Raw genomic sequence first — 57671 nt, 5'->3', positions numbered from 1 at the left:
GTGGTCCGGCCGGGGCGGTACGGGCGCTCGCGGCGAGCAGCGGGCTCGATGTCACCGTGCGGGTGGACGGTCTGGAGGACGGCGGGGGACGGGCACCGGCGGCGGTCGAGGCGACCGCGTACTTCGTCGTGGCGGAGGCGCTGGCGAACGTGGCCGGGCACAGCGGCTCCGACCGGGCCGAGGTCCGGCTGACCCGCACCCCGAGCGGGTTGCGCGTCTCGGTGCGTGACGAGGGACGAGGCGGCGCCGAGGCCGCCACCGGCGGGTCCGGGGCCAGGAAGACCGGTGGCGCCGGACGTGACGCCGGACGTGGCCTCGGGCTGCTCGGGATACGCCGCCGTGTCGCCGCGCTCGATGGAACGGTGACGGTGACCAGCCCGCGCGGCGGGCCGACCGTCATCGCGGTGGAGCTGCCCTGCCGATGGCGATCGCAGGGAGCGCACGTGGCCACCGCCACTACGACTGGCCGGACGCCTCGATCAGGTCGCGCAACTGGGAGCGGGCGGTGACGCCGAGCTTGGGGAAGCTGCGGTAGAGGTGCGAGCCGACGGTGCGGGGAGAGAGGAAGAGCCGTTCGCCGATCTCGCGGTTGCTCAGCCCCTGCGCGGCCAGGCGGATGATGTGCTGCTGCTGCGGGGACAGCGAGGTGAGGGCGCCGGGGACGGCGGGGGCGGATTCGACACCGGCGGCGCGCAGTTCGGCCTGGGTGCGGTCGATCCAGGACGGAGCGCCGAGGCGGCGGAAGGTTTCCAGCGCGGTGTTCAGCTGGTGGCGGGCCTCGGTGATGCGGTGGCGGCGGCGCAGCCATTCGGCGTGGTCCAGCAGGATCTGCGCGCGCTCGAAGGGCCACTGGCCACCCGCCGGTTCGGCGAGGGCCGCGGTGAAGTGCCACTCGGCCTGGGACGGTTCGAGCAGTGCGCGGGCGCGGTGGATCAGGATGCGCATCCGGGGTGAGGGGTCCTCGGCGAGCCGGTCGGCGGTGCGCTCCACGATGGCGGCGGCCTCGGCGCCGTGGCCGGTACGGACGGCCGCGGCGGCCAGCTCGGCGACCCCGGAGTAGGAACACGCGTAGTGGACGGGGTCGCCGTCGGCGGTGAACAGCAGGCGGAACTGCTCGTACGCGCCGACGTGGTCGCCGTCGGCCACCGCGGCCATGCCCAGCGCCCACCGGGCCCGGACGGCGACCGCGCGGCTGCGGTGCGGGTCGACGAGGGACAGCGCGGCCGAGCCCGCGGCTCGGGCTTCATCGGTCCGTCCGGTCAGCGCGAGCGCGGCGGCCTCGAGTGACCGTGCGGCGGCGTCGAGGTGCGGCAGCCCGGCGCCCGCGGAGTTGGTGTTCACGGCGGCGGTACGGGCCTGCGCCCACCGCCCGTGGTCCAGGTACGACCACCCGGCCGAGCAGCCGAGGCCGATGGGCAGGGAGCCGCCCAGCCGCCAGCGGTGGAGGGCGTCGTCGAAGATCCGTACCGCGAGCGCGGTCTCGTCGAGCAGCCAGGCCATGGCGCCGACCGAGATGAGCCGGGCGGGGTCGCCGTCCGCCCGCTCGACCAGCGCCGGGATCGCCGCCACCCGCTCGGACCGGTGCGCGGTCGGATCGGTCACCGCGAGCGTCCAGGGGTCGTCGTGTGCCCGGGCCCGTACGGCGAGGCGGTATTCCTCGTCGCCCGAGTAGAAGCCCGCCACCGACGCCGAGGAGAGCGCGACCCGGCGCAGCCTGGGGTCCTCCGCCGCCCGCAGCAGCAAGGACATCGCGGTGTCGTGCTCGGTGCTGAGCGTGAGCACCTGGCCCACCCGCAGCGATGCCTCGGCCGACAGCTCAGGGTCGTCGGTGAGCGCGGCGGCCTGCGCGGCGAGCCGCCTCACCCAGTGCGGCTGCCCGGTGGACACCGCGGCGCCCGCCGCGGCCACCAGGCGGCGGGCCCGGTCGCGCCGCCCGGGGCTCAGCTCGGCGGCCCGCTCCAGCGCGGTGGTGGCGGCGGTGTATCCGCCACGCTCCCGGGCCCTGGCCGCCGACTCCTCCAGCGCGGCGGCGATCTCCTCGTCCGGCCCCTCCGCGGCGGCGGCCAGATGCCAGGCGCGGCGGTCGGGCTCGGCGCTGAGCAGCGTGGCGAGGTCGCGGTGGGCCTGACGGCGGGCGGCCAGTGGTACGGAGTGGTAGACGGCGGACCTGATCAGCGGATGCCGGAACCGGGCCCGCCAGCCGTCGCGGCCGCCGCCGGTGATCCGCAGCAGTCCGGCGGCCTCGGCCGGGGCCAGCGCCTCGACCCGGTCCGCCACCGCCCGGTCGTCCGCCGCCACCAGGAGCAGTGCCTGCCGGGTGGCCTCGGGCAGGGCCTCGAGGTCGGCGGCGAAGACCCGCATCAGGCGGTCGGTGGGCGGCAGGAGCTCTCCGTCGGCGGAGCCGGCCGAGTCCGCGCCGCAGGCGCCGTTCGCCCGGGCGAGTTCGATCAGCGCCAGGGGATTTCCGGCGGCTTGGTCGAGGATGCGCAGCCGTCGGCTGCCGGTCGGCGGATACGGCTGCCGGTCCAGCAGGAGACCTGCGGCCGTCGCGTCCAGCGGGTCGAGCGTGAGCACGGGAAAGCCGGAGAACGGCGCCGTGGCCCCGCCCCGGGCGCCCTCGCCCGCCCTGTCCCTGGCTCCGGCCAGCACGGTGAGGGGTTCGTCGCCGATGCGCCGGGCGGCGAAGGCGAGCAGCTCCAGCGAGCCGGCGTCGATCCACTGAAGGTCGTCGGCGACCACGAGGACGGGCGACTGCCGGGCGAGGTCCGACAGCAGCGTGAGCAGCGCGACCCCGAGCAACAGCCGGTCGGGCGGGCCGCCGTGTCGGCTGTCGACGCCGTGGGGGTCGGCCTCGCCGGGGCCGGTGTCGTACCCGGAGCCGCTCCGCCCGAAGTCGTCCCCCAGGCCCATCGCCCCCAGCAGCGCCGACCGCTGCCGCCCCGGCAGCCGCGCGGTCTCCGCCAGCACCGGACGCAGCAGCTGATGCAGCCCCGCGAACGTCAGGTTCGCCTCGCTCTCGCTGCCCGTCATCCGCAGCACCCGGCCCTGGTGACGATCCGCCGCGAGGCCGAGCAGGGTGCTCTTGCCCGCGCCCGGTTCGCCCGTAAGGATCAGTACACCGCTGGTCAGACCGAGTACGGCCGCGCTCTCACTCTTCCGCCCGACCATGGTCATCCCTCGACTCTAGCCCGTGGTGCAGTCATATGACCGATACCGCCGGTGTCCGCCGGCGCGCAGGCTGGAGACATGGACACCATCACGCTTGGAAACGTCGAGATCACCCGCGTGGTAGAGGTGGCTCCGAGGGGTCTGCCACGCGACTTCGTCTTTCCCGACGTGGCCCCGGAGCACTGGCGCGCGCAGGAGAGCTGGCTGGCCCCCGAATTCCTGGATCCGGCCGCCGATGAGATCCGCACGATGATCCAGACCTGGCTGCTCCGCAGCGAGGGCCGGACGATCCTGATCGACACGGGCGTCGGCAACGACCGGGAGCGGCCGGGCATGCCGCCCTTCCACCATCTGCACACGAACTACCTCGGGGAGCTGGCCGCGGCCGGGGTCCGCCCGGAGGATGTGGACCTGGTGATCTGCACCCATGTGCACGGGGACCACGTCGGCTGGAACACCTCGTGGGCGGACGGTGAGTGGCGGCCGACCTTCCCCAACGCGCGGTACGTGCTCCCCCGCGTCGATTTCGACTACTGGAATCCGGAGAACGGTCACCGGACCCGCTCCGGCCCCCGGATGACGAATGTGTTCGAGGACAGCGTCGCCCCCGTCCACCGGGCCGGGCAGACCGTGCTCTGGGAGGGCGACCACTACGACGTCGACGCCCGGCTGCGCATCGAGCCCGCCCCCGGCCACACCCCCGGCTCCTCGGTGGTACGGCTGCGGTCCGGTGCGGATCGGGCGGTCTTCGTCGGCGATCTGCTGCACAGCCCGCTGCAGATCGTGGAGCCGGACGTCTGCCCCTGCTTCGACGAGGACGAACCCCGGGCGCGGGTCTCCCGGCGCCGGGTGCTGGGCGAGGCCGCGGACGAGGGTGCCCTGTTGTTCCCCGCGCACTTCCCCGGTGCGAGCGCGGCCGAAGTGCGGCGTGACGGCGAGCGGTTCGCGGTGAAGGAGTGGGCGGCATGGCGGTGAGCGCGTTCCGGAACATCCCCTACGCGGCCGGGCCGACCGGCGCCGCGCGGTTCGCCGCACCGATCCCCGTACCGGGTGCGCCCTCCGCACACGGTGCGACCGGCGCCGACGGGCCCGGGCCGACGGCTCCGGCACCCGAGCGGCGGTTCCCGGCGGACCTGAGCCCGCTGATGGGCCCGGGCTGGGTGCGTGGCGAGGACTATCTGACGCTCAACGTCTGGACGCCACGGACCGACGGAAACGCCCCGGTGATGGTCTTCGTGCACGGCGGCGCGTTCCTCTCCGGCACCGGCCAGGCGCCGGTGTACGACGGGACGCCCTTCGCCCGCGACGGCGTGGTCCTGGTCACCCTCAACTACCGCCTCGGCGCGCTGGGCTGGCTCGACCTGCCGGACGCCCCGCGCAACCGGGGCCTGCTGGACGTGCTCGCGGCGCTGCGATGGGTGCGTGAGCACATCGCGGACTACGGCGGGGACCCGGACCGGGTCACGGTGTTCGGGCAGTCGGCGGGAGGGATGATCGTCAGCGCGCTGCTGGTGACGCCCGAGGCCGCCGGGCTGTTCCGGGGCGCGATCAGCCAGAGCGGTGGGCTCCACACCCTGACCGGCGCGGAGGCGGCGGAGACGACCCGGGCCCTGGCGGACCGGCTGGGCGTTCCGGCGACGGCCGAGGCGTTCGCCGGCATCCCCGACGAGCGTCTGGTGTCCGCGCTCGCCGAGGTGCCCGGGGTGGGGCCGAGGGTGTCGCCGCTGGGTGTGGTGCTCGACGGGCTCGACGAGGCGCCACCGCCGCATCCGGTGGATCTGCTGGTGGGCACGAACACCCAGGAGTCGCTGCTCTACCAGCGGCCGGAACGGGGCGCGGCCATCGACGCGATGTTCCGCGACGCCCGTGAGCGGCTGGTGTCCCGCTACGACAAGGCGTTCACCTACGACTTCGACTGGCGGGGCGGACCGTTCGGCGCATGCCACGCCGTGGAGCTCCCGTTCGTCTTCGACCACACCGATCTGCCCGCGCTCCGTACGGCCAACGGACTGCTCGGACCGGACGTCCCGCCGTCGCTGGCCGCGGAGATGCACGGCGCGTGGGTGCGCTTCGCCATGAGCGGGGACCCCGGCTGGTCGGGAACGCACCGGTTCCACTAACGGGGGCGGCGGGGCGGCCGTGGCGGCGGATCGGTGTCCGCTCCGCACGCGGGTCACGGCCGCCTCGTCGTGCCCCCGAAGGTCGTGGGTTCACCACTCGCGGTACTCCTGGCGGCCGTGGCGCGGGGCCGGGCGGCTCGTCCGGGCCCGTGCGGGCTCCTCCTCCGGTGGCCAACTCGGCCAGACCGGCCGGGGCGGTGGTGGTGGCGGGGTCCCGCGCGCACCGTCCGCCTTCTTCTCGTTCCACTCCCCCTCGCCCAGGACGAGCAGCGGATCGAACATGATGATGGTCCCCGCGATCACCAGGAAGATCACCGGGCCGATGAGCATGGGGAGGATGAGCGAAGCGGGCGCCTCACCGCCCACGGAGGCGCTGAGCACATCGTCCAGCCGCACGCTGACCGCGGCCATGCCCGTGTAGTGCATCCCGGTCACGGCGACCCCCATCACCAGGCTCGACGCCAGGCTGGCGCGGAAGCCGTGGATGGTCACGGCGGCCCAGAGGGCGGCGGTCGCGGCCACGACCGCGATCAGGACGGAGAGCAGGACGGTCGGCACGGAGTACTCCAGGTGCCCCTGCATGCGCATCGCGGACATCCCGATGTAGTGCATGCCCGCGACGCCGAGTCCGGTGAACACACCGGCCGAGAGCAGCACCCCCGGGGAAGTGCCCCGGTAGCCGACCATGAAGATGCCGATGCCGACGACGACGATCGCCACGACGAGGCTGAGAATGGTGATCGGTATGTCGAAGCCGATCGGGGTCTCCTTCACATGGAACCCCATCATGGCGATGAAGTGCATCGTCCAGATGCCCGAGCCGATCGACGCGGATCCGAGCGCGAGCCAGCCCGCCTTCCAGGAGCGCTGGGTGCGCACCGACCGGGCGGTGCAGCGTAAGCCGAGGGCTCCGCCGAGACAGGCCATGAGGTAGGCCGCCAGCGGGGTGGCGGCCCCGTAGTTGAACCCGTCGATCGTGCCGTACATGTACGTTCCACCCTTTTCGCCGCGAGGACCCTGTGCAGAAACGTTGAGTCACCGGCGAGGGTAGGGCGCGATCAAGCACCGCACCCACACATTTGGTCACGCATCGATAAAGGTGCCTCACCGGGCGTGACGGGATGTCACATGATTCACCTCATGTCCGTTTTCCCCTTTGTCGCAGGTGGGTGGGGTTGTGCCGGGGGCACGTGCCTGCCGTGAGGGCGGCGCGGAAGCGGCCGAGAGCCACCCGGGGACGGCGCGAGGGCGACCCGGGGACGGCGCGAGGGCGACCCGGGATCGGTTCGAGGGCGGCCCGGGAGCCATCCGCGCCGCCCTCGCCCCGGACGCGTCTACGCCGCGGACGAGTCCTCCGGATGTCTTACGGCCTTCTTCACCGCCCGCTCCACCTCGAATCTGCTCAACCCGGCCGACGTGGCATGCTCCGTGATCGCCGCCTGCACCCGCTCCGCCGCCGCACGCCACCGCTCCCACTGGTCCCGGCGCTCATCGCCGTCCAGGCCAGACACCCGCTGATGCTCTGCATCAGCGGATTTTTGCAGGTCAATCAGCTCATCAGTCACCAGATCAGACATGCGAGCGATTCTAAGGAAACCGTACGAAGAAGAGCGCGGAGGCGCCGCGGGGCTTCGCTCGCGGCGCCGCACCCGCGTATCGACCGGGCGATTCGCGGACGTCTTCTGGTCGGTTTCCGGAAAGAGCGATCAAAGGACTCCTGCGCTCGCGCGGACGGGCGGATGATGAGAGAGGCATGACGAAGGGGGACGTTTCATGCACGGCAGGGATCTCGCGGCATTACGCGACCGCGCCGAACGAGCCGCGGCCGACGCGCTGGCGTGGATCGCCCCGCCCCCGCCGGAGGGCACCCCGCCCCCGCCGGAGAGCCAGGCCGCCGAGGGCTCGTCCGGCGGCGCCGGTTCGGATGGCCGAGGTTCCGAAGGCCCGTCCCCGGAAGGCCCGTCCGACGGCCCGGCGGCCGATCCGGCGCCCGAGGGCACTCGGTCGCCCGCCACCGCCGACCCCGCCCTGCTCGACCACCGCATCGCCGAACTCGACGGCCTGGAAGCCGAGTTGGCGGCTGCCGTACCGGACGGGGACGCGCTGCTGTGCACCGTACGCGCCCGGCTCGGCGGCCTGTACGCCGAGCGCTATGGGCGCGATCCCACGGACGACGACCGGAGTAGGGGCCTGCGGGTGCTGCGGGCTGCCCGCGCGCCTGAGGTGCTCGACCCACGGGACGGGCGGGCCTCCGCCTTCCACCTGGTGCGGTTGCTGCTCACGCCCGGCATGACGGCCGGATGGGACGGCACGCTGTCCCGTCTCCTGGAGTCCTTCGACCTGGGGCGCCGAGTGGCGTTGGGTGACCCTGAACTCACCGCCGATCTGACCGAGCTGCGCGGTCTGGTGGCCGACCTGGCACCGACCCTCCCCGTAGACGCCGCCGAATCCCTGTTCTGGGCGGCCGGCGTCCTCGAGCGGGTGCCCGCCGTCGTGCGCTCACGGGACGTCGGGCAGATGGCCGACCTGGCCGAGCAGATGGCGCAGCGGCTGCCGGGCCGCAACTCCGAGCTGATGCGGGCCCTGAGCGGGCTGGTCGCCGAGTTCTCCGGGACCGGGGAGGCGGACGAAGGCGGTGAGGCCGAGGCGATGACGGAGCCCACCGAGGAGGAGACCGCTCTCACCTTCGCGGAGGCCGCCCTCCTGCTGGAGCTCGAAGTGCCCGGCACCATCCGGGCGGAGGATTTGACCACCCTGGTCGAGGAGGTGAGCAAGGGACCGGCCGGTGAAGAGGCGGAGACCGCGATGCGCGCCGCGATGAGCCGCATGGCGCAGGGTGTGCGCACGGGTGACGCCGATCGGCTGGCCGAGGCGGCCGAGTTGATCGACGCGGCGGCCGGGGAGGGGTCCGGACGGTTGGGCTGGATGGCCGGGCTCATCTCGCCCGGGCTGCTGGCCGCGGCCAACACCCTCGGCGGCAACCTCACCGACCGCGATCAGGCTCGGGCCCGTCTCGACGCGCTCTTCGGCCCCGCCTCGGCGGTGTTCGACTCTGCACACGCCACCGGGCCCGGCGCCGCGGGGCTGCGGATCTGCAACCAGTGCATGCACCTTCAGCTGCGCATCACTGAAGCCCTCGCCGAGGAGGACACCGAACGGCTCGAGGAGCTGCTGGACGAGCTGCTCGACCTGCTGGAGGAGACCGAGGGCGGCGAGTGGCAGTTCCTGGTCCTCTTCCTGCTCGGCCAAGCCCAGTTGAGCCTGGCCACGCTGGACGGCGGGGTCACCGCCCTGCGCACGGCCGTCGCGTATCTGGAGGAGGCGGCGGGGCATCCGAGGGTTCCCGTGTTCGCGCGGCCCCTGATGGACGCGTGCTGGGCACCCGCGCTGGCCCTCTCCTCCCTGATCGAACCGGACCTGGCCCGGGTCTCCGAGGCGGTGACCCGGGCCCGCGGGGCCCTGGAGGGCCCCGCCTCGACCACCGACCAGCATGTGCGCATCCGGCAGGCCATCGTGTACGCGCTGCTCGCCATCCACCGCTCGACCGACGACCCGTCCGTCCTGGAGGAAGCGGTCGGTGAGCTGGAGCAGGCCCGCCGGGACCTCACGGAGCGCACCAGCCCGGACATCCGGCAGAAGGTGCTCTGGGAGCTGGCCGAGGCGTACCGGCTGCGCGGCGACCGGGCGCGTGACGACCTCGGTGCCGCCGTCTCGACGGCGCAGGAGTCGCTGCGGGTGCTCGCCGAGGACGTCCTGCTGCAACTCGGCGCCGAGCACGGCCTCGAGGTGGCCAGGGCGGGGGCCAGCCGCGGGCTGCTCGCCGCCCACTGGGCCGCCGTGGACGGCCGGATCGAGGAGGCCGTGACGTCGCTGGAGAACGGGCGGGGCCTGGTGCTGCGCGCCGCGGCCGCGGCCGCCGGGGTCCCGGAGCAGCTGGCCGCCCGGGGCGAGGCGGAGCTGGCCGAGCAGTGGCGGACCGCCGTACGGGACCTCCCGCCCGGGGCCGCGCCGACCGGTGGCGGACTCGGGACCGGCATTGGTGGTGGGCTTGCGACCGGAGTTGGTGGTGGGCTCGCGACCGGCGTCGGCGACGGACTCGCGTCCGGTCTCGGCGGCGGCACCCCGGAGGAGGTCCGCAGCGCGCTCGCGCGAGTGATGCCGACCGGGCCCGCCCCGGGCCTCGCCATCCCCAGCACCCTGCGCCGCCGCGCGCTGGAGGCGCTGCGGCGGCCGGAGGGCGGCTCCGAGGCGCTGCGCGGGCTGCTCGGCGCCCCCGGCATCGCCGAGTTGCGGGACGGGCTGCGCGCCACCGGCGCCGATGCCCTGGTGTATCTGGTGCCCGGTCAGGGCACCGCCGATGGCGTGGCCGTCCTGGTGCGGAGCGCCGGCGAGCCGACGGCGCTGCCGCTGCCGGGGCTCGGCGCGCTCGGCCGGGAGCCGCTGGAGCGCTATCTGGACGCGGGTGCCCGGCGGTCCGCCGTGTCCGAGCAGGGCATGGACGCCCACGCGGAGGCCCATCGCGACTGGGAGGCGGCGCTGGAGGGGCTGTGCGACTGGGCGGGCCCGGCCGTCATCGCCCCCGTCCTGGACGCGCTGAACGCCCGGGCGGCGGACGGGCGCGGCAAAGCGGAGGACGGGCCCGCGGCACACGACGCACCGGTCCGGCTCGTCCTCGTGCCGTGCGGCAACCTCGGTGCCGTTCCCTGGCACGCCGCCCGCCTCCCCCGGCAACGAGCCGACGCGCGGCGCCCGTACGCGTACGCCTGCGAGGGCGCGGTCATCTCGTACGCCGCGTCCGGCGGTGAGTTCCTGCGGGCCGCCCGGCGCGGCCGGGTGCCCGCGAGCGAGCGCGCGGTGCTGGTGGCCGACCCGAGCGGGGATCTGACGTGGGCGCAGGACGAGGTGACGGCCCTGCGTACCGCGTACTACACCGAGGCCCTGCTCTACGGCTGGCACGAGGACGCGCCCGAGAACGCGCTGGGCACGCCCGATGACGTGCTCTCCCACCTCTCCGGCGGCCCGGCCGCACCCGCCGCCTCGCTGCTGCATCTGGTGGTGCACGGCCTGGCCGGGCTGCGGCCCACCGACTCGGCCCTCCACCTGGCCGGCCCGGACCCCGCGGCCGTCCAGGGCCCCACGGACACCCCGGACCTGGGCAGGCTGACGGTGACGCGCATCCTCGACGTACCCGCCGGGGAACGGGCCGCCACCGGGCCGCTGATCGTGCTCAGTGCCTGCGAGACGGACCTCAGCAGCCGTGACCACGACGAGGCGCTGACCCCGACCACCGCACTGCTGGCGCGGGGCGCCACGGATGTGGTCGGCTCGCGGTGGAAGGTCTCGGACAGCGCCTCGGCCGCGCTCATGGTGGTCTTCCATCACCATCTGACCGTCGCCGGGCTGGCCCCGCCGGACGCCCTGCGCGCCGCCCAGTTGTGGATGCTCGACCACGACCGTCGTCCCGTCCCCGGGCTGACCGGGCTCCTGCTGGCCGAGACGCAGAGCGACGCGGGGGGCCTGGCCCGGGCCGTCTCCTGGGCCGGATTCATCCACCAGGGCAACCCCGCTCCCCACGCACCCGTGGAAGGACGACAGCCATGACCACCGACGATCTCCTGGAGTTGCTGCGCCGACATCTGCCGGAGATCCGCGCCTCGCTCACCGCCGCGCAGTTCAGCGGTTTCCAGGACAGCGTGCTGCGGCTGCGGGTCGCCGGAGACGACGCCAGGGCCGTGCGCGGTGCGGTGCGGCAGGTGCGGCTGGCCCTGCTGCCACTCCCCCGCGAGATGGAACTGCGCAGGAAACTGGACCAGTTCCGGTCCGGGGGCGCCGCGCCCTCCGCCGTCCTGCCGGACACCGACCGGCTCGCCGAGCTGATCCGGCTGCTGGACTCCGTGGACTGGCCGACGCTGGACCCCGAGAGCGTCGAGGTCGCCCGGGCCGTACGGCAGCGGCTGCTCACCGCCCCCGCGCGGGGCCCGGAGCAGCTCACCGGCACGGCCGTCGAGGATCCCACCGGGGCCGGCCTGATCCGCCTGTCCGATCCCGAACGCGGCGACCGCTACCCGGACTTCCAGTTCGACCCGGACACCGGTGAGCCACGGCCGGTGGTGCAGCGGATCAACAGAATGCTGCTGTCGGACCAGGACCCGTGGGGCGCCGCCGACTGGTGGCTCGGTGGCAACACCTGGCTGCGCGACGCACCGGCCGCCCTGGTGGGGCGGGTGCCGGACGCACGGCTGACCGAGGCCGCCGCCGCGCTGATCGGAGACGGCGGATGGTGAGGCAGGCGCCCCCCGAGGGCGCGCACATGAGCCCGAACCTGTTCGTCCTGAGCGCGGGCACCGAGCTGTGGCGGTGCCATGAAACCGCCTACCCCTGCACCGAGTTCAACCCGAAGCCCGCGCACTCCTTCTTCGGCGGCAACCGCTTCGACGCCACCACCGAGGACCGGTATCCGTATCTCTACGCGGCCGTGGAACCGACCACCGCCCTCGCCGAGGTGATGTTGCGGGACATGGAGTTCACCGGGCCGGAGGGGCGGCGTCAGGTGCCGTGGGCGCTGGCGGCCACCCGCTCGCTGTCCAAGGTGCGGGTGACCGAGGACCTGGTCCTGGTGCGGCTGGTCGAGGAGGAGGACCTGGCCGCGGTGTTCCAGACCTCCTGGCTGCTGGAGACGGACGAGTACGCGCAGACCCGCGCCTGGGCGCGGGAGATCCGGCGCCAGGTGCCGGACGCGCGGGGGCTGGTGTGGCAGTCGCGGCGGCACCGCCCGCACCCCGCCCTGGTGCTGTTCGGCGACCGCTGCGGGGAGGAGCCGCTGAAGGCGGTGCCCGGCCAGGCCCACAACCTGGGCACGTTCGAGGGGGCGGGCGAGGCCAACCAGCTGCTGGCACCGCTGCGGGCCGTCATCATTCCGCCCGGTATGCGCACATGAGCACGCGGGGCGGCACGGGGGTCCGCCCCGCGGCCCCGCCCGGCACCGGCTCAGCCGGCGCCGGGCCCCGGTCCGTACAGCCGTACGGCGAAGCTGACCCGCAGCCCGAGCCGCAGTTGGTCGCCGTCGCGGACGGGGGTGCGCACACCCGCGGCGATCCGGGCGCCGTTCAGATACGTCCCGTTGCGGCTGCCCGTCTCGGGCTCCTCGACCCAGGCGGTGCCGTCCGGCTCCACCGTGATCGAGGCATGATGCCGGGAGACCTTGTTCCAGCCCGCGAACGCCGCGGCGGTCCGCGGTGCCCAGTCCGGGTGGCGGCCCAGGCGCAGCGGAGGGCCCGGGCCGTGGCGGAGCTCCAGACACGGCTCGGCGCAGACCAGCAGCACATGGGTGCGCGCACGGTCGCAGGACGCGCAGCGGGTGTCCCGGGGGGCCACCGGCGCACGGCAGTTCCAGCAGGGCGCGGACACCTCGACCCCGGCCGGGGGCGGCACGGGCCGGGGTTCGGGCCGGGTCCTCGCCTCCGGGGCCTCCGCTTCCGCCGGTTCGGCCGCTTCCGCCGGTCCCGCCGGTGCTTCCCCCTCCTCGTCGTCCGGCTCGCGCCACCACCCCGCCGGAGCGGCCCCACCGCTCATCGGCCGCCGCCGGGGCCGGGACCCGCGGCCCCGGTGCGTACCACCCGCAGGTCCAGCGCCACCGTCCCGTCCGCGGCGGGCCGCACACCGGTGACGGTGACCGCCGTGCCCGCCGGCCGCTCCTGGTCGAACAGCGCCCGTGCCAGCGGGTTGATCAGATGCGTCTCCAGCAGCATGCCGATGCCCCGGCCGCCGTTGTCGACATCCGCCGTGCAGTAGGAGGACAGCGCCTGATGTGCCTTGTCGGAGAGGCGCAGATGCACTCCCTGGTCCTCGCGCAGCACCCGCTGGATGTTGCCCACCTGGGAGTCGAAGATCTCGGCGGCCACCTTGGCGTCGATGTAGTCGAAGACCACCACATTGCCGCCGAGCCGGTTCATCAGCTCCGGGCGGCCGATCTCCTCCACGAAGTGTTCCTTCACATTGGCCAGGATGATCTCCTCCAGCTGGTGGTACGGCATACCGGGCTCGGCCACCCGCCCTTCGCCCCCGCCCTCGCCGGTCCGTTTCCTGACCCCGAGGTTGGAGGTGAAGATCAGCACGCATTCGCTGAAGTACGTGGTGACCCCCTGCCCGTCCGTGAGCCGGCCGTCCTCGAGCACCTGGAGGAACTTGTCGAGCACGCCCTTGTCGGCTTTGTCGATCTCGTCGAACAGCACCACCCGGAAGGGGTCGTTGCGCACCGCGGTGGTCAGCTCGCCACCCGCCTCGTAGCCCACGTATCCCGGCGGTGCGCCGAGCAGCCGGTCCACCGAATGCGGTGCGGAGAACTCGCTCATGTCGAAGCGCAGACAGGCGTCCTCGGTGCCGAACAGCAGCTTGGCCACCGACTTGGCCAGCTCGGTCTTGCCGGTGCCGGTCGGCCCGGCGAAGAACAGCACACCGCGCGGCCGGCTGCCGGGGTGGGACGCCTGGGCGCCGGAGAGGCCGAGCGCGGCGCGCTTGAGGATGTCGAGGGTCTTGCCGACCGCCTTCTCCTGGCCCTTCACCCGCGCCCGCAGATCCGCCTCGCCCTTCTTGATCTGCTCGCGGATGTAATCCGCCTGCCACGGGTTGTCCTTGACGCCGAGCTGGTAGACCCGGACGGCGTCCCGCATCTCGGCGAACGACAGCCCGCGGTCGAGCGCCATCCGGGCGCTCTCCCGCATCGCGCGCAGGGTCAGCCCGGCGGTGGCGCGGGCGAAGGTGTCGAGGTCGTGCTCGTCCGGCGGCCGTCGCTTGTCGAGCCGCACCGGCCCGTCGTCCCCGTCGTCCTCGGGCGCGGACGCGGCGGTGTGCTCCTGCGCCAGCAGCTCGGCCATGCGCCGTCTGCTGCCCAGGTCGGGCAGCGGGATGCCGATGGTACGGACCCGTTCGCTGCCCGCCACCAGCCAGGTGGGCAGGTCGCGCTCCCCGTCGGCGAGCCAGATCACGGGGTTGAACAGCCGCCGTCCACTGTCCGGGGAGGAGATCGGCCGCGCGTCCTCGGCCAGCTTCAGGCAGGTGAGGAAGAAGTCCCGCTCCGGATCGCTGAGCCGGGTGACATCGGTGGGGATCCGGGCGGCGTAGTCGATCAACAGCACCACCCGGTAGGGCTGTTGGCGCTGGGCGGTGTCCGGGCGGGGGCGTCCGTCCGGCGTCTTCGGCTGCCGCCCCTGCTGCTTCCAGCCGGTGACGATGTCGCCCAGGGTCCGCTCCGCGTCGGCCAGCTGGACGGGGGTGTCGGCGCGGCGGGCGCGCCCGGGTCTGGTGGCGTCCCGCCCGTGCAGCAGCTCGCGGACCTCCTTGGCCGCCGGGCCCGCGACGACGGTGAAGCCGTCGGCGATGTCGAAGCGGATCAGCGCCTCGTAACCCTCCTGCCACAGGGCGTTCCACAGCACCTCGGTGAGGGTGTGGTGGGCGTCGTACGTCCGCTCGGGGCCGCCCTCGTCGGGGTCCTTGTCATGGCGGACGAGGTGGATGTCCCGGATGCTGCCGTGCAGGACGTACTGGGAGTGGACGCTGAGCGTGCCGACCAGTTCCTCGGCGAAGGCCGGGAGGCTGCGGTCCGCGCGGCCCGGGGAGGTGGCTGTCTCGGTCATGACCGCGTCTCCTGGTCACGGTGGCGGGCCTTGGGTCCGGTGCGGTGGTCATGGGCGGGCCGGGCCGCCGTGCGTGGAACCGGCCGCGCGGGTGGCTCGTCGAACTCGAACGGCACGCTGAGCCCGGCCCGTTCGGCCAGCTTCCGCAGCTCGCGCAGATGGTCGGGGGCCTCGACGCACCGCTGCCAGTCCAGGTCCAGATCGTCGTCGGTCTCCTCGGCGGGGTCGCGCTCGCGGTGCATGGTGGAGACCCGGGCGGTGCCACCGGCGTCCACGCTGATGCGCAGCCAGTGGCCATCTCCCCAGCCCGGCGGGGTCCAGTCGATGAACTGCACCGCTCCGGAGGTGGAGTACCCGGCCGTCTCGGGCTCCGACCGCTGGACCGCCGCGCGGATCACCTCCGCGGCGTACATCCGCTGATACGCGTCGACCCGCTCCCCGACACGGGCCGCGACGCGGGCGCGCTCGGCCTCCTCCAGCGTCCCGCCGTGGTGCAGGAAGCGCTCCAGGACGGCGATCTCGGCACCGGCGTCGGGCAGCGGAACGGGGGTGCCGGGGTGGTCGGCGCGGAGGAAGGCGAGCTGCTGGGCGGCCCACTCCTCGGTCTCCTGCCGCCGCTCGGCGTCGCGCGTGACCCGCTCGGCGAACCGGGCGGCCTCCCGCAGATGGCGCTTGGCCGCGGCGGGCCGCCGGGCGGCCACTTCCGCGGCGACGGTGACCTTCTCCTCCACCAGCCGGTAGTCGGCCACCGCCACATTCCGCGGCAGCATGGCCAGCAGGTCCGCGCCCAGCCGCAGCGCCTCCTCCTCGCTCGGGGCCGCGGTGGCGGCGGGCGGCGGCTGTGGCAGCCCACCGCGCGCCTCGGTTTCGGTGGCGGCCCCCTCGTACGCCTCCAGGGCCTTTCGGCGGCGGGCGCGCAGGGTGGCGTGCCAGCCGGTGTCCGCGGGGTGGGCTCCGGCCACCGGGCGGGCGGCGGTCTCCATGGTGGCGCGCGCGTACGCGGCCTCCGCGTGGCGCAGCCGGCGGTCGGTGTCGGCCAGCCGTCGCCACACCTCGTCCAGGCTCATGCCGGTCAGGGTCAGCGGCGGCGGCAGGTCGGGCGGCTCCGGGGGCCCGTCGGGCCCGGCTGCCGTGGCGGCCCGCCGGATGCGCGCGCGCAGCGTGTCGATGCGGGCGTTGGCCCGGACGGCGGCGAAGGCGGCGTCCCGCCAGCACTCGGCGGCCTGCCGGGCGTCCAACTGCCGCTGCCGCAGCCCGTCCTGGTACTCGGCGGCGCGGAGGGCGGCGGCCGCGAGCACCTGCGCCCCGGCCATGGTGGCGCGGCCGACGAGCAGCGCCCCGCTGAGCGAGCCGAGGCCGATCAGGGCGGGCACCATCATGTCGTGCAACTGGTCCATGGCGGCGTGCAGCGCATGGCCGCCGGCGTTCTGCACGGCGTCACCGATGTGCTGGCCGACGCCGGTGCCGATGTGGTCCGACAGGCCGGTGCCCTGGACCGTGTGGTGCGGCACCCCGGTGTTCTGGACCGTGTTCTGAACGGTGTGCTGGATGGTCTCGGCGGCCGGAGGCTGGGGGAAGTACACATCCGGCATCACATCGCCGATGCTGGGGATCGCCTGGCCTGAACTCATGTGACACTCCCTGACGTCGGCGGGGCGGCCGCCCTCGGCCGGCCGGGTCGGACCCGGTCGTCCCGGCCGCGCAGCTCCGCCACATAGCGGCGCCAGCACCGCGTCCGGTGCCAGGTCCACCAGAGAAGAACGGCCACCGTGGCGATCGGCCACACCCAGGGGGCGTAGGCCACGGTGGCCCACAACAGGGCGATGGCCGGGAGGATCAGCAGGCCCTGGACGGGGAAGCGCGAGCCGGGGCGGCGGATGAACCGGGCCACGGGCCGCACACGGTCGATCAGCAGCCCGGCCAGGGAACGGTCCGGGTGGTAGCCAGGGCTGCCGATGCGGTACGCCGTCCACAGCTCCAGCGCCAGCACGGCGGCGGCCGCCGGGACGGCCAGCATCCACGCCGTCAGCACCGCGCGCTGAGCGGGCCATCCCGCCAGATCGCCCAGACCGATCACGAAAATCCACGGGAAGACGACGCCGACGGCTCCGCCGAGGGCCCAGCCGAGCGTGGGCAGCATGTCCTGTCTGCGCACCCACAGCGTGGCCACGTCCAGGTCGCGCTCCTGGCGGAGGAGGGCGCGCTCGTCGTTCACCCGGCCCTGCGCCTCCGTGGACTCCTGCTCGGCGAATCCGGCCAGCCACTCGGCCAGTTGCATCCGCACCAGGTCGTCGGGGTCGCGCAGCAACCGGCCGTACCAGGCCACCGGCTGCGGGAACGCCGCCTGGATACGGGCGGTCCGCTCCTGGAGCCTGCGCCGGTGCGCGGTGGGGGCCGCGGCGAGCGAGAGGAGGGCGGCGAGCCGGGAGCGGTCGAGCCGGGCGGCGGCGCGTACCTCGGTGCGGCGGTCGCGCAGCCAGGGCGACGCGTGCAGCGCCTCGTCCACGGTGTGCTGCCAGCGGGAGCGAGCCGTCAGCCAGCGCTGCTGCACCTCGGCGAGCCCTTCGCCGCCGGGCCGTGAGTCCAGCAGCGGCAGGATGGTGTGGTCCCGCAGGTCCTCCACGACCGAGAGGGCGAACTCATCGCCGCGCCCGGCCTCCCGCAGCAGATCGCCCAGCCCCGCGGGGTCCAGCGGCACCCCGCGGTAGGAGGCGTCGAGGGTGGGGCCGAGCCAGGAGATCAGCCGCACCATCGTGACCGGCTTGGGCTCACGCGGCGGCGTGGCGGGGTGGTGCGACTCCAGGATGCCGAGCAGCGCCGTCAGCTCCTCGGCGTCGCGGCCCGGGACGCCCTCGAACTGCCGTAGCCAGCGGGTGAATTCACCGCGGCCGCGCCGCCGGGAGAGGAGCTGCCGGGCGGGCCGCCAGTTCTCGCTGAACGCCCGGGCCAGCTGCTTCGGCCGGGTGTAGCGCTCGTCGAGGAAGGCGAACGGCTCGATGTCCGGGTCGTCCGCCGGGTCCGAGGCGCCGGGGGCCGCGCCCGTCTCCCAGGGGGCGACCGGCGGCGAGCCGCCCACCAGCCACTGCGCCACCTCGTCGGTGCCCCAGCGGTGGTCGGGGTCGCGGGTGAGCAGCCCCCGGCACAGCAGCCGCAGCCGGTGGTCGGTGACCAGGGACAGATCCGGGGCGCGGGAGCTGATCTCCTCCCGGACGAAGTCGTTGTCGGTGAACCGGATGGGGTGGCGCCCGCCGGCCATCTCGGCGACGATCATGCCGAGCGACCACCAGTCGGCGGGCGGATGGATCAGTTGGTGGCGCAGCGACGCCTGCGGGGACATGTAGCGGGCGGTGCCGACCCAGCGCTCGTCCCGGGTGTAGCGCTCGGCGGGTTCATGGGCGGAGACGGCGAAGTCCACGAGCACGAGGTCCGGGGCGGCCGGGTCGAGGCTGCCGAGCACGATGTTGGCCGGGCTGAGGTCCCGGTGCACGATGTTCAGTTCGTGCAGGGTGGTGAGGGCCTCGTGCAACTGCCGTACGACGCTGTGGATGAGCACGGGTTCGGCCGGGCCGGGATTGTCCTTCAGATATCCGGCCAGGTCGGTCTCGCCGTAGGAGGGCGCCAGGTCGTACGGATGGCCGTCGGCCTCGGTGTCGCTGGTCTCGGTGAAGTGGGTGAGGTGGCGGCGCGGCCGGTCCCGCAGCAGCTCCCACACCCGGCGGTCCGGGGCGTGGCCGCGGTGGTACCACTTGAGGATGTGGCTGCCGCGGTCGTCCTCGACGCGGTAGACGGCCGCCTGGTGCGGATGGTCGGGGCGGCGCAGCACGGCCCTCAGGCGGAACCGGCCGCGCAGCGAGACCGGCAGCGCTCCGGTGTCCCCGCGCAGGTCGCGACCCCCGTCCGCGGCCTGCGCGGACGCCGCCGAGGGGATCTCGTCCTCGGTGGGCCCGGCCGATGTGGCGGCCCCCGACGGGGGCGGCTCCTCGTGTTCGGTGGGCGGCGGCCCGGCGTCGTGCGCGCGCCGCTGCTCTTCGGGCTCCCCGGGGACCCCGTACTCCTCGTCGTCCTCGTATTCCGTGGGGGGCGGTTGCTCGTGCGGATGGGTCACAAAGGTCACCTCGTGAAACGGGCAGGCGGTGTCGGATTCATGGCGGCGACAACGGCGGCCGGGGGCCGCCGGGCCGTGGATCAAGAAAGCGGAACCCCGGATATCGGAAATCTGTTCCAGCAGGGCGGGAATTACCGGCGGCGCAAAGCCCGGCAGGGAACGGCCGCCGGGAGACCGATTTCCTCTTTCTCGGCCGGTCGCTAGCCTGGTGACCATGAGTCAGGAGCCATTTGAGTCAAATTTGCCCACATACGATCAACTCCTGGAAGAACTCAAAGGCATACGCAGACCCGGGCTGCCAGATCTGCGCAGCATCGATCGGCCGGCGCTGCGCGCCGCGGCCCTGGCGGGCGGCTTCTGCGATGGCTCCGACGACGCCCCGGCCGGTATCGAGGCGCTGCTCAAGGAGGCGGTACGGCGCCTCGGCGAACGGGATCTGCTCGGCCGGGCCGCGGCCCACACCTTCGGGCTGCTCCCCGACCGCCGGGGCGCGCCCGCCCATGACCGCCGCAAGGTGGCCGCCGCTGTGTACGGAGTCACCCCCGAACGATTCCGCAAGCACCAGGAACCGCAGGTCATCCAGCAGCTCGCCGAGGCCGTGCTGACCATCCTGCGCGAGCCGCCGTCCCTCTCCGGCGGGCAGGGCTCGCCGGAGCGGAGCCCCGAACCGGGCTCCGGGGCACAGCTCCCCGGCGGACCGAGCACGGCCGGGCCGAGCACGCTCGCCCGCAGCGGCCGGATGGGCCGGATCGACCGGATCGACCGGATCGACCGGATCGACCAGGAGCCGCCGCTGCGGGTCGACAGCGTGCCGGTGGACTCGCGGAGCACGTTCACCCTCCATGTCTCGCCCATCGAACTGCTGCGGGACATCGAGGTGCTGGTCTCCTCGGAGAACGTCTACCTGGAGATGTCCAAGACCTTCCGCCCCACCGTGTCCGGCGCGCTGCGCCTGGCCGCCGCCGTACGCGACCCCGCCGGGGAGATCGTCGACGATGTGCTCGCCCGCGAACTGGCCGCGTGGCTGCGCGCCCACGGCCGCCCGGGGCTGCCGATCCGGCCGGGCACGGTGGTGCCCACCTCGCCGGGAGCGCTCGCCGCGCGCGGCGTCCGGCGGGTCTACCACGCCGCGGTGGCCACACCGCTGGACGATACGTACGAGGTCCGCCCCGAGAGCATCGCCCGCGCGGTCAGCGCGTGCTTCGCGCTCGCCCGGTCCGAGCGCGACCGCTACGAGCCCGCCCTGTCCTCCATCTGCTTTCCGCTGCTCGGCGCGGGCCGGGGCGGACTGGCACCGGCGGTCAGCGCGACCTGGCTGCGCTGGGCGATCCGCGATGAACTCGCCCGGGACGCCCGCTGGCGAGTGCACCTGGTGGTGCGCAGCCGGGAGATCGCCGAGGCCGTCGGCGCGCTGTGACCCCAGCGGCCGGGGCCACGGCCGCCCGGCCCACCGCGCGCCCTGCCGCCCGGGCCGGTGCCCCCACTCAGGGGCGCCAGCTCGCACCGGTGAGGGCGATCCCCGCCCGCCGCAACCGACGCTCCAGCGCGGCCAGTTCGCCGCGCCACGGCACTCCGTAGAGCCGCACATCTCCGTCCCCCTCGACCATCTGCAGACGCGGCCCGCTCTCCGTCCGGGCCAGATGCTCCTGGTAACGCGCCCACCCCCGCGCCGTACGCGGCCGCATGCGCTGGTTCGCCGAGCCGCGCCACACCAGGGCGGTGGGCTCGGCCACCCGGAAGCGCCCGGTCACCAGCACATCGGCGTGGCGGACGGCGGCGGAGCGCGCCGCGTCGGCGTCCACTTCCTCCTCCTCGTATCCCGTGTACAGGAGGATGTCGATCTCGCGGCCCGCCGCCGGGCCGCCCGGTGCCACCGCCTCCGCACGGGCCCGCACCGCCCCGGCCAGCAGGGCTTCCAGGGCGGCGGGCTGGTCGAGCGGCTCGCCGCCGCTGACCGTCAGCCCGTCGGCGCCCCGCGCCAACGCCTCACGCCACAGACCGAGCAGGGACGACACCGTACGGAAGGCGCCACCCGACGGATCCCAGGTGTGCCGGGACATACAGCCGGCGCAGGCCAGCCCGCACCCCTGGGACCAGATGCCCAGGCGCCGCCCCGGGCCCAGGGTCTCCACCGGAAAGTGCGTCTGACTGATCCGGAGCGTGGGCTCCGCGCACTCTGGAACGTTCTGCACCGACCCATCTCCCATTCCCCCGAGGTCGTGTTCCGAGATTCATGATCAAAGAGGCGTGGCCCCGGAACCGTTCCAGTATGACCCGGCGTCAGGCATCGACGAGGACGTTCTCCGGTCGACTTCCGGGCGTTTTCAGGATCATGTCCTATGGGGAGCATTCCCGGGTACGACCTCATCGATACGGTCTGACAGGGAATCGAATCGACAACGACATCGCCATCGTCATCCACATCGACCGCGAGCCCTTTGCGAGAGAAAGCGGAATTCCACTGTCCGCAATGCGGCTGTCCGGAGCGGGAATTTCCGCGCCGGGGAAATCGGGGGATCCATTTCCATGATCACAACCGACAGTGTCAACGGGGTGGTGCGCCGGGGAAGGCTCGGCCGTACCGCCCGCTTCGCGGCCCGATGGCGGGGCAGGCGCGACGGCGCCCGCGGCGTCCCCCGCGTCCCGCTCCCGGCGCCGCCCGAGGAGGAGCGGGGCAAGATGCCCCCGCCGCCCATCGAGCCACCGGCTCCCGAGCTGCTGATCACCCCGTATGTGATGGAGGTGCGCACCGGCGTCCGCCGGGCCACCGAGCAGATGCGCGCCGCCCTCATCGGGCGGGAGCACGCCCTGCTCAGCAGGTTGCGCGCGGAGTCGGTGCGCGTGGTCACCCAGTACGACGTGCGCGAGGACCCCCGGCCCGCGGCGCTCGCGCGGTACGGCCACTGGATGGGCCAGTGGCGCACCAGCGTGGACCGGTGCCGGTCGCATGCCCAGGCCGTCGTCGACCAGGCCAATCAGCGACTGGCCTGCTACTGGGACGCGGTGCGCGAGACCCATCCCCAGCTCTCCCGGCGCCCGCCCGCGGACTGGCTGCCCGGCCGGGTGGAGCTGGACCGGTCCTGGTACCAGCCCGACGTCTGGCTGCTGGCCGACGACGACAGCGCCCGGACGGCCACCTCAAGGGCGCTGCACATACTCGAACGGCAGAACACCGACCGCGTCGACGGGAGGACCGCGCGATGACCGTCCAGACCGTCCACAGCCCCGCTCCGGGGCGCCCGGGCGCCCGGCGGCGCCGGAACCGGCGGCGCGCGCTCACCGCCGCGCTGGCGCTCGCCCTGGCGGCGGCCGGCACCGCCTGCGGCTCCGACGAGCCGTCACGCTACTCCCGGACGTGCGGCGTCGTGGTCGACGGCTCGGGCTCGGCCGACGCCTCCCGGACCGGATTCAACGCCGAGGCCAAGCTCAAGGCCACCTTGCAGAAGTTCCTGTCGGACAACAAGTGCCGCAAGACGTCCTTCGCCCCCATCACCAAGGTGTCCGAGGCGTCCAAGTGCCAGGTCAGCCCGCTCGACCTGGACCCCGACACCTCGAAGACCGCCGACCGCGGGCGGACCCGCACCACCATGCGCGCGGTCGCCCTCTCCAACGCCCTGAAGCTGCTGCGCTGCGCCCAGAAGGAGGAGCCCGGATCCGATGTGCTCGGGGGCCTGTCGCGCATCGCGCTGTCCAAGCCGTCCGGTGACGACGCGTCGTTCGACGTCCTGGTGGTGAGCGACTTCGACCAGGGCGACACCGACTTCCGGCTGGGGCGGAAGGACCTGTCCACCGCCGCGAGCCGCCGGACCGTCATCGACGATTTCCTGAAGTCGCACGGCAGGCCGGAGCTGTCCGGCGCCGACATCTACCCGGTGGGCTACGGCATGAAGTACGGCACCGACACCTCCCGGTACAAGCAGTTCAACTCCTTCTGGACGGAGCTCCTGGAGGGGAGGGTGAAGGCACATGTCCACACCACCTATCGCCGGTGACGACGAGGCACCGCGGCGGCTGAGGCTGCGCCGCCGCAGGGCCGACGCCGACCGCGGGCGCCGCGGGGGGCGGACTGCCGCGCGGCGGTTCCCCGACGGGGCGCTGCCGCGGCCCGAGCCCGTCGCCTCGGATGTCATCCGGGCCGGTGACAGCGACTGGCTGCGGGACCGGGCGCGCGAGCACGGCGCCTCGGCGGCCACGCGTAAGGTCTTCGACCCCTGGGTGCTGGCCGCCCCCGACCGGGTGCCCTACTTCGCCGAGCTGGCCAGTCTGCGCAACAAGGTCAGACACCGGCTCGCCGAGGAGCACGCGCGGGCCGAGGAGGACGGCGCGCTGGAGGCGAGCCGGGTGAGGGCGGCCGCCACCGCCGCCGGAGTGCGGCTGGAGCGGGCGGGTCGGCGGCGGGCCGCCCTGGAGCAGCAGCAGACGGTGACCACCGACCAGTTGGACCGGCTGGCGCGGCGGGCCGACCGGTGGCAGACCTTCCGCGACACCGTACGGGGCGGTTTCGAGCGCCGGTGGCTGCGCGCCCGTATGCCCGCCGACGCCGATGACGCCACCGGTCCCGAACGACCGGGCGCCACGCGGCGCGAGGACGAGCCGGAGACCACCGGCGGCCACGCCCGCTGGCAGGCGGTGTCCGACCACGATCCGGTGGCGGAGGCGGACGCGGCCGAGCGGGCCCTGTCCACCAGGGCGGCATGGGAGGGCGCGGCGGCGCGCCCCGGTATGCCGCGCTGGATGAAGTTCGGGGTGCTGGCCGCCCTGATCGTGGTGGAACTGCCCGTCTACTACTCGGTGTTCGAGAATCTGCACGGTGTCGGGCGGTTCGCCGATCTGCTCTCCTACAGCCTCATGGTGGCCGTGGCGGTGGCGATGATCCTCGCCCCGCATATCGCGGGCTGGATCCTCCGGCGGCGCTCCGCCACCGGCGCGGTCCGGCTGTCGTCCGTGCCCGCCCTCGCCCTGCTGGGCATATGGGCCTACGGCGCCTGGGCGCTGGGGGATCTGCGGGCCAAGGTGGCGTTCCGGGAGGAGCCTCCGCTGGATCTGCCGCCCGATGTGGCCGCGGACGTCGGGGACAGCGTGAGCGACCCACCGAGCCTCATCGAGTCCCTGCACCTCGACCCGCACAGCGTGTCCTGGATGTTCGTCGCGCTGCTGCTGCTCTCCGGTGGCATCGCCTTCCTCATCGGGCTGGGCGAGGAGCACCCGTATCTGGCGGCGTACCGGACCACGGCCGAGCGGCTGCGGGAGCTGGAGCAGGACATCGAGACGGATCTCGCCGGCTCCGAGCGAGCGAGGGAGGCCGAGGCCACCGTGGGCGCCCGCGCGGACGCCCGCCGCGCGGCCCATGAGGCGCGGCTCTACGCGGTCGACGAACTGTACGAAGCGGCGGCCCACGCCTACCTGGACGGCGTGGCCATGGAGTCCGGCGATCCGGCGGTCACGGAGGCCGCCATGCGGCTGTCCAGTCAGTGGCCGCTGCTGCCGCGCTGAGGGCGTGCGGCACGCCGAAAAGACACACGGAGACCCACGGGGGGTGGCGATGGAGCCGACGGCACCGTCGCAGTACGTACTCATCACACAGTGTCTGCAGAACGACTTCTTCCTTAACCTGGACTGCCAGTTGTCCCTGCCGGACAGCGCGGTCTCCAAGCTGCTGCTGGACAGCGAGAGCGGTGCGTCCCTCCGCGCGGAGGGTCACCGCCGGGTGCTGTCCGAGGCGGAGCTGCGCCGTTCGCCACTGGCCCGCTTCCTCGACGCCACCGTCGGCTCCCGGATGCGCGGACACGGGGACGGGGTCCTGCATCTGATCAACATCCGTGACTGGCATGTCCCGGGTGAGACGTACGACCTGGAGCGCAGGCAGTACGGGGCACACTGCGAGGCCGACACCTGGGGAGCGGCGTACGTCGACGGGCTTGACGACGTGCTGGCCCCCGATCTGCGCGCGCCCGCGGACGCCGAGAACGGCTGGGACGGGAAACTCCGTGTCCACCATGTGCGGTCCAACACCCTCTTCGACTTCCAGCACAGCTCCGGCGGACGCCCCGACCTCAGCGAACCGGCGCCGCTGACGACGCTGCTGGACGGTCTGCTGGGCGAGGGACGGCAGGAGAGCACGCATGTCGTGGTGATCGGTGTCCTCACCGACATCAAGGTCCAGCTACTGCTGACCGGTATCCGCTCCCGCTACGACGTGCGGCAGCTCGTCGTCTCCGACGCGCTCACCGCCAGCAGGACCCTGGAGCGCCATCTGACGGCCCTGGACTTCTGCCAGCGGGTGCTGCGCACCGAGGTGATGACCGGTCTGGCGGAACTGGCCCGTTTCCTGGGCTCGCGGCCGGACGACGACCGACGGCTGTCCCGTGGCGGGGACGCGGAGTTCGTGGGCTACTCCTCGTACATCCAGGACAAGCAGGGCATCCTGTCCTACGAGGACGCCAGGATGCGGGACTACCGCATCCAGACCGCCGAACGCCTCCGGCGAGCGCAGCACACCGTGGGCTTCGCCAGCAAGTTCCTTCTGGGGCTGGGCACATGTCTGCTGGTCAGCGCGCTTCTGCTGTCGCTCGTCGGCGTCTTCCTCCCGGACCGTATCGGGTGGCAGAGCCCCGCCGTGCTCGGGGCGCTCGGGGTGGGGCAGATCGTCACGTTGTTCTTCGCCCGGCCGGTCCGATCGGTGCAGGACGCGCTGGCGGAGGAGACCCGCTACCGGATGATCCTGGAGAGCCGCAGTCTGAAGGTGGCCCTGGCCCGCTTCCACATCACCACGGCGGCCGCGCTCAGACGGCATGACGATGTCGAGGGCCAAACCGATGCCCTGGCCAGGCAGTTGGAGATCCTGGAGAAGATGGACACGGCCGACTTCGAGCAGCTGAGGCAACTGGGGGTGGACCCGCGCACCGAACCGCCAGGGGCGGGCCGCCGCCGCGGAAGGAACCGCTCACAGCCTTCCTGACCAGCTCGTCCGGCTGAGCGGCCACCTGCCGGGTGTCCGCCTGCCGAGCGGCCACCTGTCCGGTGGCCGCCCTTCGCGCGGCCGGGCCCGCCGTCCCGTTGCGGCCGGCCGTCAGACCTGGACCACCGGTACCTGGAGTTCCGTGACCCACTCGTCGCGGTTCTCCGGGCACTCCAGGCTGATCTCCCGGGGGTAGCCGGCCGACCGGTAGCCGTTGCCGTCGATCCAATGGGCCAGGGCCTGGGCCGTGGGCACCACGGCGTCCATCGGGCCGCGGTGGACGATGGTCGCGGCGTGGTCGACGGGCGGCAGATCGAGGATCCGGAGGTCCGCACCGTCCCGGAGCGGGGCGGAGACCTGGACGGCGGCGTGCACGGTCACGGCGCCACCGCCTTCCGGGGCGTCCTCGTAGTACGCGACACCGGGGCCGGTCGGGGTGATGCCCGCCGCGTCGAGGCGCCGGAACAGCTCGTCGTAGAGCGGTGTGATGACCGGGCCGATGTCCTGGGGGTCGAAGCCGGCGGCGGTCGCGGTGAGCTCCGCCACCCGCACCGCGGGGAGGGTCTTGATGACGACGTCGTTCGTGGGCATGTGCCCCTCGCTCTCGATCGACCGGAGCCTCGCCTCGACCTGCACCAGCCGTGCCGCCGCGGCGGCCACCGTGGCCTCCAGCTCGGCCCGCCGCAGCCGCAGCATGCCGCGCAGTTCCTCGGTGCCGACCTTGTCGTCCACGATGTCCCGCACCTGCTGGAGGGTGAAGCCGAGCTCTTTCAGCGCGATGATCCGGTTCAGCCGGCTGAGCTGGGCGGCCGAGTAGGAGCGGTATCCGGTGGCGGGGTCGACATGGGCCGGGCGCAGCAGTCCGGTGGCGTCGTAGTGGCGCAGCATCCGGACCGAGACACGGCCGTGCCGGGCGAAGTCTCCGATGGTGAACATGATGGCTCCGAGTTCAGCGCCTGACACGGTGTGAGGGTCAAGGGGCGGCCGGATCAGTCCGGCAGCCCCCTGGCCAGCAGAACGGCGCCGTGCAGTGACGACAGCCCACCCAGTGTCGCAGGCCGGACCGGTGGCAGCGGATGCCCCGGCCGCTCCAGCGCCGTCGTGCGCTCGGCCACCATCGCCACGAGCTCCGGCATCGCCGCGGCGAACCCTCCGCCGATCAGCACGAGCGAGGGATGGACCAGCTCGCACACACCGGTCACGGCCGCGGCCAGGGCCCGGCCGCTCTCCCGCAGCGCCGCCACGGCCCACTGCTTGCCGTCCCGCACGGCCTCGCGCAGCGCGGTGAAGGCCACCTCCTCGCCCCGCCGCCGGGCCGCCCGGCGCAGGGTCGCCGGGCCCGAGGCCGCCGCCTGGACGCAGCCGCGCCGCCCGCAGTCGCACAGCGGGCCGTCGCGGTCCACGATCAGGTGGCCGACTTCGCAGGAGCCGCGGCCCACGCCGGGGACGGGTTGCCCGTTCAGCACGATGCCACCGCCGACCCCGGTGCCGACGCCGAGGTAGAGCAGATCGGGGCAGCCCGCCTCGTGTGCTTCGGCGAGGGCGGCCAGATCGCCGTCGTCGGCGCAGCGCACCTCGGCCTCGCCGAAGAGCGCGGACAGCGCGCCCCGCAGGTCCACTCCGGCCCAGCCGGGGCGGCCGGGCCAGGCGGTGACCGTGCCGGTGGCGTCGAGGGTGGCGGGCAGCGCGACCCCGACGCCGGTGAGCCGCTCGGGGTGGCCCGCGCACAGCTCCCTGCTGTGCCGCGCCAGCAACTCCAGGTCGCGGGTGGCGCCGCTGGACGTGATGGCGTCCGTACCGTCCGGCTCGGGCCAGCGGAAGGAGGATTCGCGGATGCTCAGGTCGTCGTGTTCGAGGCGCAGCGCCACTTTGGTGCCGCCCACGTCGATTCCCAGATGACTGATGGTCGCCTCCCGGCTCGTCAGCCTTCGCGGTGGGGGGTGACGGCGTGGCGGGCGCTCAGCCCGGCACCTTTTCGAGCAGGGCGCGCGCGGCGAGCCGATAGCCCAGGGCGCCGAGCCCGAAGATGACACCCGCGGCCAGCGGTCCGGTCACCGACTCATGGCGGAACTGCTCGCGGGCCCAGACATTCGACAGATGCACTTCTATCCAGGGCCGCGGATAGTTGGCCAGTGCGTCCCTGAGGCCCCATCCGGCCATCATGAGGGCGGCCGGATTGATGATGGCGCCGACCGTGTCGTAGTTCCCCTGAATGGTTTGGATGATCTCCGCTTCGCCGTCGAACTGGTAGGAATCCACTTTCCAGCCGCGCTCCGCGACCTCTTCTCCGACCCAGCGCTCGATGTCCTGCAGCGTATCCGTGCCATAGATCTCGGGCTGGCGCTTCCCGAGGATGCCGAGATTCGGTCCGTTCACCAACAACAGCCTGCTCACTGCGCACCTCACCATGTGGGGTCGGCTGAATTACAGCGGCTCATCACGGAAGTGCCATTTATAGCACGGCGCCCTTGGCCTCGGTGTGGGAGTTTGACCGACCGCGTTTTTAAGGGGGCTATAGGGGGGCCCTGAGGGGGAATGACGTTTCGCCCGCCGTCCGGTTAGCGTGCTAATGCGTCCGCCGCGGACCTGCCTCCATAACGCATTAAGGGAGTAGGGAAATCATGAGCAATGATGTGCGACTGCGATCCGAGCTGCCCGCATGGCCGAGTTACGGCGACGAGGAGCGCGAGGCCCTGATCCGGGCCCTGGAGCAGGGGCAATGGTGGCGCATCGGGGGCGGTGAGGTCGATGCCTTCGAGGCGGAGTTCGCCGCGGCCCATGGCAGCGAGCACGCCCTGGCGGTCACCAACGGGACGCACGCGCTGGAGCTCGCCCTCGAGGTGCTCGGCGTCGGCCCCGGCTCCGAGGTGATCGTTCCCGCGTTCACCTTCATCTCCTCCTCGCAGGCCGCGCAGCGGCTGGGCGCGGTGGCCGTTCCCGTGGACGTGGACCCGGACACGTACTGCATCGATCCGTCGGCGGTCGAGGCGGCCATCGGCCCGAGGACCCGCGCGATCATGCCGGTGCACATGGCGGGTCAGATGTGCGACATGGACGCGCTGGACAAGCTGTCCGCCGACTCGGGGGTGCCGCTGATCCAGGACGCGGCCCACGCCCACGGGGCGCGATGGCGCGGCAAGAGGGTCGGCGAGCTGGGCTCGGTCGCGGCGTTCAGCTTCCAGAACGGCAAGCTGATGACCGCCGGTGAGGGCGGCGCCGTGCTCTTCCCCGACGCCGAGATGTACGAGAAGGGCTTCGTCCGGCACAGCTGTGGACGTCCGCGCACCGACCGCGGCTACTTCCACCGCACCTCGGGCTCCAACTTCCGGCTGAACGAGTTCTCCGCCTCGGTGCTGCGCGCCCAACTCGCCCGGCTGGAGGACCAGATCACCACGCGTGAGCAGCGCTGGCCGGTACTCAACCGGCTGCTCGCCGAGATCCCCGGTGTCGTACCGCAGTCGCGCGACGACCGCGGTGACCGCAACCCCCACTACATGGCGATGTTCCGGGTGCCGGGCATCACCGAGGAGCGCCGCGCCAAGGTCGTCGACGTGCTCATCGAGCGCGGGGTCCCCGCGTTCGTGGCCTTCCGCGCGGTCTACCGCACGGACGCCTTCTGGGAGGCCGCGGCGCCGGATCTGACGGTGGACGAGCTCGCCCGCCGCTGCCCGCACTCCGAGGCGCTCACCCGCGACTGCGTATGGCTGCACCACCGGGTGCTGCTGGGCAGCGAGGAGCAGATGCACGAAGTGGCCGCCGTCGTCGCCGACGTGCTCGCGGACGCATGAGCGCCCCGAACATCGGCGAGACGCCGATCCGGACCGCCGTGGTGGGGCTGGGGTGGGCGGCCCGCTCGATCTGGCTGCCGCGGCTGCGCCGCAACCCCGCCTTCACCGTGACCGCCGCGGTGGATCCCGACGAGCGCGGCCGCGCGGCCGTCGCGGAGGCGGAGGGCGCGGACCGGTTACCGGTGCTGGCGGCGGTCCACGACCTGGATCCCGCCGAGGTGGATCTGGCGGTGGTCGCGGTGCCCAACCATCTGCACTGCGCGGTCGCCGGCGAGCTGCTGGCCAAGGGCATTCCGGTGTTCCTGGAGAAACCGGTGTGCCTGACCTCGGAGGAGGCCGAGCGGCTGGCCGCCGCGGAGCGCTCCGGTGGCGCGGTGCTGCTGGCCGGCAGCGCGGCGCGCTACCGCGCCGATGTGCGCGGGCTGTACCGGATCGCCGCCCGGCTGGGCCACATCCGCCATGTCGAACTCGCCTGGGTACGGGCGCGCGGCGTACCCGACCGGGGCGGCTGGTTCACCCAGCGGTCGCTCGCGGGCGGCGGGGCGCTGGTCGACCTGGGCTGGCATCTGTTCGACATCGCGGTTCCGCTGCTGGGCACCGCCGCGTTCCGGCACGCCATCGGCACGGTGTCCTCCGACTTCATCACCCAGCGGTCCTCCCGGGCCGCGTGGCGCGGCGACGACGGCGGACCGGCGCTCCCGGGCGCCACCGAGGGCGCCACCGATGTCGAGGACACCGCCCGCGGATTCCTCATCACCGACGACGGCCGTTCGGTCGTGCTGCACGCGAGCTGGGCCTCGCACGAGGCGCTGGACACCACCCGGGTCACGATCGACGGCAGCGGCGGCAGCGCGACCCTGCGCTGCACCTTCGGATTCAGCCCGAACCGCCTCGAGAGGTCCACCCTGACCCGCACCGTCGACGGTACGACCCGCCCGGTGGCCGTACCCACCGAACCGATCGGCACCGAGTACGACCGGCAGCTCGACATGCTTCCCGCGCAGTTGCGCGACCCGGCCGGGCGAGGGCGGGTGATCGAGGAGGTCCGCCGGACCATCGGCGCCATCGAACGGGTCTACACCTCGGCCCGGGTCCCCCGGGAGGTCCGGGAGTCGGCGCCGGTGTGAACCGCGCCGGCACCGGCTGCCGCCTCACCGCCTCCCCGGCTCCGCCGTCGTCATTTCCTTCTACGGGCCGCGTTTTCCGGTCCTTCTACGGACCGCGTTTTCCGGTCCTTCTACGGACCGCGTTTTCCGGTCCGCGTTCTACGGACCGCATCCGAGACCCGGACCGGCGGTCCGCCGTACCGGCCCTGCCCGCACTACGGGAGTGCTCAATGACCAGCCATCCGATCAGTCACGGCGGCCCGCTCTCCGGCGCGGGTATCGCCCCGGTCACCTCGGTGGTCTTCGACCTCGACGGTGTCCTCGTCAACAGCTTCGCGGTGATGCGCGAGGCGTTCACCCTCGCCTACGCCGAGGTCGTCGGCGACGGTGAGCCGCCCTTCGAGGAGTACAACCGCCATCTGGGCCGCTACTTCCCCGACATCATGCGGATCATGGGTCTGCCGCTCGAGATGGAGGGCCCGTTCGTCCGCGAGAGCTACCGGCTCGCCCACCTTGTGGAGATGTTCGACGGTGTGCCCGAGCTGCTGTCGGAGCTGCGCCACCGCGGGCTGCGGCTCGCCGTGGCCACCGGGAAGGCCGGGCCGCGGGCGCGTTCGCTGCTCAACACCCTCGGTATCCAGGGGCACTTCGAGGTGATCCTCGGCTCCGACGAGGTGGCCCGGCCCAAACCCGCGCCGGACATCGTGCTGAAGGCGATGGACATCATGGGCGCGGACCCCGACCGGACCGTGATGGTCGGGGACGCGGTGACCGACCTGGCCAGCGCGCGGGGGGCCGGGATCACCGCCGTCGCCGCGATGTGGGGGGAGACCGATGAGAAGACCCTGCTCGCGGCGGAGCCCGATGTGATCCTGCACAAGCCGTCCGAACTGCTGGCGTTGACGGTTCCGTAGGTCCGTCCGTCCGACCGATGCCCCCGCCCGGGGTCCGGGCCCCGCACAGGACCCGGGCCCCGGTTCGTACCTTCCGGGAACTCGGCCGTCCTCCGGAACGACTACCTGGTTCGCCGGCACTCGTCGGCTCATCCATCGAATCGGGGAGTCACTGATGGCAGGTGTGGACCGAAGTCGTCGCAAGCTGCTCCAGGCGGCAGCGGCAAGCGGATGCGGGTGGGGGGCGGGACTGGTGACGTCGTTCGGAGCGGTGGCGCCCGCGCGGGCCGAAGGTATCGAGGGGACCGAGGCAGCCGAGGGGCCCGAGGGCCCCGAGGCGGCCGAGGGCACGGTGCGGGTGGCGGTGCTGCTGTACGACGGGTTCACCGCGCTGGACGCCGTCGGGCCGTACGAGGTGCTGTGCCGGGTTCCGGGGGTGACGGTGACCATGGTGGCCGAGCGGGCCGGGCGGGTCCGTACCGACACCGGGGAGCTGGGGCTGGTGGCCGAGCGCTCCCTGGACAGTATGGCGCGGGCCGATGTGCTGCTGGTGCCCGGAGGCGGCGACCGCGGCATCACGACGACGATGGCCAACACCGTCGTCCTGGACTGGATCCGCCGAATCCACCGCGGATCGACCTGGACGACCTCGGTGTGCACGGGATCGCTGATCCTGGGCGCCGCCGGACTGCTGCGCGGTGTGCCCGCCACCACGTACTGGGCTTCGCGCCCGTATCTGGCGGACGCCGGTGCCATTTACACGCCGGGGCGGTTCGTCGAAGCCGGGAAGATCCTCACCGGGGCCGGGGTCTCCGCCGGTATCGACATGGGGCTGCACCTCGCCGCCCGCCTCTCCGACGAGCGCACCGCCCAGGCCATGCAGCTCGCCGTGGAGTACGACCCCGACCCGCCCTTCGACACCGGCAGCCCGGAGAAGGCGGACCCGGAGCTGCAGCGGCTGGCGCTGAAACTGGTCGCGGACGCCGCGCGCTGGTGAGAAGTGTCCGGCGGATCTTGACGCCTGCGGCGGGCTGTTCCCCTCCCCGGCCCTTCCCGCGGCATCGATACGCGGCTCCGCCGCGTGGTCCGCCGGACATCCTCCGTAGCCGACCGGCCATCCGGGCCGTGGCGTCAGGCGGGGACGGACGTCACGCTCCGGTGGTCGAGCCGGGCCGGACGATCATCAGCACGACGACGATCGCCCAGAGGAGGTTGAAGACCCCGGTGAGCATGGCCAGCCGAGCCGCCACCGCGGAGTTCCCCTTCGTGGCCGTGTCCTCGGGTGCGGTGAGCAGGCCCCGCTGGGCCGGGATGATGGCCAGCGCGAGGACGAGCGCGGCGACCGTGGTCAGGACGACCGACGCGATGAGCCAGACATCGGTGAGCACACCGAGTCGGGCGGCCGTGGCCAGGCCGAAGAGTGGCACGGCGATACCCGCGAGGGCGTAGCCACGGCAGATCCGGTGCAGGAGCGCGGCGACCGCGGTGGCGCGTTGAGCGTCGGAGCCATCGGGCCGCGCCGGTGCGGACTGGGCCGATACGGACTGGGCCGATACGGACTGGGCCGATACGGACTGGCGCGCATAGCGCGGGAAGAGCGAGGCGGCCACCGCGATCGGCCCGATCGCCAGGATCGCCGCGAGGACATGTATGGACAGCAGCAGCTTGGTCATGGCAAGCCTTCCGACCCGGTGGTCTATATGTTGGCTGCCAATACATAGCACGCCTACACCTTCTATAGGTAGGCTGCCTATCTATGAGGCCAGACAGAGTGCGAGGACACCTGGACGGGCTGCTGATGGCCGTTCTCGAGCAGGGACCACTGCACGGGTACGCGATCATCACCGCGGTTCAGCAGCGCAGCGGAGGCGTGCTCGACCTGCGCACGGGCACCATCTACCCGGCGTTGAACAAGCTGGAGCGGCTGGGGCTGCTGACCAGCAGCTGGGAGTCGGTCGGCGAACGACGGCGGCGCTGCTACCAGCTCACCGACGCGGGTCGGAGAAGTCTGGCCGAGGAGCGCACCGCATGGCGGGAGTTCACCATGGCGATCGGCTCCGTTCTGAACCCGGGGGCAGAGCCCCGGTCCGCGATATGAGCGCCCACGGTCGGCAGACCGGTCCCGCCGAAGCCCATCCCGACACGGCCGACCCGGACACGGCCGACCCCGTCGAAGCTGATCCCATCGAGACGTACATCACCGACCTGACGGCCGTCCTGCACGGTCCGGCGCGGGCCAAGGCGCGGATGATCGAGGAGATACGCGACGGCCTTACGGAAACGGTGGCGGCGCACATCCGCGGCGGAAGCACACCCACCCGGGCGGCGGACGACGCGGTCCGGGAGTTCGGAACGCCGGAGGAACTCGCGCCCGGCTGTCAGCGGGAGCTGACCATCGCACAGGCGCGGCACACCGCCTGGGCCGTCGCCCTCACCGCCCCCTTCCTCACCGCTTGCTGGTATCTGAGCTCGAGCACCGCACCCGGCCAGGACGGTCTGGTGCCACGCACCGCCCAGCTGCTCGCCACGCAGCTGGCCACGGTCGTCGGCGCCATCGCGCTGCTCGCCGCGCTGGCACTGGCCGCCACCGGCACCCTGGCCCGCCGACTGCCCGTACCGCCCCGGCTGCCCCTGGCGATCGCCTGGGCCGGTACCACGGCGGGCGTGGCCATGGGGGTCGCCACGCTCACTCTCACCGTCGCGTCCCTCCTGGCCACGGACTGGCCGCTGCTCGCGCTGGCCGGGGCCTTCGCCGCCGTATCACACGCGGTCGTCGCTCCCTCGGCGCGCGCCTGCCGCCGATGCGCCCGGCTGGCCCGCGTCCTGTAGGGCTCGCGTCCCGTAGGACGCGCGGCCCGTACGTCACCAGCCGGGCGAGCGGTCACCTACAGGGCGCGGCGGGCAGCCGCCGAGACCTGCCGCCCGCCGCGCCCCGCATCATCGTTGGGGCTCAGCCCGCCAACCGCACCGGTTCCGCGGCCTCCTCGGCAGCGGCCAGCAGTGCGTTGATGTCCTCGCGGGCGCGGGCCACGCGGGAGCGTACGGTGCCGATGGGGCAGCCGGTGGCGGTGGCGGCGTCCGCGTACGGCAGGCCGAGCACCTTGGTGAGGAGGAACATCTCGCGGCGCGCCGGGGCGAGCGCCGCCAGCAGATCCATCAGCGCCACCCCCTCGTCGAACCCGGGGAGCCCGACGGGCTGCGCCCGTTCGGCCACCTCCTGCCAGTCGTCGGCGTCCAGCGTGCGGGGGCGGGCGGCGGCCATGCGGTAGCGGTCGACGACCACACGGCGGGCGATCGACAGCAGCCACGTACGGGCCGACGAGCGGCCCGCGAAGCGCGACAGCCCGGTCAGCGCCCGCAGATATGTCTCCTGGGCGAGGTCCTCACAGCCGTGGGGGTCGGCGCTGAGATGGAGCACGAAGCGGCGCACATCGCGGTAGGTGGCACGGATGAAGTGGTCGACCGCGTCGCGGTCGCCGTCACGGGCGGCCAGCGCCCATTCGGTGACCTGGCGGTCGTTCGCCGCGGTGGCGAAGCCGTGCGCATGCACGGCAGCGGACTGCACGGCTCTTCTCGGTGCGGCGGACAGCGTGGGGGAAGGCATCGTCAAACGTCCTTCGGAAGGCGGTGAACGGCACACCGGCAGGCGCCACGGACGCGCGAAGGCGCGGCGGGGCGGCGCGGGACCGGCGGTGCCGAGGGATGGGGCCGACGCCGGGCAGGCGCCGGTACTCCGCCCGTCACCGGCGTTCGCCCCGATCCGGGGCGGGGCCCCGGATCGGGTCAGGACCCCACAGCGGGGCGGGACCCCAAACCAGGGCAGGGGAAGGACGGGCGGTTCAGCAGGCGGCGAACCGCGCCGGTGGCCCTCTGCGGAGGATGACGTGCCGTAGCAGGACTCCGCGCAACCGGCGGGCGATGGCCGGTGCGGACGGCCACGCGGGCAGCGGAGTGGCGCCCGCGCCCAGGATGCGCAGGGCGAGAACGAGCGGGACGAACAGCAGGGTCGCGAGCACGCGGCCGAGCCGGAAGGCGGCGCGCTCACCGCGCCACAGCCACAACCCGCAGATCAGCGCGGCGAGAAGGTGGGCCGTGGCCATGCCCGGCCCGCCCGGACCCGCCCAGGGCCACGGCAGATGGCCCAAGGACGGCGCGGTGGCGGACATCGCGTCAGCGCCGTGGTGCATATGGCCCATGGCGGCGCCGCTCATGGGTCCGGCGTCCATGTCCCGCAGGCCGGGCGTCCCGTCGCCCGTGGCGCTTCCCGCCACGGAGGCGGCACCCGCCACGGGGGCGACTGTCGCCTCCGCGAACCGGAACGCCATGTGCAGGCCGAGTTGCGCGACCAGCGTCGCACCGGTCACGACCGACGCACCGCGCTCGCGCCCGGTGACCCACCACGCGGCGGCCGTCGTCCCGGCGAACGCGGCGGCCACGGCCCACACCGGCAGGGTGTCACCGGACATCAGCACGTGTCCGAGCGCCGTCACCACGACGCACACCGCCGCGAACACGGCGGCTCGTGCGAGGCGGAACGGTGGCCCGGCGGACATGGCAGCCATGGTGCCAGCCGCGGCCGGTGTGCGTGACGGTGGCTCAATCTTCATCACGCGGGTGACAAGCGTGGCCGTGAATCGCCTCCACCTGACCTTTGTGAGCCAGGCCATAGAAGACGCTCGGAACTCGTCTGGGTGTTCAGCCGACGACTCAACCGGCGCGGCCGGCATGCGTCCGCCTCCCCCCGTTGCCTCGAACCAGGAGTCGTCCGTGTCCGCTGAACCCCTCGCCCCGGCCACGGGCGACTCCCCGGCTGTAGGCCGGATCGTTCCAGGCCGAGAAGCTGGTCTACGCCCATGAGCTGCGCACCCCCGTGACGACCGTGGACTTTGCCATCTCGGCAAGGCGGTTTGCCTCGTTCCAAGGCAGGCCCGCACGGTGGGCCGTGGAGGTGGTCAACGTGACCGATGAGCTGAAGAACACCTACGACGTGGTGGTGATCGGTGGTGGCGCCGCGGGGCTGAGCGGGGCGCTGATGCTGGCCCGGGCGCGGCGCTCGGTGGTGGTGGTCGACGCGGGCGCCCCGCGCAACGCCCCGGCCTCGGGGGTGCACGGGCTGCTGGCCCGGGACGGGATCGCGCCGGCCGAGCTGGTGGAGCGGGGCCGGGCCGAAGTCCGCGGCTACGGCGGTCAGGTGGTGTCCGGCGAGGTGGGCGCCGCGGCCCGGGAGGGGTCCGGGTTCCAGGTGACCCTGGCCGATGGCCGGACCGTCCGCGCACGCCGACTGCTGCTGGCCACCGGGCTGGTCGACGAGTTGCCGGACGTCCCGGGGCTGCGGTCCCGGTGGGGCCGGGAGGTGGTGCACTGTCCGTACTGCCACGGCTGGGAGATCCGCGACCGGGCCATCGGCGTACTGGGGAGCGGGCCGCTGTCGGTGCACCAGGCGATGCTCTTCCGGCAGTGGAGCGCGGATGTCACCTTCTTCTCCCACACCTTGCCGGTGCCGACCGGCGAGGAGGCGGAGCAGCTGGCCGCCCGTGGCATCCGCGTGGTGGACGGCGAGGTGGCGTCCCTGGAGATCGCCGAGGACCGTCTGGTCGGCGTGCGCCTGCGCGATGGCAGCCTGGTCAAGCGCGAGGCACTGGCCGTCGCGCCCCGGATGGTGGCGCGCACCGGCTTCCTGGCGGCGCTCGGGCTGGGGCCGGTGGAACATCCGAGTGGCGCCGGTGAGCACATCCCGTCCGACGCGACCGGGCGCACCGATGTGCCCGGGGTGTGGGTGGCGGGCAATGTCACCGATCTGTCCGCCCAGGTGGGTGCCGCCGCGGCGGCGGGCGCGACCGCGGCCGCCCATATCAACGCTGATCTGATCGCCGAGGAGACCCGACAGGCCGTCGCCGCGGCCCGGGCCCGCGACGAGGTGGCGTTCTCCGCGGAGGTGGAATCGCGAGCCTGCGAAGCGGTGTTGGGCGACCGCCGCCACGGCCTGTGACGTGCGGCTGCGGTGTGCGGCGTGCGGCCCTTCGTGGGCCCGCACCGGCTCACGCCCAGCGGGCCGGGACCTCTGGCGGGCGGTCCCGGCCAGGCAGCGCACCACGGAGCCACGACAGCCGATGGGCCCCGTCAGTAGACGGTGAGGCCGTAGGCGCTCAGCACCTCCTGGATCGGCTGGTAGTAGGTGGTGCCTCCGGAGGTGCAGTCCCCGGAGCCGCCCGAAAGAATGCCGATGATCTTGTCGCCGGCGTAGAGCGGACCACCGCTGTCGCCCGGCTCGGCGCAGATGTTGGTCTGGATCAGACCGTAGACGATGTCACCGCCGCCGTAGTTGATGGTCGCGTTGAGCGCGGTGACCACACCGCACCGGACACCGGTCGTGGCACCCCGGCGGCAGACCTGCTGGCCGACGTGGGCGGTGGCGGTCCCGGTGATGTCGACGGTCCCCACGGTCCCGGGGTGCGGAACGGCCGTATTGGCGTACCGGACGACGCCGTAGTCATTGCCCGGGAAGCTGGTGCCGGTCGTCGGGCCGACCGGGGTGGTCGTACCGGAGCCGGTGTACCAGGTGGCGTCGCCATCGGTGCAGTGGCCGGCCGTGACGAAGTAATATGTGGCGCCGCTCTGCACATTGACCCCCGCGGAGCAGCGCACCCCCGTGGAGGAGTGGATCCCGTCGCCACCCGAGAGGAGGGTCCGCAGCGGGCCGTCGAGACGCTCGACGGTGACGGCGCCACCGAAGCGCTCGACGGTGCGGTCGATCCTGGCCAGGTCGGCGTCCGGGACCGCGGAGCCGACGAGGACGCGCAGCGTTCCGGTGCGCTCGTCCACGGTCCAGGCGGTGCCCGGGACATCCAGGGACGCCACGGCCGAGGCGGCACCGGACACGGAAGGAGACGTAGACGTTAACGCGGAAGGGGACGTGGCGGTGGACGCTGAGGAGGCGGCCGCGCTCGTGCCGACTGTCGCGAGGGCTGCCGTGACGAACAGACCGGACACCGCGGCGATCAACCGGAACCGACCACGTCTTCTGGTACGGCGTGCTGTTCTCACCCGAACCTCCTTGAAAGGGGCGGTAGTTGGTGCAGCCGCCTCATTGTGCCCGTGGCCGGGCGGACGCGTAACCCACCTCCCCGTGCCATCGCCGACCACCCTTGATCAGCACAGCCCAGCAGACAGCCAACGGGGAAGGGCTTGGCTTTCCCCACTCCGGTGATCGAGACTGTGATCATGCACGAGGGACAGGGCCGCCAGGAGTACATCGTGACGTCCGACCCCGAGGCGGTGTCCCGCGTGCGGGCCTCCCTGCTGCGCACCCTGCCGGTGGCCGCGTGGGCGGGAGTGGGCGGTGCCGCCGTCATCGTCGCGGCCGTGGTCCTCCTCCTCGTCACCCTCGGCCCCAGCGCCTCCCAGCTCTGGGTCCTGGTGTTCGCCTGGCCGGCGGTGTTCTTCCTCTACGACGCCAGGCGCCGGTTCGCCGCCCTACGGCGTCTGAAGCGGACCTGGGCGGTGAAGGACGTATCCCCCGTGGCCATGCACCTCTCCCCCGAGGGCCTGCGCTGCACCATCGACGCAGCCCCCGACCCCGTCGTCCTCCCCTGGTCCGCGATCGCCCAGGTGCGGGTCACGGGCCAGGGCCTCAGCGCGGTCCGGGTCGACCTCACCCCCGGCGTGTCCGCCACCACCTCCGGAGTCAGCGGACTGGACCAGCCCGAGGCCCGCACGCGCATGCGCCGCACCTGGAAGGGCCGAACGCGGCTGCGCTTCGCCATCTACGCCCTCCGCGAGCCCCTCAGCGAAATCGACCAGGCGCTCGGCCACTTCTCGAACGGGCGAATCGGCATCCGCTGACGCGAGGGCACGCGGCGCACCCGGGCCACGTTGCGTGCTGTTCCAGGGGTGGGTTTCATGGAATGAGAGACATCCGTACGGCGAGTATCGGCTGGGAACGGACCTCATGACCAAGGTCGTACGAAACCCAGAAGGAAAGATACGTCCGCCCAACGCTCCTTGGTACACGCTGTATCCCCGACGGGCGTTCTCCCGCCTCGGCGGTGGCATGGGCAGACGCTGGCGAACCTTCAGGACCAACCGGGAGGCGAGCCGGAGCATCCTTCCGAACCGGAGTTGGCGCGGATGGCGGCCCACCTTCGGCCGGCTCGTGCGTGGCTACGCCTATGCCGGGACGGCCCTCCTCGTCCTGTGGCTGGCAGCGGCCATCTACGACTCGGTCAACGGGGAGAGAACCTGGTTCCACACCATGCAGCGGAGCACGTGGTTCACCACCGCCACCCGCATCGTCGGACCGCCACTCGCGGCTTCCTTCGTCCTGATGCTCTTCCTGATCTACTGGTACCACAAGACCAAGAAACCGCTGGTCGACAAGGCGAGATCGGCACCGCACGACCTGGTCCCCACCGCGGGAACGCTCATCGACCGGATCGTCGGACGCCGGGAGCTCTCCCAGGTCATCGCCCAGACACTGCGCAACCGCAGGACGCGCCGGCCTTATCTGCTGGTCGGCGGGGTGGGGGTGGGCAAGACCGCGGTGCTGGTCGAGCTCACGCACATGCTGGCCCAGCAAGCTGCCGTTCCGGTGCCCATACGCCTTCGTGACATGGACGCCGACGGGGATCTGGACTTCGAGAAGATGGCCCGGCGCCGCCTGGCGGAGGAAGCGGATCAAGGGGTACTGGCCAGTGGTCAGTTCGACAAGACCTGGCGGCAATTGCGGCTCGACGACAAGGCCGTCGTCATCGCCGACGGGCTGGAGGAGGCGCTTCTCGACAAGGATCGCCGGGACGACCGCGACAACATCATCCGCCGGGCCATCGACCGGGCGGCCCGGCAGAAGCTGCCCCTGGTCATCGCCTCCCGCCCGCATCCGCCCCTGGAGGGCACCCGGGCCGTGATCGCCGACCTGGAGCCGCTGAGCGAGGAGGCGGCGCTGGAGTACCTGGTGAGGGACTTCTCCGAGGTCGATGAGCGCCGTCTGGACTGGATCGTGGAGACCGCCGACGTCTCGGACTCGCCGAGCTATCTGCAGATCGCCCGGCTCCTGCAGGAACGCGGACTGCTGGAACACATGACCCTGCGCGAGGAACCCGACCGGCTGGACACCCGTAGCCATGACTGCGCCACCCTCAGACTCTGGCTTCTGGACACCTACCGGAAGGCAGTCGAAGACGGCCTTCTGTTCGACACGCTGGCGATGGACCGTCAGGAGCGCCAGGAGACCATACGGGTGATCTCCGCCCTCGCCTGCCTGGGGCTTGTGCGGGACCGCCTGGAGGTGACGTTCGACGAGTTGGTCGAGACGTGCACGGATGACGAGGACGGCCAGGGGGAGCCCAGGGATGGGCGTCTGCCGGTCTCCGAGAGGCAGCGCGCCGCCATCTGGAAGGCTCTCGTCAACGAGTTCGATGACACGGCGCACTGGCTGAAACCCGCGGAGCATCCGAACGCATGCAAGACCGAACTTTCTCGCTTCGCCAATAATGGACAGATGCTCGGGCTGGTGATGGCCCATGAGAACAAGGTGCGCTTCCCGCACAGCATCATCCAGGCGTATCTGGGATATCGCCTCCTGCATCGCATGGACGACGATCAGATACGTCAGGTCATCGAGCCCGCCCTGCACAGCCCGGGACCCGCCCGCGAATTGCTGATCGCGCTGGTACTGCTTTCCCGTCATCGGGCGGCGACCGGCCGTGCCCAGCCGACTGCCGCACCGCGTCCCGCCCCCGGCCATGCCCCCGGCCCCGGCCCCGGCCCCGGCCCCGGCCCCGGCCCCGGCCATGCGAACGAACGCGAAAAACTCTCCAGCATTCTCCGCAAAGCCGCCGAGGGCCGAAAGGACCCCAAGTACTTCGATCTCTATTCCGCGGCCCTGGACATCGACAGCGTGGATCCCGAATCCAAGCAGACCGAGATCGCCGATGAGCTCCTTTCCGCCTGGCCCGGGCTGACCATCAGAGGTGACCAGCGAGCCATCGAGGAGGCGAAGCTCAGGCTGGTGCACCACTTCGGAGCGGCCCTCCGCGAAGTGGACCACCGCAGGTCGGACCGGCGCTCCACACAACGGCCCGGGGCGCCATCACCCTTGCCGTACAGCCAGTTTTTCGACATCGGTACCCACGAGCCCTCCCATCCGGTCCGGATCGCCATTACGCAGGAAATAAGCTCGGGCGGCGACACGGCCTTCAGCGCCCTGCGGAAACACTTCCCCTTGGGGACCGATCCCGTACTGCAGTATCTGAGGAAGACACGCCAGGCCAAACGGACGTTGAATGACGCATACACAAAGTGGCTGGAAAGAGGAGATCGCGAACCCCTCAGCCCCGGCGAAGCGAGACGACGAGAGCAGGAGCACGCCCGTTTCGTGGCGGACTACGAGAACGACAGGGCCAGATGGTGGCGGCACTTCGCCCTGAGGGCCTGGCTCCTTCCCATGATGGTCGGCTCCGTCTCCGAGAAGTACCGCGACGAAGCGAAGGAGCGGTTGGAAATCTGGTTGCAGCACCTCGCGCCCACCACCCGCCTCCGCGGCCCCGTGATGCCTCATGCTCCGCACACAGAGCCGGACCTGCCCCTTTCGCTGGAGAACGCTCTCGCCCGCGGCTTCAAGAACGCCGCCAACCGCAGACGACGCCACCCCGACGTCTGTGACGAGACCCTGGCCTATCTCGTCAAGCAGGCCGAGAAGATGTTGACGTGCAGCCGCTGCTGGTATGCGCAGCTCACCTTGTTGCACGCTTTGTGCCTGTGGTCGCTTCCCGACGCCATCGGACGCCCGCCCGGACCGGACACGACCGAGCGGCACTGGCGGGGCCATGGGCGGACGGCGTCCGCGGATCAGGTCCCGGATGGCGACACGAGCCCACCGAACCAAGGCGCCGACCCCGTGCGATCGGTGGCCCGGTGGCTCTCCACGGCGGGCACCGCATACGACACGCCCACTGCCACCAGTGCCCGTCCCGGACACCAGGGCGACAGACTTCTGCACCCGTTCGTCGCCGAGGCCGGTGACCTGGTGACCCTGGCCCTCGAGACCGGGCATCCCGAGCGCTTCCTGTGGATCGATGAGAACCGGGCCATCTACAACGTCGGCTCCAGCCCGGCCGACCCCGAGCGCTACCGCAAGCACAATCTGTGGATCGCCCCGTCGGTGGGCTGGAGCACCCTGCATCCGCGGGCCCAGCGCCTGGTCGCCGACGTGCTCGTCATGCTCAATCTCACGGAGCGCAACGGCAACCCCGACGAGGTCGAAGAACGTCTGAGGAGGGCCACCAAGGACACGCTCCCGCCCTGTCTCACGCATGACCGCAGCCCGCTCCACCCCGAGCACAGCGTCGGCCGGGCGGACGGGAATGAGCCCGGGGCCACCTGCCTGCCCACGTGCCACTTCCGCCTGTGCCCCTACCCTCCCAAGGGCGGCGGGGCCCAGACGGAGATGGAGGAGCCCTTCTGCCGACAGCAGCAGGCACTCCTTCACAGCCGCTTCCGCTGGCGGCCCCCCGCCGTCAGCCGCCACACGGCTCCGTGGGTGAGCATCCCCATCAGGGAGCTGCACGGTTTCTGGGAGAAGATGGCCAACCGCAATCGCAAGACCACTGGCCAGGAACCCCACCCCTTCTGATCGCCGGCTGGTCGAGGGCGGCCACCCGCGTCATCGGGCGGGCGGGAGCAGCGGAAGGGCACCCGAAGCGCCATGTCCGAATCCCGCCAGCTTTCCGTGTCCGAAAGACGCATGCTGGGAGCAGCGCAAGACAGAACGGCGAGAAGAAGAGAGGGACCACAGCCATGACGGTCCACACGACGATCGACAGCCCGCTCGGCGAGCTGCTGCTGGTGGGCGAGAGGTCCGCCACCGCGACGGGGGGTACCGCACTCGTTTCCCTGTCCGTGCCCGGACAGAAGGGCGGAGCCGTCGTCCAGGACGGCTGGAGCGAGGACGCCGAAGCGTTCACCGAGATCGTCTCCCAGCTTCGCTCCTACTTCGACGGCAAGCTCACCCGCTTCGACATCGAGTGCGTCGAGGGCGGTACGGACTTCCAGCGCAGGGTCTGGCAGGCGCTGGAGTCCATTCCGTACGGCACCACCGTCAGCTACGGCGACATCGCCCGGCAGATCGGCGCCCCGCGCACGGCGGTCCGCTCCGTCGGCACCGCGATCGGCCGCAATCCGCTGCTGGTCGTCCGACCCTGCCACCGTGTCATCGGCGCCAGTGGCGCGCTGACCGGCTATGCGGGCGGGCTGGAGCGCAAGGAGCGGCTCCTCGTCCACGAAGGCGCCCTCCAGACGGCCTGAGCCGCGGGCCTCGCCCCACGGCCGGGGCCCGTACCGCACCCTTCCCGGATCCCGGAGAACCCGGAGCACACCGATGAGCACCACGACCGATACCGCACGCCTCCACCAGCGCGTGGCTGCGGCCGACTGGACACAGCTGGCCGAGGAGCTGGACACCTACGGGTGCGCGCTCACGCCACGGTTGCTGACGCCCGCGCAGTGCGCCCGCGTCGCCGGGCTCTATGAGCGGGACGAACAGTTCCGGAGCACGATCGACATGGCCCGCCACCGCTTCGGCTCCGGTCAGTACCGCTACTTCACGCATGACCTGCCGGAACCGGTTGCCGAGCTGCGCGCCGCGCTCTATCCGCGGCTGCTGACCATCGCCCGTGACTGGGCGGAGCGGCTCGGCCGCCCGGCGCCCTGGCCGGACAGCCTCGAGAAGTGGCTGGCCATGTGCCATGAGGCCGGACAGGACCGCTCCGCCCAGATCCTGCTGCGCTACGGCCCCGGCGACTGGAACGCCCTGCACCGGGATGTGTTCGGCGACCTGCTCTTCCCGCTCCAGGTGGTGATCGGGCTGGACGCGTACGGCACGGACTACACGGGCGGGGAGTTCCTGCTGGTCGAGCAGCGGCCCCGGGCCCAGTCCCGGGGTACCACGACCGTCCTCCAGCAGGGCCACGGCCTGATCTTCACCACCCGTGACCGTCCCGTGGCCACCAAGCGCGGCTGGTCGGCCGGGGTCATGCGGCATGGGGTCAGCACGGTGCGGTCCGGGCGGCGCCACGCGCTGGGGCTGGTCTTCCACGACGCCACCTGATGTCCCTCATCCAGTCCTCGTCCGCGGAGTATCCCCGTATGAACGCCCTGATCCCTCGTCCACGCCTCGAGGTGGCCCCCGGCGCCGTCCACGTGCCGGGCTGGCTCACCCTCGAGCAGCAGCGGGAGCTGGTCATCGCCTGCCGGGGCTGGGCCACCGGCCCGGTCCCGATCCGGCACACCGAGCTGCCGCGCGGGGGCGTCATGTCGGTGCGGACGGTGTGCATCGGCTGGCACTGGCAGCCCTATGCGTACACCCGCACCGCCGATGATGTGAACGGCGCGCGGGTGGCCGAATTCCCGTACTGGATGGTCGAGTTGGGCCGCCGCGCCCTGGCCGACGCGTACGACGACGAAACGGCCGGTGAGGGTTACACCCCCGACACCGCACTCATCAACTTCTACGACGCCCAGGCGAAACTCGGCATGCACCAGGACAAGGACGAGCGGTCATCCGCCCCGGTGGTCTCGCTCACCATCGGCGACAGCTGTGTCTTCCGCTTCGGCAACACCGAGACCCGCACCAAGCCGTACACCGACCTCGAACTCGCCTCCGGGGATCTGTTCGTCTTCGGCGGCCCCTCCCGTTACGCGTACCACGCCGTCCCCAAGATCCTGCCGGGAACCGGCGACCCGGCCACCGGACTGAAGTCCGGACGGCTGAACATCACGATGCGGGTCACCGGCCTGGCCGATCCGACGCCGTCCCGCGATCACCCCGCGCCCGCGGGCTGCTGAGCCTCGAACTCGACGGGGAGCGCGGTCAGCGAGCGGATGAACGGGTTCTTGCTGTGGCCGATCTCGGAGGCGGGAACGCCCAGCCGAAGGCCGGGGAAGCGCCGGACCAGGCTCTCCAGGGCGATCTGCCCCTCCACCCTGGCCAGGGGCGCACCGATGCAGTAGTGGATGCCGTGGCCGAACTGGAGATGCACGGCGGAATCCCTGGTCAGGTCCAGCCGCTCGCCGTCGGTGAAGTGTGCCGGGTCGGAGTGTGCGGCGTCCATGTCCAGGAGCACCTGCTCGCCGGCGCGAATGGGTACGGAGCCGATCTCCACGTCCTCGTTGGCGAAACGCACGACGAGGATGCCCGGCCCGGCGTGCCGGAGCAGCTCCTCCAGGCCGCGCCCGGCCAGTTCGGGGTCCTTGCGCAGCAGCTCCATCTGGTCCGGCTGGGACAGCAGCGAGAAGACCGCGTTGCTGATGAAGCTGCCGGTCAGCTCGTATCCGGCGATCAGCATCATCCGGGCGGTGGCGACCACCTCGCGGTGGCTGAGCCGGTCGTCCTCGTGTGCGGACATCAGATCGCTGATCAGGTCGTCCTCCGGGGCCTTCCGCCGGGCCTCGGCGAGGTCCTCCATGTACGTCCACAGCTTGGCGGCGGCGTCCTGGGAGCGGGCGGCGGTGTCCGGGTCCAGCGGGGGCATGAGCATCAGATCGGCCCACTGGTGGAATTCGGAGCGGTCGGCGATGGGCACGCCGAGGAGTTCACAGATCACCTGCATGGGCAGCGGAATGGCCAGCGCGGTGACGAGATCGGCCCGGCCGTCGACGGCGATCCGGTCCAGCAGTGTGTCGGTGATCTCCTGCACCCGCGGCCGCAGGCTCTCCACCCTGCGTGTTGTGAACGCCTTGGCGAGCAGCCTGCGCAGCCGGGTGTGCTGGGGCGGATTGGTGCCGGGCAGCGTGTCCTCGAACAGCCCGCTGACCGGCGTGGTCTGGCCCTGGGAGGCGGCGTAGGCGGCGGCCGGGCTCATGCCGGGGTGTCCGAGACAGTCCCGGACCTCTTCGTAGCGGGAGACGAGCCACGCCGTGGTGCCGTTCATCGTGATCTGCCGCGGCGGGCCGTGTTTGCGCAGCTCCTCCGCGACGGTCTGCGGGTCGAGGATGCGGAGTTCTTCTTCGGGGGTGTCAGCCATGGCGGTACCACGTTCTCCTTCTGCTTCGGTGATGCCGATGCGGCGTCAGCTCCGGCTCCGGTGTCAGCTCTGGCTCCGGGCCGGGATGATGTAGTCGGGGTCGGCCGTCCGTGGCGGCTCGCGCCGGGCCATGGCGGCGTCGATGGCGGGCCGGAGCCGGGCCGCCTTCAGCCGTTCGGCGGTCTCGTCGCGCTCCTTGAACTCGGGCATCACCTCGTTGGCGAAGAGCTCCAGCGACTCGCAGATGTGCTCGTGCCGGGTGTCACCGCCCTGGACGAGGAAGATCGCCTGGTCCAGTCCGGCCTCCTCGTGCAGCCGCAGGAAGTCGCGTATCTGGCGCGGAGTGCCCACCGCGCCCCGGGCCGGATTGCCCAGTGGCATACCGGGCTTGCCGAAGGAGGAGCGGCCCATGCCGTGCTTGTCGCGGTCGCGCTGGAACTCCTCCCACAGCCTGGTGCGGCCCGGTGCGGCGGTGCCGAAGCCCGCGTAGAAGCCGAGGCCGAAGTTGAAGAACTGGACGCCGTCGACGGCGCGTTCCACCGCCGTGGTCTCGTCCTGGTGGCAGAACATGGGAATGGTCGCGGCGATCCGCGCGTTGACCGCGAATCCCGCGGGCACGCAGTCCGCCGACTCGATGCCCGAGTAGTAGGCGTCGACCCACTTCTTGGTCTCCGCCGGTCCGAAGAAGGAGAAGTTCAACGCGCCGAGGCCCTTGGTGGCCGCGATGCGGATCGCGTCCCGGTTTCCGCAGGCCATCCACATCGGCGGATGGGGTTTCTGCCGCGGCTTGGGCAGCACATTGCGGACTGGAGCGGACACGTACTTGCCCTCGCACCCGGCGAAGGGCTCCTCGACGAACATACGGGCGACGGCGTCCACCGCCTCCGCCCACTGATCCCGTTTGACGGCACGCTCCACGCCGAAGCCGCCCAGCTCGGTGGGGGTGGTGGACTCCCCCGTACCGAAGTCCACACGCCCGTCGGAGAGCAGATCCAGCATGGCGATCCGCTCGGCCACCCGTGCCGTCGGATTAAACCCCGGAGGCATCAGAGCGACCGCGTGGCCGATGCGGATGCGGCTGGTGCGCTGGCTGACCGCGCCGAGGAACACCTCCGGCGCGGACATGTGCGAGTACTCCTCCAGGAAGTGGTGCTCAGGGCACCACACGTGGTCGAAGCCCAGCCGGTCGGCCAGCTCGATCTCTTCCAACATGTCGTGGAACAGGCGGTGTTCGGAGTCCTGGGTCCAGGGTCGGGGCAACTGGGCCCCGTACAGCAAGCCGAATTTCATGGCGCATCATCACTCTCGTCTGCTGGTCGTCGGCGGCGGGCTGGGTCGGGACCGCCGGCTGGGACGGGCCATGGGCCGGGGCGGGGCGGAGGGGCTACGGGGCGGGACGGGGATGGCGGCACCTGCTCGGTCAGTCGCGACCATCCCAGTACGTGTCGAGCACCTGGGCGCGCTGTTCCGGGTCGACGAGGAGAGTGACCTTCTCATGGCCGTCCTCCACGATCGTGAACATGTTGTTGGTGAGGAAGACCTGCCCCTTGTCGATGGCGCGCCTGCGCCGGCGCATCGCCGCCAGGATGGCCGGGCCGTTGCCCTCACCGACACCGGCCCAGGCGTCATAGGTCCTGGGCTCGGTGGTGAAGCGGTAGGTGGTGCGCCAGTCGTGGTCCAGGGTCTTGGCCTGCAGCACGAGATAGCCGTCCCGCCGGATCAGCCGGAACGCACAGCCGTACTGCCACTGCACCTCCTCGGACAGGCGCAGCGGCTCGGTGAAGCACAGACCGGCGTGTCCTACGTCGGCCAGCCACTCCTGCCCCTCGATACGGACGAGCATCAGCATGTGCTCGGGGTCGGGGGCGAAGGTGTCACCGGGCAGATAGGTGCCTCCGCTGATGACGTCCAGGTCATAGCCCAGGTCGCGGAGCAATCGGGCGAACAGGGTGTTCAGCTCCAGACACATGCCACCGTCGCCGGTCGGCACGATGGCCTCGAAAGCCTTGTCGATATCGATGTCGGCCATGTTCTCCGCGCTGAGGCGGTGCGTGTGGTTGGTGTCGTAGGGGACCGTCATCAGATGGCTGCGGTGCAACTGCCGCAGGTTCGGCAGGGTGGGGGCGGGCGGCTGGGAGAACCCCAGATGCGCCAGGTACGTGTCCGTGCTGAACATGTGCGATCCCTTTCTTGCCGCTTCGGTGGGTGCCGGCCCGGCTGAACCGGGTGTGCTGGGCGGAGTCAGTCCCGGGCGGCTCCAAGGGGATCGTCCGCATCGGCTTTCTCCAGCCCGTCCCGCAGTTGCCAGGCCAGCATCCGGAGGGTCGGGTGGTCGAAGACGAAGCTGGGAGGCAGCCGCAGCGCGGTGCGCTTGGCCAGGCGATCGCGTAGTTCCACCGCCATGAGTGAGTCCAGACCGATCTCGGTGAACAGCACATCCGGATCGAGGGTGGCGGCCGCCGAGTGCCCCAGGACCCGGGCGGCCTCCTGCTGGACCATGTCCAGCAGGATCCGCTCCCGCTCCTCGGGGGTGGCCCCGGCCAGTCGACCGGTCACCAGGCCCTGATCGGCCGTGGCCCGAGCGGCAGCGGCTCGGCGGGCCGTCGGGGCCAGCCGGTGCAGCAGCGGGTGGGCCGCCCCGGCGGCGGCCTGGGCGCGGAGCGCGCCGGGGTCCAGCTTGATGGGGAGGACCGTGGGTTCGGCCGTGCGCAGCGCGGTGTCGAACAGTTCCATGCCCTCGGCCGGGGACAAGGGGGCTACACCGCCGCGTGTCATACGGCGCTGGTCGGCATCGCCGAGGCGGCCGGTCATCCCCGTTCCGGCGGCCTGCTGCCACATGCCCCAGGCCAGGGACACGGCGGGCAGCCCCTGAGCCCGACGCTGATGGGCCAGCGCGTCGAGGTAGGCATTGGCGGCGGCGTAATTGCCCTGCCCCGCGTTGCCCAGGGTGCCGGCGGCGGAGGAGAACAGGACGAAGGCGGAGAGGCCCAGGTCCCGGGTCAGCTCATGCAGATGCAGCGCCCCATCGACCTTCGGCCGGAACACCGCGTCCATACGCTCCGGGGTCAACGCGGTCAGCACACCGTCATCCAGAACACCGGCCGTATGCACCACCGCCGACAACGGAGCATCCTCTGGGACGGCATCCAGCAGCCCGGCCACCCCGTCGCGGTCGGCCACATCACACGCGACGATCCGTATCCGCGCACCCGCCCCCACCAGCTCCGCCTCCAACTCGGCGGCGCCCACGGCCTCGGGCCCACTCCGACTGGCCAACACCAGACTCCGCACCCCATGCACGGCCACCAGATGCCGCGCCACCACCGCGCCCAACGCCCCCGTACCGCCGGTGACCAACACCGTCCCGCCGGAACCCAAACCACCCGGACTGACGTGGGGTGCATCCGCGACACGGGTGAGGTGCCGGGTGAAGAAGGTGGCATCACGCAAGGCCAGTTGGCGCTGGTCACCGGCGAGCAGCGCGGACAGCAACGCGGTGGGTACCGTCGCTTGGCCGACGTCGAGGAGGAGAATCCGCCCGGGGTTCTCCGCTTGTGCGGACCCCACCAGGCCCCATACGGCGGCCGCCGCTGGATCGACCGGATCGGCCTCCCGGACGGCGACGGCACCCCGCGTCACCACGACCAGTTGGCTGGACGCCAACGAGGGCTCGGCCAGCCACGCCTGAACGACCCGCAGCACCCGCCCGGTCAGCTCCCGCACATCGGCTGTACCGCCGCCGAGGTCCAGCAGCAGCACGTCCGGTAGCGAAGTCTCCGGCGTTGTGGCCAGGTGGTGTACATCCTCGACGTCGCCCACCGATACGGGTTCCACGGTCGTACCGTCGGGCCGAACCGGCAGTTCCTCCCATGCGACGCGGAACATCCGGTCCGCCGTCGCCGCCGTGCCGAAGTGCTCGGCGCTGACGGGACGGGACACCACAGAGCCCACCGAAGCCACGGGGGCGCCGGTCTCATCCGCCAGTTCCAGGGACATGGTGTTCGGGCCGGACGGTGTTACGCGTACCCGCAGCGCTGAGGCCCCGGAGGCATGCAGCGCCACCTCTCGGTAGGCGAACGGCAGCACGAGCTCGGCGTCGGCTTCGTCGCGATCGTGGAAGGCGACGGTGTGCATGGCGGCGTCGAGGAGTGCCGGGTGGAGCCCGAACCCCGTCGCCTGGACCCGATGTTCCTCCGGCAGAGCCACTTCCGCGTACACCGCACCGTCCAGCCGCCAGGCCGCCCGCACCCCCTGGAACACCGGCCCATACCGATACCCGACCTGTTCCAGACCGTCGTACAGGCCCTCCACCTCCGCCGGATCCACCGCTACGGCACTCGCCGGAGGCCACACCGACAACCCTGTGTCGGGAGCGGACATCTCATCTGCCGGGCACAACGTCCCCGTCGCGTGGCGTACCCACGCAGCGCCCAGACCGGCATCTTCCGCCCGCGAATACACCCGCACCGCGCGCCGACCCCCCTCCTCGGCCTCCGCCACACTCACCCGCACCTGCACCGCCCCACCCTCCGCCAAAACCAGCGGAGCCTCCATCACCAACTCCTCCACCCCACCGCACCCGACCTCATCACCGGCCCGGACCACCAACTCCACAAACGCCGCCCCCGGCAACAACACCGCACCCGCAGCCACATGATCAGCCAGCCACGGATGCGTACGCAGCGACAGCCGGGAGCTGAACAACACCTCTCCCGACCCCGGCACCTCCGTCACCGCACCCAACAACGGATGCTCCACCCCCGCCAGCCCGGCAGCCGCCACATCACCGGCTCCACTCCCGTCCCCCACCAACCAGTAGTGCTCCCGCTGGAACGCATACGTCGGCAGATCCGAGATATGGGCAGGGAGAGCCGTGGCACCGAAGAGGGCTCCGAAATCGAGGCGTACGCCTGCCACATGCAGGTGAGCGACGGCGGACATCAGCGCCCGGGGCTCGTCGCCCTCCCGCCGCAACGACGGCACCACCACGGACTCGTCGGCCGACTCCTCCGGCAGACAGTCCCCGACCATCGCGGACAGCACCGCATCCGGCGCCAACTCCAAGTAGGTGCTGACGCCATAGTCGGCAAGTGCCCGCACTCCATCCGCGAACCGCACCGCCGAACGCACGTGCTCCACCCAGTACGTCGGCGAACACACCGCCTCCGCATCCGCCAAACCCCCGGTCACGTTGGATACCAGGGGAATCATCGGGGCGGCGAAGGACACATCGGCGATCGCTTCCCGGAACTTCTCCAGCATCGGCTCCATACGTGCGGAGTGGAACGCGTGCGAGACCGCCAGACGCCTCGTCCGGCACCCCAGCTCCGACAACTCCTCCGCCACCCGCAGCACCGGCCCCTCATCACCGGAGAGCACCACCGCCGCAGGACCATTCACCGCAGCGATACCCACCCCGGAAACCAGCAGCGGACGCACCTGATCCTCACCCGCGCCCACCGCCACCATCGCGCCACCCCCCGGCAACGCCTCCATCAACCGACCCCGCGCCGCTACCAGTACGGCGGCGTCCTCCAACGACAACACACCCGCCACATGCGCCGCCGTCACCTCGCCCACCGAATGCCCACCTACGACATCCGGCACGACGCCCCAGGACTCCACCAGTCGGAACAACGCGGTCTCCAGCGCGAACAGCCCCGCCTGAGCGAACACCGTCCGCTCCAGCAGCTCACCGTCCCCGAAGGCCACCTCCCGCACCGAACCCGACACACCACCCGCGCTCAGCTCTTGGTCCAGCGCCTCGCACACCGCATCGAAGGCTTCCCGGAACACCGGGAACGTCTCGTACAATCCACGGCCCATCCCCACCCGCTGGCACCCTTGACCAGCGAACAACACCCCCAACCGACCACGTACCACCGAACCCGACACCACACCGACACCCGACTCACCCCGCGCCACCGCCACCAACCCCGCCAACGCCTCCTCACGATCCCCCGCCACCACCACCGCACGATCCGACAACCCCGCCCGCCCACAACCCAACGCAAAGCCGAGTTGACTCACGTCGAGCTGCGGCTCGTCCGCGAGGAAGGACCGCAGGCGTCGCGCCTGGGCCCGCAAGGCCGCGTCACCCCGCCCGGACACCACCAACGGCACGGGGACACCCTTCGGCCAGGACATCACCGGATCGGCCGGCTCGGTCGCCGCCGACGCCGCCTGTTCCAGGATGACGTGGGCGTTGGTGCCGCTGACCCCGAACGCGGACACCCCAGCCCGGCGCGGACGTCCCACCTCCGGCCACACGCGCTCCTCGGTCAGCAGCTCCACCGCACCCGCCGACCAATCCACCTGCGACGTCGGCTCCTCCACATGCAACGTTCGAGGCGCGATGCCATGCCGCAGTGCCATCACCATCTTGATGACCCCGGCCACACCCGCAGCCGCCTGCGCATGACCGATGTTCGACTTCAACGACCCCATCAACAATGGTCGATCACGGTCCTGACCGTACGTAGCCAGCACCGCCTGCGCCTCGATGGGGTCGCCCAGCGCCGTACCCGTGCCATGCGCCTCGACCACATCCACCTCGGCGGCCGACACACCCGCACTGGCCAGGGCCTGGCGAATGACACGCTGCTGCGACGGACCGTTCGGCGCCGTCAGACCATTCGACGCACCGTCCTGGTTCACCGCACTGCCCCGCACCACCGCCAGCACCCGATGGCCGTTCCGCTCCGCGTCCGACAGCCGCTCCAACGCGAGCACACCCACGCCCTCGGCCCACCCCGTACCGTCAGCCGAAGCGGCGAAGGACTTGCACCGGCCATCGACCGACATGCCGCGCTGCCGCGAGAAGGCGACGAAGATGCCGGGTGTGGGCATCACCGTGACGCCACCGGCCAGCGCTATCGAGCACTCTCCGGCTCGCAACGCCTGAGCCGCCAGATGCAACGCCACCAGGGACGAAGAGCACGCCGTGTCCACCGCGACCGAAGGCCCCTTGAGGCCAAGCGCATAGGACACCCGTCCCGACAGCACACTGGCCGAGGCGCCGAGGCCCAGCATGCCTTCGAGCTCGGCGGGTACCGGCTCCACGCCCGACCCGTAGTTGTGGTACGTCACACCGGAGAAGACACCCACGTCCTTGCCCCGCAGGGTGATCGGGTCGATCCCTGCCCGTTCCAGCGCTTCCCACGAGGTTTCCAGCATCAGACGCTGCTGCGGGTCCACGGCCAGCGCCTCACGTGGCGAGATCCCGAAGAAGGCCGCGTCGAACTCCCCGGCATCGTGCAGAAACCCGCCTTGGTGCGCATAGCTGGTACCGGGGTGGTCCGGGTCCGGATGGAACAGGTTCTCCAGGTCCCAGCCACGGTTCACCGGGAAGTCGCTGATCCCGTCCCGGCCGTGAAGCACCAGCTCCCATAGCTCTTCCGGCGTGGAGACTCCCCCCGGCAGTCGACACGCCATGCCCACGATCGCCACCGGCTCGGTCGACACGGCCCCAGGCGCCGATGTCGGTCCCGCTACCTCCTCCGGGGCCGGGGCCGCCGCCGTGTCCCCAATGAGCTCGTCACGCAGAAAGTCGGCGAGAATCAGGGGCGTGGGGTAGTCAAAGAGCAGGGTGGTGGGCAGAGTCCGGTCGGTGAGTGCGTTCAGACGGTTGCGCAACTGCACGGCGGTGGCCGAGTCGAACCCGATCTGGTTGAACACCATGTCCGGTTCAATGGCGTCCAGCGAGGGGTGACCCAAGACGCTTGCGGTCTCCTGGCGCACGGTCTCCAGCAGGATGCGTTCCTGCTCCTGCGCGGACTCCCCACGAAGGCGAGCGGTCAACGCGCCGGTCTCTTCGGGCAGTTCGACCATGCCTGGAAGCTGATCGTCTATGGATCCTGCTTCAGCGGGGGCGGCGTTCTTGAGCCAGTAGTGCTGGTGTTGGAAGGCGTATGTCGGGAGATCACACGCGATGTGTGCGGGGACGTTGCCGAGCAGAGCGGACCAGTCGACGGGGACACCGCGTACGTATGCCTCGGCCAGGGAGGTGAGCACACGACGCACACCGCCCTCGTCCCGGCGGAGGGTCCCGGCCACCACAACCGGCCCGGCATCCGCTTGCTCTGCCGCCGCCTCGATACTCATCGTCAGCACCGGATGCGCGCTCACCTCAACGAACGCCCGGAAGTCCTCCTCCAGCAGGCGCTCAATCGACGCGGCAAACCGGACGGTGCTCCGCAGGTTCCGGTACCAGTACCCGGCATCCAGCTCTGCCGTATCCAGCCACTCCCCCTCCACCGTGGAGAAGAACGGGATACGTGAGGACACCGGCCGGACCCGCGACAACGACCGAGCCAACTCCTCCTCGATCACCTCCACCTGCCGAGTGTGCGAGGCATAGTCCACATCGATCCGCCGCGCCCGCACCCCCGCACCCCCACACTCCTCCACCAGCTCCCGCAACGCCCCCGGCTCACCAGCCACCACCACCGACAACGGCCCATTGACCGCCGCCACCTCCACCCGACCCGACCACCCCTGAACCAGCCGCTCCGCCTCCTCCACACCCACGGCCAGCGACACCATCCCACCCAAGCCCGACAACCCAGCCGCGATCGCCCGACTACGCAACACCACCACCCGCGCCGCATCCTCCAACGACAACCCACCCGCCACACACGCCGCCGCGATCTCCCCCTGCGAATGACCCACCACCACCGACGGCACCACACCAGCCGCCAACCACACCCGCGCCAACGCCACCATCACCGCAAACGACACCGGCTGCACCACATCCACCCGCCCCAACGACACCCCACCCCCCACACCCCGCACCACATCCACCAACGACCACCCCGTCAACGGATCCAACACCCCCGCACACTCCCGAAGCCCCTCCGCAAACACCACACTCGACTCCAACAACTCCGCACCCATCCCCACCCACTGCGCCCCCTGACCAGGAAAAACAAAAACCACCCGGCCCCGAACATCCGCCCTACCTACCCCACCACCCTCCGCCACCGCCGCCAGCCCCGCCAACGCCTCCCCCCGATCCCCCGCCACCACCACCGCACGATCCGACAACCCCGCCCGACCACAAGCCAGCGCCACGGCCAGCTCCCCAACGCCCAACCCCGGACGAGCCTGCACGTACTCCAACAACCTCCGCGCCTGCCCCCGCAACCCCGCACCACCACGCCCCGACACCACCAACGGCACCACACCACCCGACGCCACCGGCACCGGCGCCACCTCGACCGCCACCTCCGGAGCCTGCTCCAAAATCACATGCGCATTCGTCCCACTCACACCAAACCCCGACACCCCCGCCCGACGCGGACGCCCCACCTCCGGCCACACCCGCTCCTCCGTCAACAACTCCACCGCACCCGCCGACCAATCCACCTGCCCCGTCGGCTCATCCACATGCAACGTCCTCGGCAACACCCCATGCCGCAACGCCAACACCATCTTGATCACACCAGCCACACCCGCAGCCGCCTGAGCATGACCAATATTCGACTTCAACGACCCCAACCACAACGGACGCCCCTCAGGCCGATCCTGGCCATAGGTGTCCAGAAGCGCCTGGGCCTCGATGGGGTCACCCAGCGCCGTGCCCGTCCCATGGGCCTCCACTACATCCACATCCGCCGCCACCAGCCCCGCACCCCCCAACGCCTGCCGGATCACCCGCTGCTGCGACGGACCGTTCGGCGCCGTCAGACCATTCGACGCACCATCCTGGTTCACCGCACTCCCCCGCACCACCGCCAACACCCGGTGACCGTTCCGCTCCGCATCCGACAACCGCTCGACCAGCAGCACGCCGGCGCCCTCGGAGAAGCCGGTGCCGTCCGCCGCGGCCGCGAAGGCCCTGCAACGGCCGTCCTTGGACATCCCGCGCTGCCGCGAGAAGCCGACGAAAATGCCAGGGTTGGCCATGACGGTCACACCTCCGGCCAGCGCCATCGAGCACTCGCCCAACCGCAGGGCCTGTACGGCCAGATGCAACGCCACCAGCGACGAGGAACACGCCGTGTCCACCGCGACCGACGGGCCCTCGAAGCCGAGCGCGTAAGACACCCGCCCCGACAGGACGCTCGCCGAGGTGCCCGTACCCATGACCGCCTCGAGTTCCTCAGGGACCCGCGCGCCGGAGCCGTAGCTGTGGTACGTCACCCCGGAGAAGACGCCGATGTCCTTGCCGCGCAGCGCGGTCGGGTCGATCCCGGCGCGTTCGAACGCCTCCCAGGAGGTCTCGAGCATGATGCGCTGTTGCGGATCCATCGCCAGTGCCTCACGTGGCGAGATGCCGAAGAAGCCCGCGTCGAACTCCCCCGCGTCGTGGAGAAAGCCACCCTCGCGGACATAGCTGGTGCCCGGGTGGTCCGGATCCGGGTCGAAGAGGTTCTCCAGATCCCAGCCACGGTCCTCCGGAAACCCGCCGATCGCGTCACCGCCGGACACCACCAGGTCCCACAGCTCCTCCGGCGTGGTCACCCCGCCCGGCAACCGGCACGCCATCCCCACGATCGCGATCGGCTCCGACAGGCCGCGGCGTATGTCGGCGTTCTCCCGCTCGAGCCGCTCGTTCTCCATGAGCGTGACACGCAGCGCTTCGACGACCTTCGCTTCGGGAGTGGTCATCCCGGCCTCCGCATTCCGAACCGACATTACTTCCCGGCCTTGCTCATGGCTCGTTGCACCAGACTGGCGACATCCATATCGGCGATCGCAGCGGCCGGTTGACCGTCCGCCGATCGCTCCTCCGCCGATTGCTCCGTCGCCGATTGCCCGTCCGCCTGCTGCCCGTCCACCAGCCGCTCCACTCCGGGCTCCCGGACCAGCGCCACGAGGGTGTCGAGGATGCCCAGCTCCTGGAAGCGGCTCAGCGGTGTCCTGGCCAGCGCGCGGCGCAGG

The 57671-nt window shown here is 71.9% G+C and carries 41 protein-coding genes and 2 pseudogenes (2 of these 43 cut by a window edge); 23 read left to right on the top strand and 20 right to left on the bottom strand.

Annotated elements, in window-relative coordinates:
- Window positions 1-425 (top strand): annotated as a pseudogene (locus tag ACZ6TD_RS42310) (sensor histidine kinase); its annotated part reaches 280 nt to the left of the window's first position; the annotation flags it as partial.
- A gap of 31 nt (window positions 426-456) precedes the next feature.
- Here the strand turns inward: ACZ6TD_RS42310 and ACZ6TD_RS42305 are convergent.
- Window positions 457-3174: a helix-turn-helix transcriptional regulator gene (locus tag ACZ6TD_RS42305; RefSeq protein WP_471346766.1), complete on the bottom strand. Its 2718-nt coding sequence runs from the start codon at window positions 3172-3174 to the stop codon at window positions 457-459.
- A 72-nt stretch (window positions 3175-3246) separates the two neighbouring features.
- Here ACZ6TD_RS42305 and ACZ6TD_RS42300 point away from each other — a divergent pair, with 72 nt between their 5' ends.
- Window positions 3247-4143, top strand: a complete 897-nt coding sequence (locus ACZ6TD_RS42300; protein ID WP_471346764.1) for an MBL fold metallo-hydrolase — start codon at window positions 3247-3249, stop codon at window positions 4141-4143.
- On the top strand, window positions 4134-5288 hold the full coding sequence (locus ACZ6TD_RS42295; RefSeq protein ID WP_471346762.1) for a carboxylesterase family protein: 1155 nt from the start codon (window positions 4134-4136) through the stop codon (window positions 5286-5288). The genes ACZ6TD_RS42300 and ACZ6TD_RS42295 overlap by 10 nt, the downstream gene beginning before the upstream one ends.
- 90 nt (window positions 5289-5378) lie before the next feature.
- Here ACZ6TD_RS42295 and ACZ6TD_RS42290 read toward each other — a convergent pair whose 3' ends face one another.
- Complete coding sequence (locus ACZ6TD_RS42290) at window positions 5379-6275, bottom strand: MHYT domain-containing protein (RefSeq protein ID WP_471346760.1); 897 nt, start codon at window positions 6273-6275, stop codon at window positions 5379-5381.
- 347 nt (window positions 6276-6622) lie between these two features.
- On the bottom strand, window positions 6623-6865 hold the full coding sequence (locus ACZ6TD_RS42285) for a hypothetical protein (protein ID WP_471346758.1): 243 nt from the start codon (window positions 6863-6865) through the stop codon (window positions 6623-6625).
- 196 nt (window positions 6866-7061) lie between these two features.
- Here ACZ6TD_RS42285 and ACZ6TD_RS42280 point away from each other — a divergent pair, with 196 nt between their 5' ends.
- The 3 genes from ACZ6TD_RS42280 to ACZ6TD_RS42270 are packed head-to-tail and all read left to right on the top strand — an operon-like array spanning window position 7062 to window position 12225.
- On the top strand, window positions 7062-10889 hold the full coding sequence (locus ACZ6TD_RS42280) for a CHAT domain-containing protein (RefSeq protein ID WP_471346757.1): 3828 nt from the start codon (window positions 7062-7064) through the stop codon (window positions 10887-10889).
- Window positions 10886-11572 (top strand): hypothetical protein, encoded by a 687-nt coding sequence (locus tag ACZ6TD_RS42275; RefSeq protein ID WP_471346755.1) that lies wholly within the window; start codon window positions 10886-10888, stop codon window positions 11570-11572. Before ACZ6TD_RS42280 ends, ACZ6TD_RS42275 begins: the two co-directional genes overlap by 4 nt.
- A 26-nt stretch (window positions 11573-11598) precedes the next feature.
- Window positions 11599-12225, top strand: coding sequence for an RES family NAD+ phosphorylase (locus tag ACZ6TD_RS42270; RefSeq protein ID WP_471346753.1), 627 nt, complete (start codon window positions 11599-11601; stop codon window positions 12223-12225).
- 50 nt (window positions 12226-12275) lie between these two features.
- Here ACZ6TD_RS42270 and ACZ6TD_RS42265 read toward each other — a convergent pair whose 3' ends face one another.
- Genes ACZ6TD_RS42265 through ACZ6TD_RS42250 form a run of 4 tightly spaced genes read right to left on the bottom strand, consistent with a single transcriptional unit; the run spans window position 12276 to window position 19025 of the window.
- Complete coding sequence (locus ACZ6TD_RS42265) at window positions 12276-12860, bottom strand: FHA domain-containing protein (protein WP_471346752.1); 585 nt, start codon at window positions 12858-12860, stop codon at window positions 12276-12278.
- Window positions 12857-14920, bottom strand: a complete 2064-nt coding sequence (locus ACZ6TD_RS42260) for an AAA family ATPase (RefSeq protein WP_471346750.1) — start codon at window positions 14918-14920, stop codon at window positions 12857-12859. The genes ACZ6TD_RS42265 and ACZ6TD_RS42260 overlap by 4 nt, the downstream gene beginning before the upstream one ends.
- Window positions 14917-16551 (bottom strand): hypothetical protein, encoded by a 1635-nt coding sequence (locus ACZ6TD_RS42255; protein WP_471346749.1) that lies wholly within the window; start codon window positions 16549-16551, stop codon window positions 14917-14919. Before ACZ6TD_RS42255 ends, ACZ6TD_RS42260 begins: the two co-directional genes overlap by 4 nt.
- Entirely contained in the window at window positions 16548-19025 is a 2478-nt protein-coding gene (locus ACZ6TD_RS42250) for a protein kinase domain-containing protein (protein ID WP_471346747.1), read from the bottom strand. The genes ACZ6TD_RS42255 and ACZ6TD_RS42250 overlap by 4 nt, the downstream gene beginning before the upstream one ends.
- 241 nt (window positions 19026-19266) lie before the next feature.
- Between ACZ6TD_RS42250 and ACZ6TD_RS42245 the strand changes: the two genes are divergently transcribed.
- Window positions 19267-20442, top strand: coding sequence for a macro domain-containing protein (locus ACZ6TD_RS42245; RefSeq protein WP_471346745.1), 1176 nt, complete (start codon window positions 19267-19269; stop codon window positions 20440-20442).
- A 67-nt stretch (window positions 20443-20509) separates the two neighbouring features.
- On the opposite strand, the gene ACZ6TD_RS42240 is transcribed toward ACZ6TD_RS42245, so the two are convergent.
- Window positions 20510-21217, bottom strand: coding sequence for a 4Fe-4S cluster-binding domain-containing protein (locus tag ACZ6TD_RS42240; protein WP_471346743.1), 708 nt, complete (start codon window positions 21215-21217; stop codon window positions 20510-20512).
- 334 nt (window positions 21218-21551) lie between these two features.
- Here ACZ6TD_RS42240 and ACZ6TD_RS42235 point away from each other — a divergent pair, with 334 nt between their 5' ends.
- The 4 genes from ACZ6TD_RS42235 to ACZ6TD_RS42220 are packed head-to-tail and all read left to right on the top strand — an operon-like array spanning window position 21552 to window position 25983.
- A complete protein-coding gene (locus tag ACZ6TD_RS42235) occupies window positions 21552-22229 on the top strand; it encodes a hypothetical protein (RefSeq protein WP_471346742.1) in 678 nt (225 codons plus the stop codon).
- The gene (locus ACZ6TD_RS42230) at window positions 22226-23017 is read left to right on the top strand and encodes a hypothetical protein (RefSeq protein WP_471346740.1); all 792 of its coding nucleotides are present in this window, start codon (window positions 22226-22228) and stop codon (window positions 23015-23017) included. The genes ACZ6TD_RS42235 and ACZ6TD_RS42230 overlap by 4 nt, the downstream gene beginning before the upstream one ends.
- Window positions 22992-24518, top strand: coding sequence for a hypothetical protein (locus ACZ6TD_RS42225; protein WP_471346738.1), 1527 nt, complete (start codon window positions 22992-22994; stop codon window positions 24516-24518). Before ACZ6TD_RS42230 ends, ACZ6TD_RS42225 begins: the two co-directional genes overlap by 26 nt.
- A 43-nt stretch (window positions 24519-24561) precedes the next feature.
- Window positions 24562-25983 carry a hypothetical protein gene (locus tag ACZ6TD_RS42220; protein ID WP_471346736.1) on the top strand — a complete coding sequence of 474 codons (1422 nt, stop codon included), beginning with the start codon at window positions 24562-24564 and terminating at the stop codon, window positions 25981-25983.
- Window positions 25984-26094: 111 nt separating this feature from the next.
- On the opposite strand, the gene ACZ6TD_RS42215 is transcribed toward ACZ6TD_RS42220, so the two are convergent.
- The 3 genes from ACZ6TD_RS42215 to ACZ6TD_RS42205 all read right to left on the bottom strand — a co-directional run bounded on the left by ACZ6TD_RS42215 (window position 26095) and on the right by ACZ6TD_RS42205 (window position 28377).
- Window positions 26095-26919 carry a MerR family transcriptional regulator gene (locus tag ACZ6TD_RS42215; protein WP_471346734.1) on the bottom strand — a complete coding sequence of 275 codons (825 nt, stop codon included), beginning with the start codon at window positions 26917-26919 and terminating at the stop codon, window positions 26095-26097.
- A gap of 53 nt (window positions 26920-26972) precedes the next feature.
- Complete coding sequence (locus tag ACZ6TD_RS42210) at window positions 26973-27866, bottom strand: ROK family protein (protein ID WP_471346732.1); 894 nt, start codon at window positions 27864-27866, stop codon at window positions 26973-26975.
- Window positions 27867-27942: 76 nt separating this feature from the next.
- Window positions 27943-28377 (bottom strand): type II 3-dehydroquinate dehydratase, encoded by a 435-nt coding sequence (locus tag ACZ6TD_RS42205; protein WP_471346730.1) that lies wholly within the window; start codon window positions 28375-28377, stop codon window positions 27943-27945.
- 227 nt (window positions 28378-28604) lie between these two features.
- Here ACZ6TD_RS42205 and ACZ6TD_RS42200 point away from each other — a divergent pair, with 227 nt between their 5' ends.
- The 4 genes from ACZ6TD_RS42200 to ACZ6TD_RS42185 all read left to right on the top strand — a co-directional run bounded on the left by ACZ6TD_RS42200 (window position 28605) and on the right by ACZ6TD_RS42185 (window position 32767).
- Window positions 28605-29771 (top strand): DegT/DnrJ/EryC1/StrS family aminotransferase, encoded by a 1167-nt coding sequence (locus ACZ6TD_RS42200; protein ID WP_471346728.1) that lies wholly within the window; start codon window positions 28605-28607, stop codon window positions 29769-29771.
- Complete coding sequence (locus tag ACZ6TD_RS42195; RefSeq protein ID WP_471346726.1) at window positions 29768-30898, top strand: Gfo/Idh/MocA family protein; 1131 nt, start codon at window positions 29768-29770, stop codon at window positions 30896-30898. Before ACZ6TD_RS42200 ends, ACZ6TD_RS42195 begins: the two co-directional genes overlap by 4 nt.
- A gap of 209 nt (window positions 30899-31107) precedes the next feature.
- Window positions 31108-31791 carry an HAD-IA family hydrolase gene (locus tag ACZ6TD_RS42190; protein ID WP_471346724.1) on the top strand — a complete coding sequence of 228 codons (684 nt, stop codon included), beginning with the start codon at window positions 31108-31110 and terminating at the stop codon, window positions 31789-31791.
- A gap of 232 nt (window positions 31792-32023) precedes the next feature.
- A complete protein-coding gene (locus ACZ6TD_RS42185) occupies window positions 32024-32767 on the top strand; it encodes a DJ-1/PfpI family protein (RefSeq protein WP_471346722.1) in 744 nt (247 codons plus the stop codon).
- Window positions 32768-32918: 151 nt separating this feature from the next.
- Here the strand turns inward: ACZ6TD_RS42185 and ACZ6TD_RS42180 are convergent, their stop codons facing one another.
- On the bottom strand, window positions 32919-33443 hold the full coding sequence (locus ACZ6TD_RS42180; protein ID WP_471346721.1) for a hypothetical protein: 525 nt from the start codon (window positions 33441-33443) through the stop codon (window positions 32919-32921).
- Window positions 33444-33526: 83 nt separating this feature from the next.
- Between ACZ6TD_RS42180 and ACZ6TD_RS42175 the strand changes: the two genes are divergently transcribed.
- Both ACZ6TD_RS42175 and ACZ6TD_RS42170 read left to right on the top strand, forming a co-directional pair.
- Window positions 33527-33868, top strand: a complete 342-nt coding sequence (locus ACZ6TD_RS42175) for a PadR family transcriptional regulator (RefSeq protein ID WP_471346719.1) — start codon at window positions 33527-33529, stop codon at window positions 33866-33868.
- Window positions 33865-34599 carry a permease prefix domain 1-containing protein gene (locus tag ACZ6TD_RS42170; RefSeq protein WP_471346717.1) on the top strand — a complete coding sequence of 245 codons (735 nt, stop codon included), beginning with the start codon at window positions 33865-33867 and terminating at the stop codon, window positions 34597-34599. The genes ACZ6TD_RS42175 and ACZ6TD_RS42170 overlap by 4 nt, the downstream gene beginning before the upstream one ends.
- Window positions 34600-34720: 121 nt before the next feature.
- Here the strand turns inward: ACZ6TD_RS42170 and ACZ6TD_RS42165 are convergent, their stop codons facing one another.
- Both ACZ6TD_RS42165 and ACZ6TD_RS42160 read right to left on the bottom strand, forming a co-directional pair.
- Window positions 34721-35374 (bottom strand): sigma-70 family RNA polymerase sigma factor, encoded by a 654-nt coding sequence (locus ACZ6TD_RS42165; RefSeq protein ID WP_471346716.1) that lies wholly within the window; start codon window positions 35372-35374, stop codon window positions 34721-34723.
- A gap of 235 nt (window positions 35375-35609) precedes the next feature.
- A complete protein-coding gene (locus ACZ6TD_RS42160; RefSeq protein WP_471346714.1) occupies window positions 35610-36323 on the bottom strand; it encodes a hypothetical protein in 714 nt (237 codons plus the stop codon).
- Between the two features lie 404 nt (window positions 36324-36727).
- Between ACZ6TD_RS42160 and ACZ6TD_RS42155 the strand changes: the two genes are divergently transcribed.
- Window positions 36728-37759: an NAD(P)/FAD-dependent oxidoreductase gene (locus tag ACZ6TD_RS42155; RefSeq protein ID WP_471346712.1), complete on the top strand. Its 1032-nt coding sequence runs from the start codon at window positions 36728-36730 to the stop codon at window positions 37757-37759.
- 131 nt (window positions 37760-37890) lie between these two features.
- Here the strand turns inward: ACZ6TD_RS42155 and ACZ6TD_RS42150 are convergent, their stop codons facing one another.
- Window positions 37891-38814, bottom strand: a complete 924-nt coding sequence (locus ACZ6TD_RS42150; protein ID WP_471346711.1) for a S1 family peptidase — start codon at window positions 38812-38814, stop codon at window positions 37891-37893.
- Window positions 38815-38991: 177 nt separating this feature from the next.
- Here ACZ6TD_RS42150 and ACZ6TD_RS42145 point away from each other — a divergent pair, with 177 nt between their 5' ends.
- From ACZ6TD_RS42145 to ACZ6TD_RS42125, 5 genes are all read left to right on the top strand, one after another.
- A complete protein-coding gene (locus tag ACZ6TD_RS42145; RefSeq protein ID WP_471346709.1) occupies window positions 38992-39612 on the top strand; it encodes a hypothetical protein in 621 nt (206 codons plus the stop codon).
- A 106-nt stretch (window positions 39613-39718) separates the two neighbouring features.
- Entirely contained in the window at window positions 39719-43399 is a 3681-nt protein-coding gene (locus tag ACZ6TD_RS42140) for an NACHT domain-containing protein (RefSeq protein ID WP_471346707.1), read from the top strand.
- Window positions 43400-43563: 164 nt separating this feature from the next.
- Entirely contained in the window at window positions 43564-44070 is a 507-nt protein-coding gene (locus ACZ6TD_RS42135) for a methylated-DNA--[protein]-cysteine S-methyltransferase (protein WP_471346705.1), read from the top strand.
- Window positions 44071-44143: 73 nt separating this feature from the next.
- A complete protein-coding gene (locus ACZ6TD_RS42130; RefSeq protein WP_471346703.1) occupies window positions 44144-44872 on the top strand; it encodes a 2OG-Fe(II) oxygenase in 729 nt (242 codons plus the stop codon).
- A gap of 38 nt (window positions 44873-44910) precedes the next feature.
- Entirely contained in the window at window positions 44911-45609 is a 699-nt protein-coding gene (locus tag ACZ6TD_RS42125) for an alpha-ketoglutarate-dependent dioxygenase AlkB family protein (RefSeq protein WP_471346702.1), read from the top strand.
- On the opposite strand, the gene ACZ6TD_RS42120 is transcribed toward ACZ6TD_RS42125, so the two are convergent.
- From ACZ6TD_RS42120 to ACZ6TD_RS42100, 5 genes and pseudogenes are all read right to left on the bottom strand, one after another.
- Window positions 45585-46787, bottom strand: coding sequence for a cytochrome P450 (locus ACZ6TD_RS42120; RefSeq protein ID WP_471346700.1), 1203 nt, complete (start codon window positions 46785-46787; stop codon window positions 45585-45587). The two genes, ACZ6TD_RS42125 and ACZ6TD_RS42120, sit on opposite strands and share 25 nt — an antisense overlap.
- A 63-nt stretch (window positions 46788-46850) precedes the next feature.
- Window positions 46851-47999: an LLM class flavin-dependent oxidoreductase gene (locus ACZ6TD_RS42115; RefSeq protein WP_471358531.1), complete on the bottom strand. Its 1149-nt coding sequence runs from the start codon at window positions 47997-47999 to the stop codon at window positions 46851-46853.
- 208 nt (window positions 48000-48207) lie between these two features.
- The gene (locus ACZ6TD_RS42110) at window positions 48208-48963 is read right to left on the bottom strand and encodes an arylamine N-acetyltransferase family protein (protein ID WP_471346698.1); all 756 of its coding nucleotides are present in this window, start codon (window positions 48961-48963) and stop codon (window positions 48208-48210) included.
- Between the two features lie 65 nt (window positions 48964-49028).
- A complete protein-coding gene (locus ACZ6TD_RS42105) occupies window positions 49029-57251 on the bottom strand; it encodes a type I polyketide synthase (RefSeq protein ID WP_471358528.1) in 8223 nt (2740 codons plus the stop codon).
- 173 nt (window positions 57252-57424) lie between these two features.
- Window positions 57425-57671: pseudogene (locus tag ACZ6TD_RS42100) on the bottom strand (SDR family NAD(P)-dependent oxidoreductase); its annotated part runs 6305 nt beyond the window's last position; the annotation flags it as partial.

This window comes from Streptomyces yongxingensis, assembly GCF_055597465.1.
Note: the sequence above shows the minus strand (reverse complement) of the source record. Positions and strands in the feature narration are given on the sequence as shown.

Coding starts and splice junctions, on each gene's coding strand:
- ACZ6TD_RS42175 (WP_471346719.1), top strand. CDS start 33,527: ATGAGGCCAGACAGAGTGCGAGGACACCTGGACGGGCTGCTGATGGCC.
- ACZ6TD_RS42165 (WP_471346716.1), bottom strand. CDS start 35,374: ATGCCTTCCCCCACGCTGTCCGCCGCACCGAGAAGAGCCGTGCAGTCC.
- ACZ6TD_RS42290 (WP_471346760.1), bottom strand. CDS start 6,275: ATGTACGGCACGATCGACGGGTTCAACTACGGGGCCGCCACCCCGCTG.
- ACZ6TD_RS42280 (WP_471346757.1), top strand. CDS start 7,062: ATGCACGGCAGGGATCTCGCGGCATTACGCGACCGCGCCGAACGAGCC.
- ACZ6TD_RS42230 (WP_471346740.1), top strand. CDS start 22,226: ATGACCGTCCAGACCGTCCACAGCCCCGCTCCGGGGCGCCCGGGCGCC.
- ACZ6TD_RS42265 (WP_471346752.1), bottom strand. CDS start 12,860: ATGAGCGGTGGGGCCGCTCCGGCGGGGTGGTGGCGCGAGCCGGACGAC.
- ACZ6TD_RS42200 (WP_471346728.1), top strand. CDS start 28,605: ATGAGCAATGATGTGCGACTGCGATCCGAGCTGCCCGCATGGCCGAGT.
- ACZ6TD_RS42285 (WP_471346758.1), bottom strand. CDS start 6,865: ATGTCTGATCTGGTGACTGATGAGCTGATTGACCTGCAAAAATCCGCT.
- ACZ6TD_RS42295 (WP_471346762.1), top strand. CDS start 4,134: ATGGCGGTGAGCGCGTTCCGGAACATCCCCTACGCGGCCGGGCCGACC.
- ACZ6TD_RS42215 (WP_471346734.1), bottom strand. CDS start 26,919: ATGTTCACCATCGGAGACTTCGCCCGGCACGGCCGTGTCTCGGTCCGG.
- ACZ6TD_RS42160 (WP_471346714.1), bottom strand. CDS start 36,323: ATGTCCGCCGGGCCACCGTTCCGCCTCGCACGAGCCGCCGTGTTCGCG.
- ACZ6TD_RS42195 (WP_471346726.1), top strand. CDS start 29,768: ATGAGCGCCCCGAACATCGGCGAGACGCCGATCCGGACCGCCGTGGTG.
- ACZ6TD_RS42255 (WP_471346749.1), bottom strand. CDS start 16,551: ATGAGTTCAGGCCAGGCGATCCCCAGCATCGGCGATGTGATGCCGGAT.
- ACZ6TD_RS42140 (WP_471346707.1), top strand. CDS start 39,719: ATGACCAAGGTCGTACGAAACCCAGAAGGAAAGATACGTCCGCCCAAC.
- ACZ6TD_RS42145 (WP_471346709.1), top strand. CDS start 38,992: ATGCACGAGGGACAGGGCCGCCAGGAGTACATCGTGACGTCCGACCCC.
- ACZ6TD_RS42260 (WP_471346750.1), bottom strand. CDS start 14,920: ATGACCGAGACAGCCACCTCCCCGGGCCGCGCGGACCGCAGCCTCCCG.
- ACZ6TD_RS42225 (WP_471346738.1), top strand. CDS start 22,992: ATGTCCACACCACCTATCGCCGGTGACGACGAGGCACCGCGGCGGCTG.
- ACZ6TD_RS42130 (WP_471346703.1), top strand. CDS start 44,144: ATGAGCACCACGACCGATACCGCACGCCTCCACCAGCGCGTGGCTGCG.
- ACZ6TD_RS42275 (WP_471346755.1), top strand. CDS start 10,886: ATGACCACCGACGATCTCCTGGAGTTGCTGCGCCGACATCTGCCGGAG.
- ACZ6TD_RS42120 (WP_471346700.1), bottom strand. CDS start 46,787: ATGGCTGACACCCCCGAAGAAGAACTCCGCATCCTCGACCCGCAGACC.
- ACZ6TD_RS42305 (WP_471346766.1), bottom strand. CDS start 3,174: ATGACCATGGTCGGGCGGAAGAGTGAGAGCGCGGCCGTACTCGGTCTG.
- ACZ6TD_RS42110 (WP_471346698.1), bottom strand. CDS start 48,963: ATGTTCAGCACGGACACGTACCTGGCGCATCTGGGGTTCTCCCAGCCG.
- ACZ6TD_RS42180 (WP_471346721.1), bottom strand. CDS start 33,443: ATGACCAAGCTGCTGCTGTCCATACATGTCCTCGCGGCGATCCTGGCG.
- ACZ6TD_RS42300 (WP_471346764.1), top strand. CDS start 3,247: ATGGACACCATCACGCTTGGAAACGTCGAGATCACCCGCGTGGTAGAG.
- ACZ6TD_RS42170 (WP_471346717.1), top strand. CDS start 33,865: ATGAGCGCCCACGGTCGGCAGACCGGTCCCGCCGAAGCCCATCCCGAC.
- ACZ6TD_RS42135 (WP_471346705.1), top strand. CDS start 43,564: ATGACGGTCCACACGACGATCGACAGCCCGCTCGGCGAGCTGCTGCTG.
- ACZ6TD_RS42115 (WP_471358531.1), bottom strand. CDS start 47,999: ATGTTGGAAGAGATCGAGCTGGCCGACCGGCTGGGCTTCGACCACGTG.
- ACZ6TD_RS42190 (WP_471346724.1), top strand. CDS start 31,108: ATGACCAGCCATCCGATCAGTCACGGCGGCCCGCTCTCCGGCGCGGGT.
- ACZ6TD_RS42270 (WP_471346753.1), top strand. CDS start 11,599: ATGAGCCCGAACCTGTTCGTCCTGAGCGCGGGCACCGAGCTGTGGCGG.
- ACZ6TD_RS42235 (WP_471346742.1), top strand. CDS start 21,552: ATGATCACAACCGACAGTGTCAACGGGGTGGTGCGCCGGGGAAGGCTC.
- ACZ6TD_RS42125 (WP_471346702.1), top strand. CDS start 44,911: ATGAACGCCCTGATCCCTCGTCCACGCCTCGAGGTGGCCCCCGGCGCC.